The 57,054-nt window shown below is 72.9% G+C and carries 51 protein-coding genes and 3 pseudogenes (2 of these 54 only partly in view); 36 read left to right on the top strand and 18 right to left on the bottom strand.

Annotated features, from left to right (window positions below; all coding sequences use genetic code 11):
- On the top strand, positions 1-222 hold the 3' portion of the coding sequence (locus GA0070215_RS02410; protein ID WP_051090511.1) for a lysophospholipid acyltransferase family protein. Its footprint begins 600 nt before the window's first position; the window shows 222 of its 822 coding nt (coding positions 601-822); its start codon lies off the left edge, out of view; it ends in the stop codon at positions 220-222.
- 16 nt (positions 223-238) lie between these two features.
- Here GA0070215_RS02410 and GA0070215_RS02405 read toward each other — a convergent pair whose 3' ends face one another.
- The 3 genes from GA0070215_RS02405 to GA0070215_RS02395 all read right to left on the bottom strand — a co-directional run bounded on the left by GA0070215_RS02405 (position 239) and on the right by GA0070215_RS02395 (position 3,339).
- Positions 239-1,117, bottom strand: a complete 879-nt coding sequence (locus GA0070215_RS02405; RefSeq protein ID WP_091041286.1) for an HAD family hydrolase — start codon at positions 1,115-1,117, stop codon at positions 239-241.
- A gap of 109 nt (positions 1,118-1,226) precedes the next feature.
- Positions 1,227-2,084: a DUF5667 domain-containing protein gene (locus GA0070215_RS02400; RefSeq protein WP_091041283.1), complete on the bottom strand. Its 858-nt coding sequence runs from the start codon at positions 2,082-2,084 to the stop codon at positions 1,227-1,229.
- A 283-nt stretch (positions 2,085-2,367) separates the two neighbouring features.
- Positions 2,368-3,339, bottom strand: coding sequence for an ECF subfamily RNA polymerase sigma factor, BldN family (locus GA0070215_RS02395; protein ID WP_091041280.1), 972 nt, complete (start codon positions 3,337-3,339; stop codon positions 2,368-2,370).
- A 220-nt stretch (positions 3,340-3,559) separates the two neighbouring features.
- Here GA0070215_RS02395 and GA0070215_RS29625 point away from each other — a divergent pair.
- The 3 genes and pseudogenes from GA0070215_RS29625 to GA0070215_RS02380 form a co-directional block, all read left to right on the top strand.
- Positions 3,560-3,898, top strand: a pseudogene (locus tag GA0070215_RS29625) (hypothetical protein); the annotation flags it as partial.
- Positions 3,899-4,075: 177 nt separating this feature from the next.
- Positions 4,076-4,330, top strand: a complete 255-nt coding sequence (locus GA0070215_RS02385) for a glutaredoxin family protein (protein ID WP_013288752.1) — start codon at positions 4,076-4,078, stop codon at positions 4,328-4,330.
- Between the two features lie 24 nt (positions 4,331-4,354).
- Positions 4,355-4,996: an HAD family hydrolase gene (locus tag GA0070215_RS02380; protein ID WP_091041277.1), complete on the top strand. Its 642-nt coding sequence runs from the start codon at positions 4,355-4,357 to the stop codon at positions 4,994-4,996.
- A gap of 9 nt (positions 4,997-5,005) precedes the next feature.
- On the opposite strand, the gene GA0070215_RS02375 is transcribed toward GA0070215_RS02380, so the two are convergent.
- A complete protein-coding gene (locus tag GA0070215_RS02375) occupies positions 5,006-5,662 on the bottom strand; it encodes a LuxR C-terminal-related transcriptional regulator (protein ID WP_018787705.1) in 657 nt (218 codons plus the stop codon).
- A 41-nt stretch (positions 5,663-5,703) separates the two neighbouring features.
- On the bottom strand, positions 5,704-7,008 hold the full coding sequence (locus GA0070215_RS02370) for a sensor histidine kinase (RefSeq protein ID WP_091041274.1): 1,305 nt from the start codon (positions 7,006-7,008) through the stop codon (positions 5,704-5,706).
- Positions 7,009-7,398: 390 nt separating this feature from the next.
- Here GA0070215_RS02370 and GA0070215_RS02365 point away from each other — a divergent pair, with 390 nt between their 5' ends.
- From GA0070215_RS02365 to GA0070215_RS02340, 6 genes are all read left to right on the top strand, one after another.
- Complete coding sequence (locus GA0070215_RS02365) at positions 7,399-8,169, top strand: redox-sensing transcriptional repressor Rex (RefSeq protein WP_018787703.1); 771 nt, start codon at positions 7,399-7,401, stop codon at positions 8,167-8,169.
- The gene (locus GA0070215_RS02360; RefSeq protein ID WP_091041271.1) at positions 8,166-9,539 is read left to right on the top strand and encodes a glutamyl-tRNA reductase; all 1,374 of its coding nucleotides are present in this window, start codon (positions 8,166-8,168) and stop codon (positions 9,537-9,539) included. Before GA0070215_RS02365 ends, GA0070215_RS02360 begins: the two co-directional genes overlap by 4 nt.
- The gene (gene hemC / locus GA0070215_RS02355; RefSeq protein ID WP_091041269.1) at positions 9,536-10,522 is read left to right on the top strand and encodes a hydroxymethylbilane synthase; all 987 of its coding nucleotides are present in this window, start codon (positions 9,536-9,538) and stop codon (positions 10,520-10,522) included. The genes GA0070215_RS02360 and hemC overlap by 4 nt, the downstream gene beginning before the upstream one ends.
- Positions 10,519-12,099, top strand: coding sequence for a bifunctional uroporphyrinogen-III C-methyltransferase/uroporphyrinogen-III synthase (locus GA0070215_RS02350; protein WP_091041267.1), 1,581 nt, complete (start codon positions 10,519-10,521; stop codon positions 12,097-12,099). The genes hemC and GA0070215_RS02350 overlap by 4 nt, the downstream gene beginning before the upstream one ends.
- Positions 12,100-12,112: 13 nt before the next feature.
- Complete coding sequence (hemB, locus tag GA0070215_RS02345; protein WP_091041264.1) at positions 12,113-13,096, top strand: porphobilinogen synthase; 984 nt, start codon at positions 12,113-12,115, stop codon at positions 13,094-13,096.
- 454 nt (positions 13,097-13,550) lie between these two features.
- Positions 13,551-14,153 (top strand): helix-turn-helix domain-containing protein, encoded by a 603-nt coding sequence (locus GA0070215_RS02340; RefSeq protein ID WP_244166832.1) that lies wholly within the window; start codon positions 13,551-13,553, stop codon positions 14,151-14,153.
- A gap of 32 nt (positions 14,154-14,185) precedes the next feature.
- Here the strand turns inward: GA0070215_RS02340 and GA0070215_RS02335 are convergent, their stop codons facing one another.
- The 3 genes from GA0070215_RS02335 to GA0070215_RS02325 all read right to left on the bottom strand — a co-directional run bounded on the left by GA0070215_RS02335 (position 14,186) and on the right by GA0070215_RS02325 (position 19,813).
- Positions 14,186-17,452, bottom strand: a complete 3,267-nt coding sequence (locus GA0070215_RS02335; RefSeq protein ID WP_091041258.1) for a lamin tail domain-containing protein — start codon at positions 17,450-17,452, stop codon at positions 14,186-14,188.
- 92 nt (positions 17,453-17,544) lie between these two features.
- Positions 17,545-18,558 carry a GNAT family N-acetyltransferase gene (locus GA0070215_RS02330; protein WP_018787696.1) on the bottom strand — a complete coding sequence of 338 codons (1,014 nt, stop codon included), beginning with the start codon at positions 18,556-18,558 and terminating at the stop codon, positions 17,545-17,547.
- 67 nt (positions 18,559-18,625) lie between these two features.
- Positions 18,626-19,813, bottom strand: coding sequence for a lytic transglycosylase domain-containing protein (locus GA0070215_RS02325; protein ID WP_091041256.1), 1,188 nt, complete (start codon positions 19,811-19,813; stop codon positions 18,626-18,628).
- Positions 19,814-19,869: 56 nt separating this feature from the next.
- On the opposite strand from GA0070215_RS02325, the gene GA0070215_RS02320 reads away from it, so the two are divergent.
- Both GA0070215_RS02320 and GA0070215_RS02315 read left to right on the top strand, forming a co-directional pair.
- Entirely contained in the window at positions 19,870-20,085 is a 216-nt protein-coding gene (locus GA0070215_RS02320) for an FmdB family zinc ribbon protein (protein WP_018787694.1), read from the top strand.
- A 155-nt stretch (positions 20,086-20,240) separates the two neighbouring features.
- Positions 20,241-23,057: an ATP-binding protein gene (locus tag GA0070215_RS02315; RefSeq protein WP_091041253.1), complete on the top strand. Its 2,817-nt coding sequence runs from the start codon at positions 20,241-20,243 to the stop codon at positions 23,055-23,057.
- 43 nt (positions 23,058-23,100) lie between these two features.
- On the opposite strand, the gene GA0070215_RS02310 is transcribed toward GA0070215_RS02315, so the two are convergent.
- Together GA0070215_RS02310 and GA0070215_RS02305 are read right to left on the bottom strand one after the other, a co-directional pair.
- Positions 23,101-23,643 (bottom strand): phospholipase, encoded by a 543-nt coding sequence (locus tag GA0070215_RS02310; RefSeq protein WP_018787692.1) that lies wholly within the window; start codon positions 23,641-23,643, stop codon positions 23,101-23,103.
- A 159-nt stretch (positions 23,644-23,802) separates the two neighbouring features.
- On the bottom strand, positions 23,803-25,467 hold the full coding sequence (locus GA0070215_RS02305; protein ID WP_091041251.1) for a glycoside hydrolase family 10-like protein: 1,665 nt from the start codon (positions 25,465-25,467) through the stop codon (positions 23,803-23,805).
- A 413-nt stretch (positions 25,468-25,880) separates the two neighbouring features.
- On the opposite strand from GA0070215_RS02305, the pseudogene GA0070215_RS02300 reads away from it, so the two are divergent.
- Positions 25,881-26,893: pseudogene (locus GA0070215_RS02300) on the top strand (LacI family DNA-binding transcriptional regulator).
- Positions 26,894-26,992: 99 nt separating this feature from the next.
- Here GA0070215_RS02300 and GA0070215_RS02295 read toward each other — a convergent pair.
- The 3 genes from GA0070215_RS02295 to GA0070215_RS02285 all read right to left on the bottom strand — a co-directional run bounded on the left by GA0070215_RS02295 (position 26,993) and on the right by GA0070215_RS02285 (position 29,828).
- Positions 26,993-27,718 carry a BON domain-containing class I SAM-dependent methyltransferase gene (locus tag GA0070215_RS02295; RefSeq protein ID WP_018787688.1) on the bottom strand — a complete coding sequence of 242 codons (726 nt, stop codon included), beginning with the start codon at positions 27,716-27,718 and terminating at the stop codon, positions 26,993-26,995.
- Positions 27,719-27,834: 116 nt separating this feature from the next.
- The gene (locus GA0070215_RS02290; protein WP_018787687.1) at positions 27,835-28,152 is read right to left on the bottom strand and encodes a hypothetical protein; all 318 of its coding nucleotides are present in this window, start codon (positions 28,150-28,152) and stop codon (positions 27,835-27,837) included.
- Between the two features lie 38 nt (positions 28,153-28,190).
- The gene (locus GA0070215_RS02285; protein ID WP_091041248.1) at positions 28,191-29,828 is read right to left on the bottom strand and encodes an ABC-F family ATP-binding cassette domain-containing protein; all 1,638 of its coding nucleotides are present in this window, start codon (positions 29,826-29,828) and stop codon (positions 28,191-28,193) included.
- Between the two features lie 85 nt (positions 29,829-29,913).
- Between GA0070215_RS02285 and GA0070215_RS02280 the strand changes: the two genes are divergently transcribed.
- The 3 genes from GA0070215_RS02280 to GA0070215_RS02270 all read left to right on the top strand — a co-directional run bounded on the left by GA0070215_RS02280 (position 29,914) and on the right by GA0070215_RS02270 (position 31,448).
- Positions 29,914-30,684, top strand: a complete 771-nt coding sequence (locus GA0070215_RS02280) for an ROK family protein (protein ID WP_091041245.1) — start codon at positions 29,914-29,916, stop codon at positions 30,682-30,684.
- 87 nt (positions 30,685-30,771) lie between these two features.
- Positions 30,772-31,134, top strand: a complete 363-nt coding sequence (locus tag GA0070215_RS02275) for a tetratricopeptide repeat protein (RefSeq protein WP_018787684.1) — start codon at positions 30,772-30,774, stop codon at positions 31,132-31,134.
- 59 nt (positions 31,135-31,193) lie between these two features.
- Positions 31,194-31,448: a Smr/MutS family protein gene (locus GA0070215_RS02270; protein WP_013288724.1), complete on the top strand. Its 255-nt coding sequence runs from the start codon at positions 31,194-31,196 to the stop codon at positions 31,446-31,448.
- Positions 31,449-31,505: 57 nt separating this feature from the next.
- Here GA0070215_RS02270 and GA0070215_RS28615 read toward each other — a convergent pair whose 3' ends face one another.
- Together GA0070215_RS28615 and GA0070215_RS02260 are read right to left on the bottom strand one after the other, a co-directional pair.
- Positions 31,506-31,805 (bottom strand): tyrosine-type recombinase/integrase, encoded by a 300-nt coding sequence (locus tag GA0070215_RS28615; RefSeq protein ID WP_208600262.1) that lies wholly within the window; start codon positions 31,803-31,805, stop codon positions 31,506-31,508.
- Between the two features lie 1,201 nt (positions 31,806-33,006).
- A complete protein-coding gene (locus GA0070215_RS02260; protein WP_091041243.1) occupies positions 33,007-35,385 on the bottom strand; it encodes a M28 family peptidase in 2,379 nt (792 codons plus the stop codon).
- Between the two features lie 220 nt (positions 35,386-35,605).
- Between GA0070215_RS02260 and GA0070215_RS02255 the strand changes: the two genes are divergently transcribed.
- The 7 genes from GA0070215_RS02255 to GA0070215_RS02225 all read left to right on the top strand — a co-directional run bounded on the left by GA0070215_RS02255 (position 35,606) and on the right by GA0070215_RS02225 (position 44,432).
- Positions 35,606-36,844: a PP2C family protein-serine/threonine phosphatase gene (locus GA0070215_RS02255; protein ID WP_018787680.1), complete on the top strand. Its 1,239-nt coding sequence runs from the start codon at positions 35,606-35,608 to the stop codon at positions 36,842-36,844.
- Between the two features lie 28 nt (positions 36,845-36,872).
- Positions 36,873-38,609, top strand: coding sequence for an ATP-binding protein (locus tag GA0070215_RS02250; protein WP_091041240.1), 1,737 nt, complete (start codon positions 36,873-36,875; stop codon positions 38,607-38,609).
- Positions 38,606-39,058: a response regulator gene (locus tag GA0070215_RS02245; protein ID WP_018787678.1), complete on the top strand. Its 453-nt coding sequence runs from the start codon at positions 38,606-38,608 to the stop codon at positions 39,056-39,058. The genes GA0070215_RS02250 and GA0070215_RS02245 overlap by 4 nt, the downstream gene beginning before the upstream one ends.
- On the top strand, positions 39,051-39,860 hold the full coding sequence (locus tag GA0070215_RS02240; RefSeq protein WP_018787677.1) for an inositol monophosphatase family protein: 810 nt from the start codon (positions 39,051-39,053) through the stop codon (positions 39,858-39,860). Before GA0070215_RS02245 ends, GA0070215_RS02240 begins: the two co-directional genes overlap by 8 nt.
- A 184-nt stretch (positions 39,861-40,044) precedes the next feature.
- Positions 40,045-41,082, top strand: a complete 1,038-nt coding sequence (locus GA0070215_RS02235) for a coiled-coil domain-containing protein (protein WP_091041237.1) — start codon at positions 40,045-40,047, stop codon at positions 41,080-41,082.
- A gap of 36 nt (positions 41,083-41,118) precedes the next feature.
- Positions 41,119-42,675 (top strand): fused MFS/spermidine synthase, encoded by a 1,557-nt coding sequence (locus GA0070215_RS02230; protein ID WP_091041235.1) that lies wholly within the window; start codon positions 41,119-41,121, stop codon positions 42,673-42,675.
- 71 nt (positions 42,676-42,746) lie between these two features.
- Positions 42,747-44,432: a serine/threonine-protein kinase gene (locus tag GA0070215_RS02225; protein ID WP_091041232.1), complete on the top strand. Its 1,686-nt coding sequence runs from the start codon at positions 42,747-42,749 to the stop codon at positions 44,430-44,432.
- A gap of 17 nt (positions 44,433-44,449) precedes the next feature.
- On the opposite strand, the gene GA0070215_RS02220 is transcribed toward GA0070215_RS02225, so the two are convergent.
- Both GA0070215_RS02220 and GA0070215_RS02215 read right to left on the bottom strand, forming a co-directional pair.
- Positions 44,450-45,118 carry a potassium channel family protein gene (locus GA0070215_RS02220; protein ID WP_091041230.1) on the bottom strand — a complete coding sequence of 223 codons (669 nt, stop codon included), beginning with the start codon at positions 45,116-45,118 and terminating at the stop codon, positions 44,450-44,452.
- Positions 45,108-46,442, bottom strand: a complete 1,335-nt coding sequence (locus GA0070215_RS02215; RefSeq protein WP_091041227.1) for a TrkH family potassium uptake protein — start codon at positions 46,440-46,442, stop codon at positions 45,108-45,110. Before GA0070215_RS02215 ends, GA0070215_RS02220 begins: the two co-directional genes overlap by 11 nt.
- Before the next feature lie 106 nt (positions 46,443-46,548).
- Between GA0070215_RS02215 and GA0070215_RS02210 the strand changes: the two genes are divergently transcribed.
- Genes GA0070215_RS02210 through GA0070215_RS29785 form a run of 3 tightly spaced genes read left to right on the top strand, consistent with a single transcriptional unit; the run spans position 46,549 to position 48,624 of the window.
- The gene (locus tag GA0070215_RS02210; protein WP_091041225.1) at positions 46,549-47,667 is read left to right on the top strand and encodes a glycerophosphodiester phosphodiesterase; all 1,119 of its coding nucleotides are present in this window, start codon (positions 46,549-46,551) and stop codon (positions 47,665-47,667) included.
- The gene (locus tag GA0070215_RS02205; RefSeq protein WP_091041222.1) at positions 47,564-48,580 is read left to right on the top strand and encodes a DUF7507 domain-containing protein; all 1,017 of its coding nucleotides are present in this window, start codon (positions 47,564-47,566) and stop codon (positions 48,578-48,580) included. Before GA0070215_RS02210 ends, GA0070215_RS02205 begins: the two co-directional genes overlap by 104 nt.
- Positions 48,544-48,624, top strand: a complete 81-nt coding sequence (locus tag GA0070215_RS29785; RefSeq protein ID WP_369753841.1) for a hypothetical protein — start codon at positions 48,544-48,546, stop codon at positions 48,622-48,624. Before GA0070215_RS02205 ends, GA0070215_RS29785 begins: the two co-directional genes overlap by 37 nt.
- Positions 48,625-48,750: 126 nt before the next feature.
- On the opposite strand, the gene GA0070215_RS02195 is transcribed toward GA0070215_RS29785, so the two are convergent.
- Entirely contained in the window at positions 48,751-48,978 is a 228-nt protein-coding gene (locus GA0070215_RS02195; protein ID WP_091041219.1) for a GntR family transcriptional regulator, read from the bottom strand.
- A gap of 278 nt (positions 48,979-49,256) precedes the next feature.
- Here GA0070215_RS02195 and GA0070215_RS02190 point away from each other — a divergent pair, with 278 nt between their 5' ends.
- From GA0070215_RS02190 to GA0070215_RS02145, 10 genes and pseudogenes are all read left to right on the top strand, one after another.
- Complete coding sequence (locus tag GA0070215_RS02190) at positions 49,257-49,559, top strand: DivIVA domain-containing protein (protein WP_018787668.1); 303 nt, start codon at positions 49,257-49,259, stop codon at positions 49,557-49,559.
- Complete coding sequence (locus tag GA0070215_RS02185) at positions 49,556-49,801, top strand: hypothetical protein (RefSeq protein ID WP_018787667.1); 246 nt, start codon at positions 49,556-49,558, stop codon at positions 49,799-49,801. Before GA0070215_RS02190 ends, GA0070215_RS02185 begins: the two co-directional genes overlap by 4 nt.
- A gap of 217 nt (positions 49,802-50,018) precedes the next feature.
- Positions 50,019-51,221 (top strand): substrate-binding domain-containing protein, encoded by a 1,203-nt coding sequence (locus GA0070215_RS02180; RefSeq protein ID WP_091041216.1) that lies wholly within the window; start codon positions 50,019-50,021, stop codon positions 51,219-51,221.
- 3 nt (positions 51,222-51,224) lie between these two features.
- Positions 51,225-51,968, top strand: a complete 744-nt coding sequence (locus GA0070215_RS02175) for an ABC transporter ATP-binding protein (protein ID WP_013288706.1) — start codon at positions 51,225-51,227, stop codon at positions 51,966-51,968.
- Positions 51,965-52,708 carry an ABC transporter ATP-binding protein gene (locus GA0070215_RS02170; RefSeq protein WP_018787665.1) on the top strand — a complete coding sequence of 248 codons (744 nt, stop codon included), beginning with the start codon at positions 51,965-51,967 and terminating at the stop codon, positions 52,706-52,708. The genes GA0070215_RS02175 and GA0070215_RS02170 overlap by 4 nt, the downstream gene beginning before the upstream one ends.
- Positions 52,705-53,595, top strand: coding sequence for a branched-chain amino acid ABC transporter permease (locus tag GA0070215_RS02165; protein WP_091041213.1), 891 nt, complete (start codon positions 52,705-52,707; stop codon positions 53,593-53,595). The genes GA0070215_RS02170 and GA0070215_RS02165 overlap by 4 nt, the downstream gene beginning before the upstream one ends.
- Positions 53,592-54,701 carry a branched-chain amino acid ABC transporter permease gene (locus GA0070215_RS02160; protein WP_091041210.1) on the top strand — a complete coding sequence of 370 codons (1,110 nt, stop codon included), beginning with the start codon at positions 53,592-53,594 and terminating at the stop codon, positions 54,699-54,701. The genes GA0070215_RS02165 and GA0070215_RS02160 overlap by 4 nt, the downstream gene beginning before the upstream one ends.
- A gap of 114 nt (positions 54,702-54,815) precedes the next feature.
- A pseudogene (locus GA0070215_RS02155) lies at positions 54,816-55,567 on the top strand (SDR family NAD(P)-dependent oxidoreductase).
- A gap of 99 nt (positions 55,568-55,666) precedes the next feature.
- Positions 55,667-56,374, top strand: coding sequence for a ComEA family DNA-binding protein (locus tag GA0070215_RS02150; RefSeq protein ID WP_231394850.1), 708 nt, complete (start codon positions 55,667-55,669; stop codon positions 56,372-56,374).
- On the top strand, positions 56,371-57,054 hold the start of the coding sequence (locus GA0070215_RS02145) for a RecQ family ATP-dependent DNA helicase (RefSeq protein WP_208600261.1). The gene runs 1,428 nt beyond the window's last position; the window shows 684 of its 2,112 coding nt (coding positions 1-684); it begins with the start codon at positions 56,371-56,373; the stop codon falls past the right edge of the window. The genes GA0070215_RS02150 and GA0070215_RS02145 overlap by 4 nt, the downstream gene beginning before the upstream one ends.

The raw sequence follows: 57,054 nt of genomic DNA, 5'->3' as shown, positions 1-57,054 counted from the left end.
TTCCCGGTCACCCCGACGTTCCCCTGGCTGGGGCCGCTGGGCATGGTGCCGCTGCCGAGCAAGTGGCTGATCGAGTTCTGCCCGCCGATCCCGACCGCGCACCTGCGCGACGCGGCGGACGACCCGCTCGTGGTGTTCAACCTCGCCGACCAGGTGCGGGAGACGATCCAGCAGACGCTGCACAAGCTGCTCGAACGCCGGCCGGACCCGTTCGGCCCGTGAGCCGGGCCACGCGGGGTCAGACCTCGCGGTGGCGGCGCCGGTGCAGCGCCAGACCGGCCGTCACCGCGCCGGCGAGCAGCCCGGCGGCCGCGGTGGAGGGCACGGCGATGCGTACGGCCCGTCGCCCGGTGCGGAAGTCCCGCACGTCCCAGCCCCGCTCGCGGGCCTGCCGCAGCAGCGCCGGGTCGGGGTTGACCGCCACCGCGCGGCCGACCGCACCGAGCATCGGCAGGTCGTTCGCCGAATCGCTGTAGGCGGCGCACCGGGCCAGGTCCAACCCTTCCGCGTCGGCGAGCTGGGTGACCGCCTCGGCCTTGGCCGGGCCGTGCATCAGGTCACCGACCAGCCGCCCGGTGTACGCGCCGTCGACCACCTCGGCCACCGTCCCGATCGCGCCGGTCAGGCCGAGCCGGGCCGCGATCACCCGGCCGATCTCCACCGGGGCGGCACTGACCAGCCAGACCCGCTCGCCCGCGTCGAGGTGACGCTGGGCCAGGCGACGGGTGCCGGCCCAGATGCGCGGCGCCATCAGCTCGTCGAAGATCTCGTCGGCGAGGCGTTCCATGTCGTCGACCCGCCAGCCCTGGACGAAGGCGAGCGCGGCCTCCTTGGCCTGCGACATGTCGCCCGCGTGCTCGGTGGCGAGCAGCCGGAACCGTGCCTGCTGCCAGGCGAACCGGGCCAGGTCACCGGCGGTGAAGTACTTCCGGGCGGCCAGTCCGCGGGCGAACCAGTAGATCGAGGCGCCCTGCATCATCGTGTTGTCCACGTCGAAGAACGCGGCGGCGGTGGGATCGGGCGTGCCGGTCGTCGCCGGTGCCGCCGGGGTCTCCGACCAGCCCGCGGTGTGCCCGTGCGCGTCGGTGCTGACGGTCACCTTCCGGCTCCCGGCCACGGTGACCTCCCTGCCTGGACGACGCGTGCCTGCCCCGGGTCGAGCGTATCCGGCACGGCGTGACGGCCGGGTGTCCGGCGGGAGAAGTGTGGCGCGGTACGCCCGCCCCTCAGCGGCCGGCCGGGCAGGTGGCCGGAGCGGGCCCGAGCATGTCGCTGGCCTGCGGCGCGGGCAGCCCGCAGGCGATCGCCTCGCGCAGCGCGTCGGCGCGCTTGCCCGCCGCGTCGAGCAGGGACAGCGAGCGGCGGGTACGGTCCCGGTCGGCGCTGTCGGGCCGGTCGAGCAGGCCACTGACCACCCGGCGCTGGCCGGCGAGGAACGTGTCCACCGCGTCCAGCGCCGCCGGGTCCGAGCGCTGCGCGGCGACGGTGGTCAGCAGGCGTACGCCCTGGCGGGTGTCCGCGTCCATGTCGTCCAGGACGGCGCTGAAACCGAGCCGGTCGTCGCGGACCGAGGCGGCCTCGTCGAGCCGGGTACGGGCGAAGTCGAGGAAGAGCTGCCCGCGGCTGATGTCCGAGCTGGCGAGTGCGAGCTGGGCGCGCTCGGTGGAGCGCTTCATGCCGTACAGGGCGTCACCGGGCAGCGCGTTCTCGCTCGCGGCGGAGATGCCGGACAGGGCGACCGCCCCGGCGGCCACGCCGACCAGGATCGCGCCCCGGGCCCGCGCCCGGCGGCCGGTGATGGCTGGCAGCAGCGCCCCGCGTACGCCGGAGGTGCCGGTCCTGGCCGGAGCGCCGACGCCCTCGCGTTCGGCGGTGGCCACGAGCATCGCCCGCAGGCCGGTACGGAACTGGGCGTCCACCTCGACGTCGGGCCGTTCGGCGGTGAGCCGCCGGCCCACCTCGACGAGTGCGGTGAGTTCACCGTCCGCCTTGGACCGGACGTGGTGCCGGCGTCCGCCATTGGCCTCGTCGAGGAGTTGCGCGAAGCGCTCGGCTCGCCGACGGGAGAAGAGGTCGCTGTCCACCGCGGCACCCCCTCTCGCTGGTCACGGCCGGGCGGCCGTCGTCGTCACCAGCGACCGGTGGCAGCGTGTGGCCCAGGGCCGACCGGGACGGCCGACCTGACCCGCCGGACCGGGTGGCCCGGGGGACGCCGGGACAACCACTGGTCGCACCCGGAGAAACGGACCGCGCCGGTCGCCGGTTACGGCTGGGACGGCGGCGAAATCACCGGGAGTGAGGGGCGGGCGGGGGCACGTCGGGCATGCGACACCGCCCGGCGTCCGTGCGCCGGCCGGGTCGGGACGGTCAGGAGTGGAAGCCGTCGGGCAGCAGCCGGGCCAGCGCCCGGACCGCCCGGTACTGCAGGGCCTTGATGGCACCCTCGTTCTTGCCCATGGCGCGGGCCGTCTCGGCCACCGAGAAGCCCTGGAGGAACCGCAGCACGATGCACTCCTGCTGCTCCGGGTTGAGCTGCTTGACGGCGGTGAGCAGGGCGACGTTCGTGATGTGCTCCACCACGGCCGCCTCCGGGCTGCCCTCGGGCCCGCGGTCCTCCCGGTCGGCGTCCAGGACGTCGCCGGTGGTGACCTCCAGCCGGTAGCGCCCGGACTTGAAGTGGTCGGCGACCAGGTTGCGGGCGATGGTGACCAGCCAGGCGCCGAGGTCGCGGCCCTGCCAGGTGAAGCTGCCGATCCGCTTGAGCGCCCGCAGGAACGTGTCGGAGGTGAGGTCCTCGGCGAGCTGCCGGTTGCCGACGCGGAAGTAGACGAACCGGAACACGGTGTCGACGTACCGGTCGTAGATCAGCCCGAACGCCTCGGACTCGCCCGCCTGCGCGCGCTCGACCAGCGTCCACACCTCGGTGGCCGGGTCGGACGGGTCGGGACGGCTCGGGAAGCCGGTGGCGGGCGCCGCGGCCGGCACGGCGGGCAGGACGGCGGTGTCGCCGGTGGTCACCGCCGGCAGGACCGCGGTCTCGGCGGCGGACGGCTCGGCCTCGGTCGCCGCGTCGCCGCGCCGCACCTGGACGGGCATGGCCGGGCGGGCCGGGCTGCCCAGGCGGCCGGTCGCGGGCTTCGCGTTGCCGCCCGGGGTCGCGGGGCGGGGTGGTGCCTCGTTGGTGTGGTGCGCGCGGCTGCGGACGCGCCGCCCGTCGCCGCGTACGGCGAGCTGGCCGTCGGCGCCCCGCGGGCCGGGGTCCGCGCGCTCGTTGAGCGGGTTGCGCTGGGCCGGGCCGGTGACACCGGCCGGTCGTTCGGCGTAACCGAAGGTGGTCACCGCGCCTCCCCAGGCTCAGTGGACAGTGGCCGCGCCGGAGGACCGGGTATCACCCGGTCGGGCACGGCCGGGTCGGGACATGCCGGCGGGCGGCAGATCCCCTTGAGGTGCTGGTCCAATGCGCTCACGGGCACGGGGGCCTCCTCGGGCTGAGGGGTGTCGACTCACGGCAAATGGGGTGAGCCGACCCGAGTGATGATAGGGCCAACGTCACCCACGCGTGGCAAGTCCGTTACACAGAGCGGAAGTATTTCCCGCCGGATCGCACACATGGCGGACCCGTTGTCCGTCGTGTGTGGTTGACTTTCGCGCCGGAGCCTGGTTCGTCGTGGAAAGTCCTGGTCGGAGCCGATTTTCTTTTCGCTCGGCGTGTCGCGGGAGCGGTGCGTACGGTGCCCGGCCGGCGGTCCTTCCGGACGCCGGCAGAGATCCTCATCCCGCATACAGGAAACCCACCGGACGACAATTGCGGTCCCGCGCGGCGGTCCTGGGCGCGCCGCACCCGCGGACCGGCGAGACTGTGCGGGCGTACGTGGTCCGGGCGGCCGGCCCGCCGGTGACGGCGGAGGACCTGCTCGCCCACTGCGCGCGTAACCTGGCCCGGTTGAAGTGCCCGTCGAGTTCGTCGACAGCCTGCCGTACTCGGCGATCGGGAAGGTACGCAAAATCGAGCTGCGCCCGGCGCCCGCGGTGCCGTCGCCAGCGCCGCCGACCGAGATTCGCACGGAGGTATCCGATGTCCAGTGACCCGAGGCTCATCCTGATCACCCGGCCCGGCTGCCACCTGTGCGACGACGCGAAGGCCGCGCTCGACCGGGTGGTGGCCGTCACCGGCGACCGCTGGGTGGAGCGCGACGTCACCGGAGACCTGGAGATGGAGCGCGACTACGGCGACCGGCTGCCGGTGGTGCTGCTCGACGGCAAGGAGCACGGCTACTGGCGGGTCGAGGAGGACCGGCTGCTGCGCGACCTGACCACGCCGCAGCTCTAGCACTATGGTGCTCGGGTGACGGGTATGCGACGCCACCTCGTGTGGGACTGGAACGGAACGCTCCTCGACGACCTCGACCTGGTGGTCCGGGCCACGAACGTCGCCTTCGCCAGCGCCGGCGGGCCGGCGGTCACCGCGGCCGAGCACCGGGTACGGTTCCGGCGGCCGATCGCCGACTACTACGCCGAGATGCTCGGCCGGGCCGTGGACGCCGAGGCGTTCGGGACGCTGGACCGGGTCTTCCACGACGCCTACCGGGCCGGGCTGACCACCTGCGCCCTGGCCGCCGACGCCACGACCGCGATCGAATCCTGGGAGGGCAGCCAGTCGCTGCTGTCCATGTGGTTCCACGACGAACTCGTGCCGACCGTGCACACGTACGGGCTGACGCCGCACTTCCGCCGGGTGGACGGGCTGCGCGCCACAGTCGGCGGCGGGCACAAGGCCGAGTGGCTGGAGAAGCACCTGGCCGAGCTGGGGCTGGGCGGGCACGAGGTGGTGCTGATCGGCGACTCGCTCGACGACGCGGACGCGGCCGCCTCGGTCGGCGCCCGCTGCGTCCTCTACACCGGTGGCCTCTCCGACCCGGAGCGGCTGCGCGGCAGCGGCCACCCGGCCGCCGACACGCTCACCGAGGCGGTGACACTGGCCCGGACGCTCGCCTGACCCGCCCGGTCAGGCGCGCAGGTGGGCCAGGACGGCCAGGACGCGGCGGTGGTGAGTGGTCGCGTCCGGGGGCAGGTCGAGTTTGGTGAAGATGTTGCGGACGTGCTTCTCGACCGCGCCGTCGCTGACCACGAGCGTCCTGGCGATGGCGGTGTTCGAGCGGCCCTCGGCCATCAGCGCCAGCACCTCGCGCTCGCGCGGCGTCAGTGACGCCAGCGGGTCGTCGCGCCGCCGCCGGACCAGCAACTGGCTGATCACCTCCGGATCGAGGACGGTGCCGCCGGCGGCTACCCGGGCCAGGCCGTCGAGGAACTCGTCGATCGCGGCGACCCGGTCCTTGAGCAGGTAGCCGATCCCGCCGCCGGCCCCGCCCGCGGTGTCCAGCAGGTCGTCGGCGTACGACACCTCGACGTACTGGGACAGCACCAGGATCGGCGTGCCGGGCACCCGGCGGCGGGCCTCCACCGCGGCGCGCAGTCCCTCGTCGGTGTGTGACGGCGGCATCCGCACGTCCACCACCGAGACGTCGGGCCGGTGCGCCACCACCGCCTCGACCAGCGCGTCACCGTCACCGACGGCGGCCACCACCTCGTGCCCGTACTCCGTCAGCAGCCGGACCAGCCCTTCCCGGAGCAGTACGGCGTCGTCCGCGATCACCACCCGCATAGGTCCGGTGTCTATCACGCCCGGAGCCCGGGCGGGCCGGGTCACCTCGGCAGTTCGGCGTGGATCCGGGTGGGCCCGCCGGCCGGGCTGGTCACCTCCAGCGTGCCGCCCGCCGCCCGGACCCGGTCGGCGATGCCGCTGAGTCCGTGCCCCTTCGCCAGGTGGGCGCCGCCGGCCCCGTCGTCGGTGACGGTGATCTCCAGCCGGCCCACCTTCCGGGTGACCTCCACCCGGCAGGCCGTCGCCCGGCTGTGCTTCGACACGTTCGTCAGTGCCTCGGCCACCACGAAGTACGCGGTGCTCTCCAGCCCCGGGTCGAGCCGCCCGGCGGCGGTGCCCAGGTCGTCGTCCAGGGTCAGCTCGGTGGGTATCAGGGCGCGGGCGGCGAGCGCGGCGAGCGCGCTGGGCAGGCCCCGGTCGACCAGGATCGGCGGCGCGATGCCCCGGGACAGGGCGCGCAGCTCGTCCAGCGTCTCCCGGGTCTGCGCGACCGCCTCGTCGAGCGTCTGCCGGGCCGCCTCCGGGTCGGCGGTGAGCTGGTGCCGGGCCCGGCCGAGGTCCATGGCGAGCCGGACCAGCCGCTGCTGGGGGCCGTCGTGGATGTCGCGCTCCAGCCGGCGCAGCGCGACCGCCTCGGCGGAGGCGGCGGCCCGCTTCTGCTCCTCCAGCGTGACGATCCGCTGCCGCATCTCGGCCACGCCGGTGAGCAGCGAGTACGCCAGCCCGGCCTGGAGCCGGGCGCAGCCGCGCGCCACCAGCGGGAGGGTGAACAGGGCGAACAGCCCGATCGCGGTGTTCAGGACGATCCGTGGGCCGGGGCCGTCGCCCATCCCGAGGAGCTGGCTCAGGTCCTGGTGACCCGCGCCGCGCGGGATGGCCCAGTCGTAGGTGATGTAGAGGGTGCCGCCCAGGGCCAGCACCCACCAGACCACCAGCACCACGAACGTGGGCACCGCCACGAGCAGCTGGACGAAGGCGTGCAGCAGGTCGAGCCACGACTGGGCGTCCCGGATCGGGGTGAACACCCGGCGCCAGAACCCGGCGCCCGGCTCCGGCCGTCGGTAGACCGGGCGTACCCGCGGCCGGTCCTGCACCCCGGCGAGCCGGAGCCGCTCGACGTCGGCCAGCCCGCGGGCCGCGTAGAGGAAGCCGGCGATGATCGGCAGGCCGAGCGTGGTCACCAGCAGCCCGGCGGAAAGTGAGATCCCCACCACTGCCAGCACGAAGCCGACGAGCGCCAGCGGGAGGCCCACGAGCACGTAGGTGGTGTCGCGGGCGAGGCGTCGCAGGAGCCCTCGTACGGGGGAGAGCGGGGCGGGCGCGGTGGCCAGTGGTACGGCGGTCATGGTTCGAGGCTATGGGCGCGTGACCCGCCTACCCATCCCGCGCGCTGGCCTGTCCGGGGTGGGGTTCTCCCTACCGGAAAACGTGAGCCTCGCCTCGCCACGCCCGTCACGGAGCGCTACGGGCTCCGCGCGATTGGTCAGGGAAGTCTGGATTGAGCAATAATCGCCATGCGCCGCCGGGGGACGCGGTTGATCGATCTTGCGGGAATGGAGGGGCAGGTGAAGGCGCGTCGCGAGCTATCAAGATCGCGATTTGTGCACCCCTTCACAAACACCTACTCTGTAGTTCCGACGCGCCCTGCTAGCACAGCCGGCAATCTCGGTCGCCAGCGGGAGTCCCGAAACGACCGGCCCCCGTCGCTGGTCGAGGATCGCACCGCACGGAGTCTCATGAGCCAGCACCGTCAACCAGGCGCGTCCGGTCGCACCGGTGCCATACCGGCGCTCCCGGACCTGCCCGAGGCGACCGTGTCCCGGCTCCCGGAATACCTGCGCGCGCTGCATGCGCTCGCCGACGCCGGGCACGAGACGGTGTCCAGCGAGGGCCTCGCCAACGCGGCCGGCGTCAACTCCGCGAAGCTCCGCAAGGACCTGTCCCACCTCGGCTCGTACGGCACCCGCGGCGTCGGCTACGACGTGGCGCTGCTGGTCGACCAGATCTCCTCGGTGCTCGGCCTCACCCAGTGCCGGACCGTCGCGCTCGTCGGCGTGGGTAATCTCGGTCACGCGCTGGCCGGCTACGACGGCTTCGCCAACCGCGGCTTCCGCATCGCGGCGCTCGTCGACGCCGACCGGTCCCGCGTCGGCGAAGTGATCAACGGCCTGGTCGTACGGCACGTCGACGAGCTGCCCCAGATCGTCGCCGAGGAGTCCATCTCGATCGGTGTCATCGCCACCCCCGCGCCGGCTGCCCAGGCGGTGGCCGACCAGTTGGTCGCCGTCGGCGTGACGAGCATCCTCAACTTCGCGCCCTGCGTACTCTCGGTCCCGGACGGGGTCGACGTGCGCAAGGTCGACCTCGCCATCGAGCTGCAGATCCTGTCCTTCCACGAGCACCGCAAGGCATCGCTGACCGCGCTCCCCGCCACCGGCGGGTCCGCCCTCACCGCCCTGCCCGGCGGATTCGCGGCAACCGACACCCAGGAGGCGATCGGCACGTGAAACTGCTCGTCGTCGGCGCGTCCTACCGCACCGCCCCGGTCGCCACCCTGGAACAGCTGGCCGTCCCGCCCGCCGACCTCACCCGCACGCTGGACCGCCTGATCACCCAGCCGTACGTCGCCGAGGCCGTCCTGGTCTCCACCTGCAACCGGGTGGAGGTCTACGCCGCCGTCTCCGGGTTCCACGGCGGACTCGGCGACATCTGCGCGGTCCTGGCCGACCAGGCCGGTTGCCAGCCGGCGGCGCTGGCACCGCACCTCTACGTGCACTACGACGCCGCCGCCGTGGACCACGTCTTCCGGGTGGCCGCCGGGCTCGACTCGATGGTGGTGGGCGAGGCGCAGATCCTCGGCCAGCTCCGCGACGCCTACCACTGCGCCGGTGGCGCCGACTCGGCCGGGCGGCTGCTGCACGAGCTGATGCAGCAGGCGCTGCGGGTCGGCAAGCGCGCGCACGCCGAGACCAACATCGACCGGGCCGGGCAGAGCGTCGTCACCGCCGCCCTCGACCTCGCCGCCGACCTGCTCGACGGCGACCTGGCCGGCCGGCCCGCCATGGTGGTCGGTGCCGGCGCGATGGGCTCGCTGGGCGTGGCCACGCTGTCCCGGCTGGGCGCCGGCCCGCTCACCGTGACCAACCGGGGCACCGCCCGTGCCGTCCGGCTCGCCGAGTCGTACGGCGCGTCCGCCGTGCCGATGGCCGAGCTGATCGCCGCGCTCGCCGCTGTCGACGTCGTGGTCGCCGCCACCGCCGCCACCGAGCCGGTGCTCACCCGCGACGTGGTGACCCGGGCGCTGGCCCGCCGGGACGCCGGCCGGGGCCCGCTGATCCTGCTCGACCTGGCCGTTCCGCGCGACGTCGAGCCCGGTGTCGCCGAGCTGCCCGGCGTCGAGGTGATCGACATCGACCGGATGGCCGCCGTCCTCGCCGACGGACCGGCCGCGGCCGACGCCGCCGAGGTCGCCCGGATCGTGACCGGCGAGGTCGAGGCGTTCCTGAGCTGGCTGCGCGGCGCCGACGTCGCACCGACGGTGGCCGCCCTGCGCGGCCGGGCCGAGGACGTCGTCACCGCCGAGCTGCGCCGGCTCGGCCAGCGCCGCCCCGACCTCAGCGACGACCAGCGCGCCGAGGTCGCCCGGACCGTGCACCGGGTCGTGCAGCGACTGCTGCACCAGCCGACCGTACGGGTCCGCCAGCTCGCCGCCGAGCCCGGCGGCGACCAGTACGCGGCGCTGCTTCGCGAACTGTTCGACCTGGACGTTCCGCAGACGTCCCCGGTCGACACCGTCCCCGACGTGGTCGCCACCGATTTCGACGGCCGGTCGTCGTTCGACGCCGCCGACGTCCCGCCCACCGGAGGTGCGCGATGACTGCCCCCCTTCGCCTCGGTACCCGGGGCAGCACCCTGGCGCTGGCCCAGTCCGGCCACGTCGCCGAGGCCCTCACCGCGGCCACCGGCCGGCCGGTCGAGCTGGTCGAGGTGGTGACCGCCGGCGACCGGTCCACCGCACCGGTGCAGCGGCTCGGTGTCGGTGTGTTCGTCTCCGCGCTGCGCGACGCGCTGACCGCCGGCGAGATCGACTTCGCCGTCCACTCGTACAAGGACCTGCCCACCGCGGCGGCGCCCGGCCTGCACGTCGCGGCCGTACCGCCCCGGCAGGACCCGCGCGACGCGCTGGTGGCCACGAACGGCCGTACGCTCGCCGAGCTGCCGCCCGGCGCCCGCGTCGGCACCGGCGCGCTGCGCCGGATCGCCCAGTTGCACGCGCTGGGCATGCAGTTGGAGGTCAGCCCGATCCGGGGCAACGTCGACACCCGGCTCGGCCGGGTGCTCGGCCCGGACGCCGACCTCGACGCCGTCGTGCTGGCCCGTGCCGGGCTCAACCGGATCGGCCGCGCCGACGTCATCACCGAGACGCTCGACCCGATGCTCATGCTGCCCGCGCCCGCCCAAGGTGCGCTGGCCGTCGAGTGCCGGGCCGACGACCAGGACGTGGTCGAGCTGCTCGCGCTGCTCGACCACGCACCGTCCCGTGCCGCGATCACCGCGGAACGGGCGCTGCTGGCCACCCTGGAGGCAGGGTGCAGCGCACCCGTGGCCGCGTACGCCGTTCTCGCCGAGGGCGAGCCCACCGACGAGGGCGACGTCAACCAGGAGATCTACCTGCGCGGTGCGGTGATCAGCCCGGACGGTACCCGTGACCTCCGGCTGTCCCGCACCGGAACGCCCGCCGACGCGGCGGAGATCGGCAAGGCACTCGCCGCCGAACTCCTCGAACTCGGCGCCGACTCGATCCTCGGCCAGGACGCACAGGCCGGCCCGGGGACCCAGCAACTTGGGAGCACAGAATGACCCGCACCCGTAAGCCCGTAGGCCAGATCGCATTCGTCGGGGCCGGCCCCGGCGACCCCGGCCTGCTGACCCGCCGGGCGCTGGACGCCCTGGTCGAGGCCGACCAGGTGGTCTACGACCGGGGCGTACCCGAGTCGCTTCTGGCGCACGTCCGCGCCCAGGCCCGGCCGGACGCCGAGTTCAGCCCCGCCGAGGGCGTGCCGGGAGACGTGGCGAAGGTGCTGATCTCCGCGGCCCGGTCCGGGCAGAACGCCGTGCACCTGGTCGCCGGTGACCCGTTCGGCCACGACTCGGTGGTCAAGGAGGTGCAGGCGGTCGCGCGTACCGCCGCGCACTTCGAGGTGGTGCCGGGCGTCGGCCAGGCCGAGGGCGTGGCCACCTACGCGGGCGTCCCGCTGCCGGGCGTACGCACCGCCGCCGACATCGAGGACGTCACCGCGCTGGACTTCGAGGCGCTCGCCACCGCGGTCGCCCGGGGTTCGCTGGCGCTCGCCGTGGACGCCGGCGACCTGGCCGCCGTCCGGGACGGCCTGCTGGCCGCCGGGGTCGACGGCACCACAGCGGTCGGGGTGACCGGCGACGGCACCGGCGAGACGCAGTACACCACCACGTCGAGCGTCGACTCCTTCGTCGCGGCGGCGCTCGGCTTCACCGGCCGGGTGGTGCTCACCGTCGGCGCTGCCGTCACCGACCGCGACAAGCTGAGCTGGTGGGAGAACCGCCCGCTGTACGGCTGGAAGGTGCTGGTGCCCCGCACCAAGGAGCAGGCCGGCGTGATGAGCGCGCGGCTGCGCGCGTACGGGGCCATCCCGTGCGAGGTGCCGACCATCGCGGTCGAGCCGCCGCGTACCCCGGCGCAGATGGAGCGGGCGGTCAAGGGTCTGGTCGACGGCCGGTACGCCTGGGTGATCTTCACTTCGGTGAACGCGGTCCGGGCGGTGTGGGAGAAGTTCGCCGAGCACGGCCTCGACGCCCGCCACTTCGGCGGCGTGAAGATCGCCTGCATCGGCGACGCCACCGCCGAGGCGGTCCGCGCCTTCGGTATCCAGCCCGAGCTGATCCCCTCCGGCGAGCAGTCCTCCGAGGGCCTGCTGGCCGAGTTCTCGCCGCACGACGAGATCCTCGACCCGGTCGGCCGGGTGCTGTTGCCGCGCGCCGACATCGCCACCGAGACCCTGGCCGCCGGCCTCACCGAGCGGGGCTGGGAGGTCGACGACGTGACCGCGTACCGGACCGTGCGCGCGGCCCCGCCGCCCGCCGAGATCCGGGACGCGATCAAGTCGGGCGGGTTCGACGCGGTGCTGTTCACCTCGTCGTCCACGGTGCGGAACCTCGTCGGTATCGCGGGGAAGCCGCACGCCCGGACCGTTGTTGCAGTGATCGGGCCCAAGACGGCGGAGACCGCCACCGAGTTCGGCCTGCGCATCGACGTGCAGCCGCCGCACGCCTCGGTGCCCGACCTGGTGGAGGCGCTCGCCGCCTACGCCGTCGAGCTGCGGGAGAAGCTCGCCGCCATGCCGGCGAAGCAGCGCCGCGGCTCGAAGGTGCAGGGCCCGACCGCCCTGCGGTTCCGCTGACAGGAGGCCCGTCATGCCGTACCCCGAGATCCGGCCCCGCCGGCTGCGCCGCAACGCGGCCGTGCGGCGGCTGGTCTCCGAGACCCGCCTCGACCCGGCCGAGCTGGTCGTGCCGATGTTCGTCAAGGAGGGGCTGACCGAGCCGCGGGCCATCGCGTCGCTCCCGGGGGTGCTCCAGCACTCCCGGGACTCGCTGCGCAAGGCCGCCGTGGAGGCGGTCCAGGCCGGGGTCGGTGGGATCATGCTGTTCGGCGTGCCGGCGACACGGGACGAGACCGGCTCCGGTGGCGTCGACCCGGCCGGTGTGCTCAACACGGCGATCCGGGACGTGGTCGCCGAGGTCGGCGACTCGACCGTGGTGATGAGCGACCTGTGCCTGGACGAGTTCACCTCGCACGGGCACTGCGGCCTGCTCACCCCGGACGGTGGGGTCGACAACGACGCCACGCTCGCCGCGTACGCCGACATGGCGGTGGCCCAGGCCGCGGCCGGGGTCCACGTGGTCGGGCCGTCCGGGATGATGGACGGTCAGGTCGGCGTGGTCCGCAAGGCGCTGGACGCCGCCGGGCACCGGGACGTCTCGGTGCTCGCGTACGCGGTGAAGTACGCCTCCGCCTTCTACGGCCCGTTCCGGGACGCCGTGGAGTCGGCGCTGGAGGGGGACCGGCGCACCTACCAGCAGGACCCGGCGAACCTGCGCGAGTCGCTGCGCGAGGTCGAGTTGGACGTGGCCGAGGGCGCCGACATGGTGATGGTCAAGCCGGCGCTGCCCTACCTCGACGTGGTGTCGGCGGTCCGGGCCGCGGTGAACGTCCCGGTCGCCGCCTACCAGGTCTCCGGCGAGTACGCGATGGTCGAGGCCGCCGCTGCGAACGGCTGGATCGACCGGGAGCGGGTGATGCTGGAGACGCTCACCTCGATCGGCCGGGCCGGCGCCCAGATCATCCTCACCTACTGGGCGGTCGAGGCCGCCCAGTTGCTGCGCGAGCGCTACTGACCGCTGCCGGCTGTCGGCTGCCTTGCCGGAGGTACGGCAGCCGAGGGCTCGCCCCCGCTCGGGCTCGCATGGTCGGCCAACGCTTGCCCACAGCCGATGTGGTCACTCAGAGCAACATTCCGGCTTGCGGACCATGTCACCTCGCCCCGCCTTTGCTCTGCAGCCACCGGCGCACCCATCACCAAGCGTGAGCGCCGCCTCGGTGGCTGCAGAGCAAAGTCTGCCGAGGTGGACTTGCCTGCCGGACAGGCCCGGGTTTTGTGTCCGTATTCGTGTATTTTGATTGGTCGCGCTGGGCCGCCGGTCTCGGTGTGGTGTTAACGCTGAGTGAGTGTCACCCTCTGTGCGCGCCTCCGATCGGTACCGCGCAGGGGCGAGCGCCCTGTCCCGGGTTTTCCACAGGGGCAGGGCGCAGGGTTGCCGAGCCGGTGTGGCAGGCGGGACCGTGGGCGGCGTGACAGACATCTCCGACACCGGGCCGGAGGCCGCTCCCGCCCCCGGCGCCGCTACCAACCCCGGCGCCGCGACGGCGGCAGACGGCGCGCCGGCGCTGCTCACGGAGCCGTTCGACGTCCCGTTCCCGGCGCCGGGGATCGTCCGGGCGGTGCGCCGCCGCGCCGACGCCAGCCAGCGTGAGCTGGCCCGGTTCGCCCGGGTGCACCCGAGCACGATCGGGCGGATCGAGGCGGGCAGCCTGACGCCGAGCCTGGCCATGCTGTCGCGCATCGTCGGCACGGCCGGCTTCCGGCTCGTGGTCGTCGACGAGGCCGGCCGGGTGCTCAAGCCGATGCGTGACCGGGCCGACCTGCGCGACGGCGCGGAGCGGCGGTACCCGTCCCACCTCGACATCGTCACCGACCCGGAGCCGGGGGAGTGGTGGGCCGACCGGTACGGGCTGGCCCGCCCGCCGGAGACCTTCTACCGCAACCGGGAGGTCCGGGACTGGCTGCGCCGCCGCAGCCAGTGGGAGGTGCGGGTGGCCAAGTACCGCAGCGTGCCGCCACCGCCCGATCCACAACGGTGCGGATACCGCGGCGGCCCGCCGATCCGCCCATGAGCGGATCGACGGGCCGCCGAGCGGAACGCCGCTCAGTCGTCGTTCAGGATCGTCCCGACGCCGGCCGGGTCGGCGAGCCGCAGGCCCGGCACGCCTGCGACGTACAGCGTGAGCTTCTCGTCCGCCTCGCGCTTACGGTCGCCGCGCACGGTGACCGGGAACGTCAGCGAGGTCCGGCCCGCGGCCAGCATCCGGCAGCCCACGTACGGGTCGTAGTCCGACCCGGCCTGCGCGGTGGTGCCGTAGGTGGCCGCGCACACCAGGGCCGGCTCGGAGAGCGGGCGGGACACGGTGACCGTGAACGTCATCGTGCTGGTGCCCTTGTCGCCCTCCGTGACCGAGGTGTCCGCGACGCGCAGCGAGGCGCGCGACCGGAACCGGGCCACCTGCGGGTCGTGGTCGCTGGCGCCCCGGTCACCCAGGTCCGGCGCGTCGGTGGGGTAGTCGGCGTTGATGTGCGCCGTCCGCACCTGCACCAGGTCGTCGTGCATCGGATCGTTGACGAAGAGGCTGTCCAGCGTCTGCGCCTGACCGCTGAAGGTGTACGAATACGCCGACGCCGGAGCATCCTGCACCAGATCGTCCCAGAGGTTGTGCAACCCGGCCTCGTAGAGCGGGGCGAGCTGGTCCGACGGGGTCGGGTTCTGGGCGGTGGCGATCGGGTCGTCCGGCCGGGGGAAGACGTTCAGGTCACCGCCGTAGACCACCCGGGCGTCCGGGTCGTTCGCCTCGGCCGCCCGGACGATCGCCGCCCCGTACGCGGCCTGCTCGCGGCGCTGCCCGACCCGGCTGTCCGGCCCGGACGAGAAGTGGTTGGCGACCGCCCAGAGCGTGAACCGCTCGGTCGATCCGGGCCCGGCCTTGACGGTGAACCGGGCCACCTGCGCCGCGCGGGTGTAGACGTTGCTGCCGTCCACCCCGGTCGACCGGTCCACGTCGTCCGGCAGCACCGCGTTGAGCGCCTTCGGGTTCTGCACGTCGGCGTTGGACGGCAGTGCCGCCGAGCGGTACTGCACCGTCGGCGCGGAGCCCAGAAGCGGGTCCGCGGTGGTCGCCTCGGCCAGGGACAGCCGGTCGGTCCGGTAGAGGAACGCCGAGGTGATGCCGCGGGCGTCCGCGCCGGTCCGGTCGTACGCGGCGGCGTACGCCGGGCCGCCGTTGGCCGCCACCGCGAGCGCCAGCTCCTGCACGGTGTCCGGCGCGCCGTCGGCGTCGTTGGTGTCGCCGCAGGCCAGCGCGCCGTTGACCACCGAGCAGATGTCCTGGTCCTCGGCCTCCTGCACCAGGATCAGGTCGGGGCTGTGCAGCGACCGGACGATCTGCCGGGCCTGCACGGCCAGCCTGGCGGCGTACGCCTCCGGGCTCGCCGGCACGTAGTCGAACGGCGGGCTGACACCGGGGCAACCGGTGTTGCCGGCGAAGTCGCAGCCGTCGAACGGGTCGTCCCGGTAGTCGTACAGGTTCTCCACGTTGTACGTGGCGATGGCGACCTCACTGCCGCGGTCGGCCGGCTGCGGCGGGTGGTTCGCCGCCGGGTCGGCGCCGCCGGTCAGCGTGAGCTGCTCCGGCTGCACGCTGTACTTGCTGAACGCGTACGAGACGGAGCCGTAGGCGTCCTCGGTGAGCGTGTCGAACGTGCGCGCCTCGGGCAGCAGCGCCCGGGAGTCACCGGCAGTCGCCTTCACGCCGCCGGCGCCCAGCAGGATCCGCTGGTTGTTGCCGTTGTCGAACAGAGTGCCGGGGATGTCGTCGAGCGGGTGCGCGTCCCGGAACACGCGCCGGGCGTACGGGTCGGACCGCTTCATCACCGGGTCCTCCCGGTCCAGCACGTAGATCTCGGAGTCCGTGGTGGAGGAGAAGATGTGCCGGGGCGCGGAGACGCCGCTGCCCGCGCGTACCCGCATCCGCTCGCCCTCGTGCCGCTCCCAGAACAGGTCGGCGGCGGCCGCCTCGGCCGGCGGGACCGCGTCGTCGACCCGGACCACGGTGTCCACGTCGAGGCCGGAGTCCAGCTTGCGGACCAGCGAGGCGCCGGAGAGCTGGGTCTGGTTGAAGTACTCGGAGACCCGGCCGCGCAGCACCACCTCGTCACCGACGGTCGGCGCGTATCCGCCGATCAGCGTGGTGAACGAACCCATGAAGACGAACAGGCCGTCGGAGGTCAGCGGGTCGTCGTCGGAGGTGCCGAGCCGGCTCTGGAGGTAGAAGCCCCACTGGTCGGCCCCGGCCGAGCTGCGGGTCAGCGACTTGCCGGTGATGACGCCGCGCACGTCGTACAGCGTGGAGCTGGTGCCGTTGCCGCTGGCCGGCGCGAGCGGCGACCGGTCGGTGCGGCCGTCCTCGTCGGCGGTGCGGCCCTGCACCTCGCCGATCGACAGCACGCTCGTGGCCCGCACGGTGAGCGTGCAGGTGGCGGTGTCGCCCGCGGCGTCGGTGGAGGTCACGGTGACCGCGTAGCTGCCGGCCGGCAGGCCGGTGGCGGTGAGCGTCGCGGTGGCCGTGCCACCGTCGCCGGTCGCCGGGGTGAAGGCGGTACGGCTGATCGAGCCGCTCGCGGGCACCGGCACGACCGCGGTGACCGCCAGGTCGGTGACCGTGTCGTCGGCGTCGGTCGCGGTGACCTCACGGGTGGCAGTGGCGCCCGCCGACAGCGTCAGCGTGTCACCGCAGGCCAGGGCGGGCGGCTGGTCGGCCGGGCCGCCGCCGGTGGTGTGGCTGCCCAGCCCGTCGAACGTGTCGGTGGCGAAGCCGGCCCACTGCGCGGCGGGGTCGAACGCGTCCGCCGGGTCGGTGTCGCCCGCGGTCACCGACGGCAGCCGGCGCAGGGTGTTGTCCGCCGTGCCGGTGAGGCCGCTGCCCCACTCGCTGCCCGGGTCCACGCCGACCTGGCCCAGGGAGTCGGCCACCGTGCCGCCCTTGCGCAGCACGATCGCGTCGTCGCCGTTGAACAGCGAGCCGGAGTACGTCTGGTCGGCCTGGGCGAGGATGGCCGGCGCGGCCGCCGCGGCGGCGAAGACGAACACGTCACCGGCGGCGACGGTGCCGGTCAGGGACACGTTCGTCGAGGTGGAGGCGCCGTTGAAGAAGAGCTGGAGCTGGTAGTCGCCGGCCGCCAGGTCGATCGGGGCGCCGGTGCCGTTGTACAGCTCGACGGCCTTGTTGTTGGACGACCCCTCGACGTACTCGGAGATGAACAGGTCGGCGGGCGCGGCGCTGGCCGCGGTGGGTGCGACAACGATCGCCGTGAGGGTGACGGCGGCGGTGGTCGCGAGCGCGGCGAGGGTGCGGCGCGGGCGCATGGGGCCTCCACGATGGGTGGACAGGAACTAACGAACGTTAAGGCTCTCGTGGGTACACCGTCCAGCCCCTTCGATGACCGGCCGGTGAACGCTCAGCGGTGACTGTCCAGCCGGTGCACCAACTCGGCCACGTCCACACCGTATTCGCACCAGTCGCGGTCGGGGCGGTAGCCCAGCTCGGCGTTGACCTTCAGCATCGACTCGTTGTCCTGCGCGTTCCAGGTCTGCACCTCGGCCACCTCGGGCTCGGCCGAGCGCAGCTCCAGCAGCATCCGCGCCTTGATGGCCCGGTCGATGCCGTAGCCGCGGTGGTCGTGGACGACGATCGTGTCGTACTGGTCGGCCCGGGTCGGGTGCTGCGCCGGCACCACCACCTCGGTCAACCCGGCCACCTCGCCGGTCTGCTCGTGCAGTGCCAGCACGATGTACGGCTTCATGCCGCGCCGGTGCAGCGTGGCGAGGCTGTCGCGCAGCCGGTCCGGGTCGTAGGAGCTGGGCCGCAGCTCCACGTCGTCGGAGTCGCGCACCTCGGCCTTGGCCCGCGCGTACGCCTCGATGAGCTCGTCCGGCGGGCCGCCCGGCCAGAACTCCACGCGGTAGCCCGCGCCGACCTCGGCGGCCATCTCGGTGAGCGCCGGCCAGTCCACCGAGCGCAGGTCGAGCACGCTGCGGGTCTCCACGTAGTCGCGGGTGAAGCCCAGCGACTCGTAGAACCCCACGGCCGGGGTGTCGCCGACCACCTCCACGCCGATCGACTGGAAGCCCTCGTCCCAGACCCGGCGGGCGGCCACCCGCACCAGCTCGCGGCCGATGCCGCCGCGCCGGATCGCCGGGTGCACCAGCACTTCGAGCACGCCGATCCCGCCGAGCAGCAGCACGTGCACATGCCCGAGGATCGCCCCGGGCGTGCCCTCCGGGGCGTCCTCCTGGGCGACCCACGAGATCCGCCGCTCGCCGGGCATCACCTCGGAGAGATACTCCCGCATGGAGCTCTCCCGCCAGGGCGGATCCTGCGGCAGATCGGCCGCCAGGACCGCGTTCAGCGTGTCCAGCAGGGACGCGATCTCGGCGGACGACGCGGTCCTGGGATCCCACTCGCGCACCATCACCCGTCTAGCTTGCCGTCAACGGCAGCCGGGGGGAAGGGTTCAGTCCGCGAATGTACGCGAGCCGTCACCTCACGTTGCGGCTGAGTCTGCCGTACTCGTCGGCCTTGTCGAAGACGGCCTGGGCGTACCGGCGCACATCGTTGTAGGAGAGGATGGCGCCCCACCAGTCACCCGGGATGGTCATGTTCCGGCCGCCCTTGCACAGGTAGAGCCCGGCGGCGAGCGCCGCGTCGTCGATGTCGTGCGGGTTCTTCACGCCGTCGCCGTCAGCGTCCGCGCCGATCTCCTGCCAGGTGGTCGGGATGAACTGCATCGGGCCGAGCGCCCGGTCGTGGACGCGGTCGCCGTCGAGCAGCCCCTGGTCGGTGTCGAGGATGCGGGACCGGCCGCCCTGCCCGTCGAGCGGCTCTCCCCTGATCTCCGGCAGGGCCCGCCCGTCGGCGTGCAGCGTGGCGCCGTTGGCCGAGCCGTGGCGCGACTCGACGTGACCGATCGCGGCCAGCGTGGTCCAGCTCAACTGGCAGGCGCGGTTGGTCTGCGCGAGCACCAGCTCGGCGTAGGCGTACGCCTGGAGCGCCACCGCGGGGACGTCGGTCACCGCGCTGACCCGTTGCGCCCAGCCGGCGAGCGCGTCGGCCGGGCGCCCGGTGGGCAGCACCGGGGCGGTGGTCGCGCCGGGCAGCGGAGTGCCGGTCGGCGTGGCGGTGCCGGGCAGGCCGGTCAGGGTCGGGAGCGGGGGCGTGGCGGGTGCCGCGGCGGTCTGCGGCACGCTCGGTTCCGAAAGGGCCTCGGTGACCGGCTCCGACCGGCCGAGCGCCGCCGGCACGATCACCGCGCCGGCGGTGGTGGCGGCGGCGACCAGCGCGAGCAGGAACAGCGCGGGCAGTGTGGTGCGCCCGCCGGGCCGCCGCGACCAGGCGCGGGTGGCCCGGGCCGCGCCGACGGTGAGCTGCCTCGGGCGCGTCCGGATGGCGCGTGCGAACGGTATCCGCCGACGACGCCCGCCGCTGTCGGCCGGCGCCTCGCCCTTCGGCGCCGACCCGGAATCCGGCTGCTCGCCCTCGCCCGGACCGGGCTGCGGCTTCCCGCCCGGCCCGGCGTCCGCGTCGCGCTCGGCGCCCGGCATGGGCTGCGGCTTCTCGACAGGCTCGGCGCCGGCTCTACGGGGCCGCGGGACGGGTGGGACACCGTCGTCGGGTGGCGCGGCGCGTCGCAGGGGCCGGGCCGTCGCTCGCCGTTCGCCGTCCACCACCCGTCGAGTATCACCCATCCGGGTGACGACGTCAGGCCCGGCCGTACGCTTGGGGCATGCCCCGGTACGAGTTCCGTTGCCGCGCCTGCGGCGACACCTTCGAGGTCAGCCGCCCGATGGCCGAGGCCGCGCAGCCGGCCGCCTGCCCGCAGGGCCACGCCGACACGGTGAAACTGCTGTCCACGGTGGCCGTCACCGGCCGGGGCGGCTCCGCCCCGAGCGGTGGGATGCCCAGCGGCGGCGGTTGCTGCGGCGGCTCCTGCGGCTGCTGACTTTCCGCCGTCCGTCCCGCGGGTCGATCGGGGTCTTGCCGCCGGTGTGATCTTTTGGCACCTTGGGGCGGAATCTGCCCAGCCGTTCTCACGATGCGTGACGGCACGACCATAGGGCAGCATGAACCCGACGTCACCGGGCGGAGGTTCGACGTATGTCGCAAGGACACCACCTCCCCAGCGGGTGGGTGACCTTCGTGTTCACCGACATCGAGGGCTCGACGCGGCTGGCCCGGATGCTCGGCCCGGTCTACCGCCCGGTCCTGCACGAGCACCGACGGCTGCTGCGCGACACCCTGGCCGGCACCGACGGCGCGGAGCTGCTGACCGAGGGGGACTCGTTCTTCCTCGCGTTCCCCGACGCGGCCGCCGCGGTCCGCGCCTGTCTGACCGCCCAGCGCGCGCTCGCCGGCCACGAGTGGCCGAACCCGGATGCCACCCCTCGGGTCCGGATGGGGCTGCACACCGGCTATGCCGAGCCCCGCGACGGCGACTACGCCAGCCCCGAGGTGCACCGGGCGGCGCGGGTGGCCGCCGCCGCGCACGGCGGGCAGGTGCTCTGCTCGGCCGCCACCGCCCGGCACGCCGACCCGCTGCCCGACGGGGTGTCCCTGCTGGACCTCGGGCTGCACCGGCTGCGCGGCTTCGACGACCGGGAGCGGCTGTTCCAGCTCGTCGCGCCCGGGCTGGAGCGGCGGTTCCCGCGTCCGCGTACCGCCGACGCGACAGCGCACAACCTGCCCACCCAGGTCACCTCGTTCGTCGGCCGGCAGGCCGAGCGCGCCGAGCTGGGGCGGCTGGTCGAGGCGTACCGCCTGGTGACGGTGCTCGGCGCGGGCGGTGCCGGCAAGACCCGGCTGGCGGTGGAGCTGGCCGCCGGGATCGTCGAGGACTACCCGGACGGCGTCTGGTTCGTCGACATCGCCGCGGTGACCGACCCGGGGCTGGTGGCGTTCGAGATCGCCGCCGTGCTCGGTCTCCGCCCGGAGCCGGGCCGGCCGATGGTCGACACCCTCGTCGAGTACGCGGCGCCGCGCCGGATGCTCGTGCTGCTGGACACCTGCGACGCCCAGACCGCGGCGTCGGCCGACGTGATCGGCCGGCTGCTCGCCGGGGGCAGGGGTGTGCGGGTGCTGGCGACCAGCCGGGAGTCGTTCGGCGTACCCGGCGAGGTGGTGTGGCGGATCCCGCCGCTGTCGGTCGACGAGGGGCCCGACGGCGGGGGCAGCGACGCGGTGGCGCTGCTGCTGGACCGCACCGCCGTGGCCCGGGGCGGCCGGGCACCGGAGCCGGCCGAGCAGGCCGACCTGCACCGGGTGGTACGCCGCCTGGACGGGTTGCCGCTGGCCATCGAGCTGGCCGCGGCCCGGTTGCGGGTGCTCTCGGCCGGGCAACTCGCCGAGCGGCTGGACGACATGCTCGGCACGCTCGACGCCGGCCGCGAGACGGCGGAACCGCCGCCGGTGGAGGCCGGCTGGAGCGGCAACCAGCAGGACACGGTGGACCTGGTGGCCGCCGCGACCGGCGCCGCCCCGCCCACCCCGGCGACCCGGGCGGTGCAGCGTTCGGCGAGTGAACGGCACCTGACCATCCAGGCCACTGTGACCTGGTCGTACCGGACGCTCGGCGCGCGCTCGGCCCGGCTGCTGCGCTGGATGGCGGTGTTCGCCGGCCCGGTGGACCTGCCCACCGTGCAGTGGCTGCTCGACGAGGATCCGCTCGATCCGCTCTCGGTGCTCGTGGACAAGTCGATGGTGCTGGCCAAGCCGCACGCCTCCGGCAGCACGTACCGGATGCTCGACCCGATCCGGGCGTACGCGGCCCGGCGGCTGGTGGAGGCGGGCGAGGAGCAGAGCGCCCGCGCTCGCCACGTCGCCTGGTGCCGGCACGCGCTGGACCGGGCGCACCTGGGGCCGGACGGCCGCCCGGTGACGCTGTCGCTGTACGCGCTCGACCCGCTGGCGAACGAGTTGCGGGCCGCGTTGCGCTGGTGCGCCACCGGCGGCAGCGCCCGGTCGGGTCTGGTGCTGGCCGGTGACCTGGACCAGTGGTGGCGGGAGCGCGGGCTGGCCCGGGAGGGGCGGCTCTGGCTGTTCCGGCTCTACGGACGCCTCGCCGAGACGGGCGAGGTCATGCCGGACGCCGAGCTGGCCGCCGCGTACCACATGCACTCGCTGCACGCGGGCGCGGACGGCGAGTTCGGCGAGGAGCTTCGGTACTCGCAGCGCGCCGAGGCGGCCGCGCGGCAGTCCGGCGACCGGGGGCTGCTGGCCCGGGTGCTCGCCGGGCGCGCGGCGCCGCTGGTCGACATGGGGCAGTTCGCCGAGGCGGAGCGGATCTGCCGCGAGGTGATCGACTGGGCGTACGCGCAGGACGTGGTGGGCGACGCGCTGCTGGCCGTCTACAACCTCGCCGAGCTGCTCTGGCGCCGGGGCGCGCTGGACGAGGCAGCCGATCTGCTCGCGGCGGCCCGCCCGGTCGAGGCGGCCCGGCCGGCCGAGCGGGGCGGCCGGTCGGTGGACATGCTGCTCGGGATGGTGGCCCTGGCCCGGGGCGATCTGGTCGCCGCGCACGAGCACCTGCTGGTGGCGTTGCGGTCCCGGATGAGCCACGGTTACCTGGGCCGGGCCTGCGACACGATCAACGCGATAGCGGTGCGCTGCGCGCTCGCCGGGGACGCGCTCGCCGCGGCCCGGCTGTTCGGGGCGGCGCAGGCCACCCGGGCGAACCTGCGGGCCACGCCGGGGATCTACGGCCCGTACTGGTCAACTCGGCAGGCGGAGCTGCGGCGGGTGCTGGGCGACGAGGCGTTCGACGCCGCCTACGGCGCCGGGACGGGGCTGCGGCTGGACGAGGTGGCGGCGCTGGCGCTGCACGTCGAGCACCCGGACCTGGCCGCCGACTCGCCCCGGTTCGGCGCGCAGACGCCGGGTTCGTGGCCGGCGTTCGAGCCGCGCAGCACGGCCGGCTGAGCCGGGCGGGGAGCCCGCCGGGTGGCGGACTCCCCGCGGTGCGTCAGGTGCGGGCGGCAGCGCGGCGCTGGGCGTCGGCCTTCATCCGGGCGGCGCGGTCGAGGTCGGCCTGCGACACGGCGGCGACCGAACCGAAGACGCTCACCGCCTGGTAGTACGTCCAGGCGAGGCTGTAGCAGGCGGGCCGGACCACCGCGTTGTACGTGGCGCAGACCCGCTTCAGATCGGCGTAGAAGGCGCTGTCCAGGCGGGACTTGCTGGACGAGAAGACACCCATCGCCTTGTGGTTGCGGTAGCCGAAGTCGTGCCGGTAGCAGGAGAGCTTGAAGCTGAAGCCGATCGGGTTGTCCGGGCTGGACGAGCAGTAGTCGGTGGACCAGTCGAAGCCGTACTCGGTCCAGGGGGCCCGGTTCTGCCGGGCGCTGTTCCAGGCGTTGTAGCTGGACGCGCTGGTCTGCGTCCAACTGGTCAGGACGGACAGCTTCTGCTGGGTGCTCACCGCGGCGGCGGCCGGTGTGGCCGGTCCGAGCATGGTGAGCAGGGCGAGTGCTGCGGCGGCGAGGGTGGTGGCGAGGCGACGGGACACGGGTACCTCCGCGGGGGGTGGCCGGGATCTCCGGGTGTCGACAAGTGTCGATCAAATGGGTGAGCTGGGGCGATGCTCCGGGGAACGGCTCGCTGACATCCGCCTGAACAGACGAATGCCTCCGGGCCGGCGAGGCGGCCCGGAGGCATCCGGTGAGGGTCAGCGCACGAAGCGCGGCGGGCTCGCCAGGCTCTCGTTCGCCAGCCGGTCCAGTGCGGTCACGTAGTAGGTGTACCGGGCGCCGTCGGCCGCCGTGGTGTCCACCCAGGACTGGACAGCGCCGTCGGTGGCGCGGACGGTGCCGACCAGGTGTGAGGCGTCGGCGAAGTCGCAGCGCCCGGCCAGGCCGAGCCCGTCGAACCGGTAGATCGCGTACGACGCGGCGGTGCCGAGCGGACCCTTGCCGTCGGCCGGCTGCCGCCAGCTGAGGCGTACCCCGTCCGCCTCCCGCTGGGCCTTGGTGACCACCGGGAACAGCAGCGGCTTGCGCGGCAGGTGCGTCATGGCGGGCACCAGCGCCGGGCGGGAGTAGTGCTCGGCCGCGTAGATGTCGGTGGCGCCGAGCCGGTTCGCCCGGACCTGCACCGCGGAGAAGTGCACGTTGCCGAGCACCTCCGGGTACGACCGGTTGAGCGTCAGGTGGTTCGACAGCTCCTGCGGGTTCATCCAGAACGACCCGTACGCCGGTTCACCGCTCTTGTAGTCGGCCTGGCCGATGTAGAGCTGCACCCGCGTGCCGCGCACCTGCTCGGCCCACCACGGCACCAGCCGGGCGTAGTCGGCGGCCGGGTACTGGCCGATGTACCAGTAGAGCTGCGGCACGATGTAGTCGATCCACTCCTCCTTGACCCACTTGCGGGAGTCGGCGGAGATGATGTCGTACGACTGCGAGCCGGTGGTGTCCGAGCCGTTCGGGTCGGCCGACGCGTTGCGCCAGATGCCGAACGGGCTGACGCCGAACTTCACCCAGGGCTTGGCCGCCTTGATCTTGGCGTTCATCTCCTGGATCAGCAGGTTGACGTTGTCCCGCCGCCAGTCGGCCTTGTCGGTGAAGCCCCTGTTGTACGCGGCGAACGTCGCGTCGTCGGGCACCTGGTGGGTGCCGCTCGGGTACGGGTAGAAGTAGTCGTCGAAGTGCACGCCGTCGATGTCGTACCGGTTGACCGCGTCCATCATCGCGGTCTGGACGAACTCGCGGACTTCGGGGATGCCGGGGTTGTAGTAGAGCCGGCTGCCGGCGACTCCGGCGGGCGGGTAGGCGAAGACCCAGTCGGGGTGCTGGCGGGCCGGGCTGTCCGGGGCCAGTTGCGACAGGTCGGCGCCGGCGCCGCCGGGCGCGGGCATGGAGACGCGGTACGGGTTGAACCAGGCGTGGAACTCCAGGTTGCGCTTGTGCGACTCGGTGACCAGGAAGTCCAGCGGATCCCAGCCGGGGTTCTGGCCGCGTACGCCGGTCAGGTACTCCGACCACGGCTCGTACGGCGAGGGCCAGAACGCGTCGGCGGTCGGGCGGACCTGGACCACGACGGCGTTGTGGTTGAGCTTCCGGGCGAGGTCGAGCCAGGCCAGGTATTCGGCCTTCTGCTTGGCCACCTGGTCCGGCGTGGTCCAGGAGTCCTTGCTGGGCCAGTCGATGTTCGTCACCGAGGCGATCCACATGGCCCGGAACTGGCGCTTGGGGGTGGCCGGGTCGGTGACGCATTCGGTGGAGGGGGAAGTGGCGGTGCCGGTGTCGCCGGGGGCGGCCTGGGCCGGCGTGCCGGCGACCAGCGTGCCGAGCAGCGCCGCGGCCAGCGCGGCGGCTCCGAGCCGAGTTGCCTTCATGCGGTGCGGTCCCTTCGTCGGGTCCGGGGGGACGGGCGGCGGCCGGGCACAACGGCAAGATTCGCCGCTCTGCCCGAGCCACAGGTAGAAAACTTTCACCTATCCGTGCCCGGCGCAAGACCCTGGGGGCCGATCGATGTCCGGCGTCGCCGATCGCGTCCGCGTTCCGGGCGGTCGGCGCCGGCTGGGCCGCGGTGCTCGTCTCCATCGCCGCCGTCGCCGGTCTCACCAGCGCGATCCTGGTCGACCTGGCCAGCATCCCCCCACCCCTGAGGCGGGCACGCTGCTGGTGCGGGCAACCGCGGTCACCCTCTGGCAGTGGATTATGCAACGTTGTAAGCGCCTGTGTGAGGAGGCCGTCACGTCGTCGTGAAGCGGTACAGTGCGGCCAGCATTCGCCGGAAGGAAGTGCAGTGCGGCACAGGCTCAAGGACGTCGCGGAGCGCGCCGGAGTGTCGGTGAAGACCGTCTCCAACGTCGTCAACGGCTACCAGCACGTGCGCGCCGACACCCGGGCCGGGTCGAGGAGGCCATCGCCGCGCTCAACTACCGGCCCAACCTGTCGGCCCGCAACCTGCGCAAGGGCCGGACCGGGGTGATCGCGCTCGCCGTACCCGAACTGGACATCCCCTACTTCGCCGAGTTGGCCCGGCACGTCCTCACCGCCGCCGCCGACCACGGCTGGACCGTGCTCATCGACCAGACCGGCGGCGGCTCCGAGCAGGAACGCAAGGCCGCCAGCGGGATCGGCGACCACATGATCGACGGCCTGATCCTGAGCCCGCTCGCGCTCACCGCCGACCACCTCGCCGCCCTGGCCGGCCTGCCGATTGTGTTGCTCGGCGAACGCATCGACCACGGCCTCGCCGACCACGGCCCCGCCGACCACGTCATGGTCGACAACGTGGCCGCCGCCCGCGAGATCACCGCCCATTTGATCGGGCTCGGCCGCCGCCGGATCGCCGCGATCGGCTCCCAGCGGACCCCCGAGGGTGCCAGCGCCCGGCTCCGCCTGGCCGGCTACACCGCCGCGCTGGCCGAGGCCGGCATCGCCTACGACGACCGGCTGGTGGCGCCCGCCCCGGCCTGGCACCGCGCGGGCGGCGCCGCCGCCGTGCGCAACCTGCTCACCGAGGGGGTACGCCCCGACGCCGTCTTCTGCTTCAACGACACGCTCGCCCTCGGTGCGTTGCGTGCCCTGCACGAGGTGGGCCTGCGCGTGCCCGAGGACGTCGCGGTGGCCGGCTTCGACGACATCGAGGACGGTCGCTTCTCGATCCCGACACTGACCACCGTCGCGCCGGACAAGGAGCGCATCGCCCGGCTCGCGGTCGAGCTGCTCGCCGGCCGCCTGGGCCCCGACCGCGACTCCCCACCGCGCGAGCTGGTAACCCCTCACCACCTGGCCCTGCGTGAATCCGCCTAGCCGGCCCCCGCCGGCCGCGTCGATCATGAAGTTGACGGCGAAGTCGATCTCCTTGAGTGCCGCCAACTTCATGATCGACGGGGTGGTTCGTGGGCGTCCTCAGTCGAAGAAGCGGGCCAGGTGGGAAGGAGCGGGGGCGGGGGCGTCCGGCGGCAGTGGGGTCAGGTCGGCGAAGATCGACGCTCCGTCGCAGCCGACGTGCAGCGGATACCAGCGCGGCGCACCCGGTGGGCGCTGACCGCAGATGCCCTTGAACGTCTGCACGTCGAGCAGGCGTACGTGCGTCGGGTCGGCCACCGCGTTGACGTGCCGCCACCACGGGCTCATGACGTGCAGCACCCCGCCCGGACGCAGCGCCCGGTGGCACTCGTCGAACAGCGGCAGGAAGTCGATCAGGTGCTCGACGATGTGCACCGCGAAGAACACGTCCACCGAGTCGTCCCGCAGCGGCAGCGAACCGGCCAGGTCGGCGACCGCGTTCACCCCCGCCGCCGGGTAGATGTCCAGCCCCAGGTTGCCCGGCCACTGCTTGGTCGCGCCGCAGCCCAGGTCGACCACCACCGGCGCCCGCCCGGCCACGCTGACCCGGCACCAGATCCCGAGTACGCCGGACAGCCGACCGATCAGCTCCCGCACCAGCCGTAGCCGCTCCGGGTCGGCGACCTCGCCGGTCAGGTGCGCCACGCCCCGGTCGAAGCGCACCTCGACCGCCGTACCGCGCAGCCGCTCGTCGTGCCGGACCATGTCGGCCCACGCCTCGGCGAGGAAGCCGTCGGTCTGCCGGAGTCGCTCACCCGAGAGCGCGGTCTGCCCCATCGCCACCATGCGCGCCCGTTACCCCCTTTTCGCCCCGATATGCGCCCGCCCCTCGCCCCGCCCCTGTCGCCCTCGCCCCGCGGGGCGGGTGGTGCGCGGAGAGGCGAGGGAGCGGGGGAAGGGGATCAGGGGGAGAGGGCTCGGCGGACCGTGCGGGAGCCGCGCATGCGCTGACGGGGCTGGGCAGGGGCCGTCTTCGGGCGCTTGAGGTGGTAGCGGTGCAGCTCGTTGTTGCCCGGCAGCGACGGGTCCTCGCTCATCGAGACGAGTTCCCAGCCCTGGTCACCGGCCCGGTTCAGGTGGGCCAGCGCGGTGTCGCCGTACGACGATACGTCGATCATGGAGCCGTCCGGGCCGTACCAGATGAAGACGACCTCCCACCCGGTGTCGGTGGTGGCGGCCTGGCGGCGACGGACCAGCAGCGCGTACTCCCACTTGAGCATGCGCTCATTGTGGACCCGCGCGCGCCGGTCGGCACGGATCAGTGTTCGGCGATCCGTCCGTCGGCCACGCGCAGGCGCCGGTTCACGCTCACCGCGTCGAGCATCCGCCGGTCGTGGGTCACCAGCAGCAGCGTTCCCGGGTAGCTCGCCAGCGCCGATTCGAGCTGCTCGATCGCCGCCAGGTCGAGGTGGTTGGTCGGCTCGTCGAGCACCAGCAGGTTGACGCCCCGGCCCTGGAGCAGGGCCAGCGCGGCCCGGGTCCGCTCACCGGGGGACAGCGTCGCCGCCGGCCGCAGCACATGGTCGGCGCGCAGCCCGAACTTCGCCAGCAGCGTCCGCACGTCCGCCGGGGCGAGATCCGGTACGGCGGCGCCGAAGGCGTCGAGCAGCGGCTGGTCGCCGAGGAACAGTCCCCGGGCCTGGTCGACCTCGCCGACCACCACACCCGGACCGAGCGCGGCGTGCCCCTCGTCCAGCGGCAGCCGGCCGAGCAGCGCGGCGAGCAGGGTGCTCTTGCCGGAGCCGTTCGCGCCGGTGATCGCCACCCGGTCGGCCCAGTCGATCTGCAGGTCCACCGGGCCGAGCGTGAAGCCGCCACGGCGTACCACAGCTTGTCGGAGCGAGGCCACGACGGCGCCGGCGCGGGGCGCGGCGGCGATCTCCATCCGCAGCTCCCACTCCTTGCGCGGCTCCTCGACCACGTCCAGCCGCTCGATCAGCCGGGCGGTCTGCTTCGCCTTCGCGGCCTGCTTCTCGGTCGACTCGGCCCGGTACTTGCGGCCGATCTTGTCATTGTCGGTGGCCTTGCGGCGGGCGTTCTTGACGCCCTTCTCCATCCACGCCCGCTGGGTGCGGGCGCGCGCCTCCAGGTCGGCCTTCGTGTCGGCGTACTCCTCGTACTCCTCGCGGGCGTGCCGGCGGGCCACCGCACGCTCCTCCAGGTAGGCCGCGTAGCCACCGCCGTAGTGGTTGACCTGCCGTTGGTGCAGGTCCAGCTCGACGATCCGGTTGACGGTGCGGGTGAGGAACTCCCGGTCGTGGCTGACCAGCACGGTCCCGGCGCGCAGGCCGGTGACGAAGCGTTCCAGCCGGTCCAGCCCGGCCAGGTCCAGGTCGTTCGTGGGCTCGTCGAGCAGGAAGACGTCGTACCGGCTGAGCAGCAGCGACGCGAGCCCGGCGCGGGCGGCCTGCCCGCCGGACAGGCCGGTCATCGGGTGGTCCAGGCCGACGTCGAGACCCAGCTCCGCGGCGACCTGCTCGGCCCGCTCGTCCAGATCCGCGCCGCCGAGGTCGAGCCAGCGTTCCAGAGCGTTCGCGTACGCGTCGTCGGCGCCCGCCGCCCCCGCGGAGAGCGCCTCGGTGGCGGCGTCCAGCGCGGCCTGCGCGGCGCTCACCCCGGTCCGCCGGGCCAGGAACCCGCTGACCGTCTCGCCGGGCCGACGCTCCGGCTCCTGCGGCAGGTAGCCCACTGTCGCCGTGGGCGGGCTCAGCGCCACCGAGCCCCGTTCGCGGGGGGCAAGACCGGCGAGGGTACGCAGCAGCGTGGACTTGCCCGCGCCGTTGACCCCGACCAGCCCCACCACGTCGCCGGGCGCGACGACCAGGTCGAGGTCTTCGAAGAGGAGGCGGTCGCCGTGGCCGGCGGTGAGATCCTTGGCGATCAACGTGGCGCTCATCAGGTGACCGAGCCTACCTGCGGGCGCATCCGGATTGCCGTGACCCGTGCTCGCGGCGGCGCCGGTCTGAGGGAGACTCACAGCCGTGGTGACCACACTGGCGATCGACTGTGGTGGCGGCGGGATCAAGGCCTCGGTGCTGGACGCCGCCGGGACCATGCGCGCGCGGCCGTTGCGCGTGCCCACGCCGTACCCGTTGCCGCCCGGCCTGTTCGTCAAGACGCTGCTGGATCTCGGCGCCCGCCTGCCCACGGCGGACCGGCTCACCGTCGGCATGCCCGGCATGATCCGGCACGGCGTGGTGGTGGCGACGCCGCACTACGTGACCCGCTCCGGGCCGCGCAGCCGCGTCGACCCGGACCTGGTGGCCGAGTGGTCCGGGTACGACGCGCGCACCGCGCTGGCCGGGGCGTTCGGCGTGCCCGCGCTGGTGCTCAACGACGCCGAGGTGCACGGCGCGGGTGTGGTCGCCGGGACCGGCTGCGAGCTGGTGCTGACGCTCGGCACCGGGCTGGGCAGCGCGTTGTTCGACGGCGGGATGCTGGCCCCGCACCTGGAGCTGTCCCACGCGCCGGTGCGGTGGAACACCACCTATGACACGTACGTGGGGGAGCCGGAACGGCGGCGCCTGGGTGACGCGTTCTGGTCGCGGCGGATCCGGCAGGTGGTGGACGGCCTGCGGCCGGTGTTCCGCTGGGACCGGCTGTATCTCGGCGGTGGCAACTCCCGGCTGATCCGGCCCGAGCAGGTGGCCCGGATGGGCGACGACGTGGTGATCGTCCCGAACACGGCCGGAATCGTCGGTGGTGTCCGGGCCTGGGATCTGGTCGGCGGCCGGTACGACCCCACCGCCTGATCTTCACCCGCAGGAACACTCGCGCTCGCGCCGGTGTTGTGCCAGCGTCGGACCAAGGGTCTGGCGCGACACGAGGAGGTGGGTCGAGTGGATCTTCTGGCGGAGTACCGGCGGGCGACCATGTTCTTCGAAGCGGGTGACCCGACCGGAGCGGCCCGGCTGCTCGAACCGATCATCGAGGCGGAGCCGGACAACTCCTCGGTCCGGCAGCTGCTGGCCCGCGCGTACTTCCAGTCGGCCCAGCTCAACCGGGCCGAGGAGCAGCTGCGCGAGCTGGTCGACCGCGACCCGAGCGACCACTACGCGCACCACGTGCTCGGCCGCACGCTGGAGCGGATGAACCGGCCGGTGGACGCGCTGCGGCACCTGCGCATCGCGGCCGCGATGTACTCGACGAACACCGACTACGCCACCGCCCTGCGCCGGGTGGAGGGCAAGGTCGGTCGCTGACCGATGACGCGGAAGGGCAGCCCGGGCGGGCTGCCCTTCCGCGTACCTAGGATGGGACCGTGAAGCTCAAGCTCGACCTCCACGACATCTACAACAAGGGCCACGACATCGACCGCGCGCTGCGCGGGATCATGGACGAGGCGGTGGCGAAGAAGGCCACGCTCGTGGAGATCATCCCGGGCAAGGGGTCGGGCGCGTTGAAGAAGAAGGTGCTGCGCTTCCTCGACCAGAAGGACGTGAAGCAGCTCTACCACCGGGTCGAGAAGGACTCGAAGAACTTCGGCCGCCTGTTCGTCCACTTCCGCTGGAAGTAGCGGCTGCATGCCCTTTGACCTGCATCTTGGGTCGTTCAGAGGGGGCCGGAAGCAAGATCATGCCGTTTCCAGGCCGTCTACGGGCTCCGCAGGGTCGTCGTCCTCCTGGTCCTCACCCAGCGCCTTGTCGATGGATCGCCGGGTGCGGTCCTCACTCGTCGGCAGCAGGTGCGTGTAGGTCCGGAGGGTGAAGCCCGGGTCCGCGTGCCCGAGGTACGCCGAGAGGGCCTTGATGCTTTCCCCGGCGTCGAGGAGCACCGAGGCGTAGGTGTGCCGGAGCACGTGCATCCCGTTGTGCCTGTCGTCCGGTGCGCCCGTCGCCCTGATCGCGGGCTTCCAGACGCCGGAGTTGAACATCGAGCGGGTGAGTGCCGTTCCGGCGGGCGTCGACAGGTACAAGCTCGACGGTCCGCAGCTCGCCCGTCAGGCTGGCCCACGGGAGGCTGACCGTGGCCGGTGGGAAGTCGGCCACATGCCGCTCCAGTCGCCCGGCTACCGACCTGGGTAGGGGCACCTCGCGGGACTTGCCGCCCTTGGGCGGCGCGAAGATGAGTCGACCGCGAACGAGCTTGATCTGACGAGTGACATGCAGGACGGGCCGTGTGCCGTCCAGGTCCGCTGGACTGGCCCCGAATATCTCGCCCTGCCGGAGACCGCAACCGGCGCCCAGGTCGACAGCGACTCGATATCGCTCCGGCATGTTGTCCCGGAACGTCGCCTAGCCCACCGACAACCCGGATTCCTGGAGGCGGCGTGCCCACTCCCGGACGGTGGCCGGCTGAATGGACGCCAGCGGCCGCTGCCCGAGCACCGGGTACACGTGCGGCGCAGCCGGGGGAGATGCGGCGCGGTGATTACTGGTGAGGACCGGGAGGGTCACCGCTTCTCTGCCGACCAGCGGGCGTCGACTTCCTGGGCGGCAGCCACGCAGGCGGTACATGCATTGGGCCGCGATGGATCGAAGTGATGCCGATACACCGTCACCTGGTCTCGCGGAAGACCGCACAGGGTTCCATCGCCCACAGCGTGGAGCGTGGCGCTCGGGTCCGACGAGTCTGCGGTGGCTGGGTACCCGGCCGCCCATTGCTGGTCTATCGGGGCGTGCGGCCCATAGAAGGACTCGCCGGTCTTCTCGACTTGGTAGAACTGCGCTGGGCAGTGAGAGCACGAGTACCACCGGGTTGGCCCATGTTGATGGAGGTTAGTTACGCCGTTGAGAACGAGCTCACGTCCGCATCTCTCACACGTCACCCGCGCAGGATTCCACAAGGCTTGACCGGCCGGCATCTCTGATGGCGCGCCATCAGGGTGGCTCTGTTGCTGTCCAAGATCATGCCGTGTCCAGGCCAGAGGTGCAGTCGTCCAGTTTGATCGACTACGCTCCTGCCCTAGATCGATACCGCTGGAAGTAGCGGTCTCAGCTCACCGGGACGGTGCCCGATGCCGACCAGGACCCGGTTGCCGAGCGGCGCGGCCAGGCGCACCACCACCTCGCATTCCGCGCATGCTCCAGATCGGTCGGCACGCCGCCAGCCCAGCCCGCCTCGCTGCTCACCGCTCAAAGCGGGTACGTGCGCGCCACCGCCAGCATTTCCGAGCTGTGTGACCCGACCACTCCCACACCCTCCGGCCGGGGCCGGAACCCGGGCACCCCGGACAGTCCGTCACTGGCGTCCATGGCCCGCACCGAAACGGCACCGCCCCGGGGCACGAGCGTCAGCGTGACCTCGACACCCTCCGGCGGCGGGGCGTGGAACACGACCCCGAATCCCCACCTGCCGTCGCCGGGCTCGACCGGCACGTCCCGCCCGGCCACGGTGGCGGACCGCACTGTCGCCGTGCTGGTGTCGACGTGCAGCGTGAGCAGGCGTACCTGCCGCTGCGGCACCACCCGTACCCGCAGCACGCGCTGGTCACCGGAAGTGCTGTCGGAGAGCAGGTCCAGCTTCGGCGCGGGCAGGGAAGCGGCAGCGGCCGGTCCGGCGCGCATCTCGCCGTCGCCCAGCCCGGGGAAGTCGTCGGCCAGCGAGATGCTCCGGTCGACGTAGCCGTCGGTCCAGGGCTGCGGCCTCTCCTCGTGACTGAGCCACGCCGCCTTCCCGGTGCCCGCGTCCAGCGCGTACATCAGGTGGGTCGGCACGGGGTGTTCGGCGTCGAAGCGGTCCACCGCGAGGCCGACCCCGGCGAGCACCGCCGCCGCCAGCGCGGCGGCCGCGGCGGGCAGCGCGCCGAGCCGGCGTGCGCGCAGCGCGAGCAGGCCGCGCTGGCCGCCGGCCCGGGGGTGCAGCAGGTCCACCACCGGGAGTACGGCGAGGCCGAGCAGCACCGCGACGAGCGCGGCTACCGCGCCCATGCCCATGCCGAGCGCCGGGAACAGCAGCACCACCGGAGGCAGCAGGATCACCACCGCCACCGCGGCGGCCAGCGTCACCGCGCCCACCGGCCACGGGCCGTCGGGCCGGGTGGCGAGCGCCGCGAACCCGGCGAGCGCGCCGGCCAGCGCCGGCAGTGTCGTCAGGTACGCCCCGCCGGGCGCCGCCACCGCGAGCAGCACCCCGAACACGGCGAGCCAGGCCAGCCCGCCGAACGCCAGCGCGGCCGGGCCGACCCGGCGGCGCAGCAGCGCGTACCAGCAGAACAGCACAGCGGCGGCGAGCGCCACGACGGCGAGGCGGTACGCCACCGGGCGGTACGGGTCGAGCAGTTCGGCGTACCCGGGTCGGATCGTGGTGATCGCGGCCCAGAGCAGCCACGCGCCGAGCGGGGCCACGACGACCGGCACCAGGGTCAGGCCGAAGCCGGCGGCGAGCGTGCCGGCGGTGGCCCGGCCCCGGCGGCGCAGCAGCCAGCCGAGCGCGCCGACGGCGAGCAGCGCGGCCACTGCCAGCGGCAGCGTCAGCCAGCCGGGGTAGCTGATCAGGCCGCCGAGCACCGGGAAGTAGGTGTCGTCGTGGCCGGCGCGCAGGTCGCCCAGGTCGGTGCGGCCGAACTCGCGGGTCAGGCCGAGCGCGTTGTCACCGTGCATCTGGAGGCTGCCCCGGTCCATCCGGGCCGGCACGTCCAGCGGGGTGTGGTAGATCGCGCCGCCGTCGATGTAGGCCGAGTTCAGGCCCACGAAATCCCGGTCGAGGAACGCGGTGAAGTCGGTGTCGTTCGGCAGCGCCCGGTAGATCTCCACCGCGAACGAGGTGCCCACCGGGTGCGGGGCGGCCTTGCCGAAGATCTCGACCAGCTTCGCGTTGTCCCGGGACGTCTCGAACATGATCACCGGGCCGGTGAAGCCGCGCGCCTCCAGGTTGAGCACCACGCCGCCGTCGCGGGCGAGCGGATGATCGGCGGCGAACCCGGCGGCGCCGCACAGGCACGCCTCCTCCGCGTCGGTGAGCACGAAGACGACGTCGTTGCGGGGGCGTGGGCCGGTGGTCAGCGCGCGTGCCACCTCCAGGATCGTGGCGGTGCCGGCGGCGTCGTCGTTGCCGCCCGGCCCGGTCTGCACCGAGTCGTAGTGCGAGACCAGGAAGACCTTCCCGGTCGGGTCGGTGCCGGGGAGCCGGGCCACCACGTTGCGGACCCGGGCCAGCGCCGCCCCGCCCGCCGCGCCGGACAGTTGCCCGGCCTCGGGTGCGACCGCGTCCTGCACCTCGGTCTGCAGGCCCAGCCCGCGCAGCGTGCCCACCAGGTGCTCGCGTACCCGGTCGTTGGCGGCGCTGCCGGCCACGTGCGGCTCGGCCGCGATCACCTCGACGTTCCGGAACGCCCGGGCGGCGCTGAAGTCGCTCTCGGGCGCGTCTGCCGGGCGCGGCGCCGGGGTGGAGAGGCCGACCAGGACGCCCGCCCCGACGGCGAGCAGCGCGGCGAGCGCGGCCAGGGCGGCGATCGGCCGGCGGCGGGGCCTGGCGAAGGCACGGTCGGCGGGGCGGGTGGGGGGTGCGCCCACTGGGACTCCTCGGGGTGGATCTGCGGGGTGAGATCATCCTGCACCCCCGAGGGCCGCGGCGGCAGTCCCCGGTCGGTGCGCTGCGGGCGTGACAGCGCTCCCGGCGTAACATCGTGGGTCAACCGTGCCGCTGTCGGGATGGGACCGTTGTGTCGGCCATGATCAGCAGGGCATTCGGAAGGAGTCCGACATCACCAGCGAACTCCCGCGACTAGCGGCGGTGACCCGACCGTACCGGGGTGCCGGCGCGTCGGGTGGTGCCTTCGTGCCGTCGGCCGGGGCGGGGCTGCACGGCACCGTACCCCCGGGGGAGCGGCTGCGGGTGCTGCTGGTCGAGGACGACGAGGGCGACGCGTTCCTGGTCGGTGAACTGCTCGCCGAGACCAACTCGATGATCGACCTGCTGGTCGCCACGAGCCTCAGCGAGGCCCGGCAGCGGGTGATGGGCGTGGACTGCGTCCTGCTCGACCTGGGTCTGCCCGACGCGCAGGGGCTGGACGGGCTGCGCCGGGTGCTGGAGATGGCCAGCGGCGCCGCGGTCTGCGTACTGACCGGCCGGTCGGACGAGCACCTGGGTATCGTCGCGGTCGCCGAGGGTGCGCAGGACTACCTGGTCAAGGGCCAGGTGGACGGTGTCCTGCTGACCCGGGCGCTGCGGTACGCGGTCGAGCGCAAGCGGGCCGACGAGAACGCCCGCCGGCTGCGTGAGGTGGAGCTGCGCCAGGCCGAGTCCGCCCGCCTGGAGCGCGGCCTGCTGCCGCAGCCGCTGATGACCACCGACGAGGTGTCGGTGCACACGTTCTACCGGCCCGGCCGGCACGCCGCACTGATCGGCGGCGACTTCTACGACGTGGTGCAGACCCGGCCGGACCGCATCGACCTGATCGTCGGCGACGTCTGCGGGCACGGCGTGGACGAGGCGGCGCTCGGCGTCGAACTGCGCGTCGCCTGGCGGGCACTCGTGCTGGCCGGGGTGCCGGACGACGAGGTGCTGCCCGCGCTGGAACAGGTGCTGATGAGCGAGCGCCGGCTCCAGGAGATCTTCGCGACGGTGGCCACCACCCGGCTCGACCTGGCGTCGGCACGGGCCACCGTACGCCTCGCCGGTCACCCGCCGCCGCTGCTGCTCAGCGGCGGGACTGTCGCGCCGGTACCGGCCAAGGGCGGGTTGTTGCTGGGCGTACGCCCGCGCCGCCCGGTCGCCTTCGACCTGGAGTTCGACACCGCCGACTGGTCCCTGCTGTTGTACACCGACGGCCTGATCGAGGGCCGGGTGGACGGCGGTGACGAACGGCTCGACGTGCCGGGTCTGACCGGGCTGCTCGCCGAACCGGCGAACCGGGCGGTGCCGCTGGCCGAGTTGCCCGCCTGGCTGGTCGGGCGGGCCGAGCAGATAAACGGTGGCCCGCTCGCCGACGACGTGGCGATGTTGCTGGTCAGCCGGGGCACCGGCCGGTGAGTGCGAGGAACGAGCGGGAGTGGGGACTGTGAAGGCGTACCAGCAGGGGTGGACCCTGCGGCGGCGGGTGGCCGCGCTGCTCGGTGTGGTGGTCGTGCTGCTGCTCGGGCTGGCCGGCGCGGAGGCGGCGGTCGCCGCGCAGAACCGGCAGAACATCGACGTCGTGCTGCTCAGGACCGGCCCGCTGCGCGTCCAGGCGCAGGAGCTGATGAGTGCGCTGCTCGACCAGGAGACCGCGGTACGCGGGTACGCGGTGAACGGCGACCTCGGTGACCTGGGGCCCTACCGCGAGGGCGTGAAGCGGGAGCAGACCCTCCTCGCCTCGATCCGGGGCCTGTCCGCGGGCTACCCGGATGTCGGCCGCGCGCTGGAAGTGGTGGAGCAGGAGTCCGCGCAGTGGCGGACCCAGGTCGCCGAGCCGGTGATCGCCACGGTCGAACGCGACGGTCCGGCGGCCGGGCGGGCGCTGATCACGGACGAGACCCGGCAGCAGTTCGACGGGATCCGCACGTCGGTGGACACGCTCCAGGACGAGATCCTCTCCGTCCGGCAGGAGGCCGCCGACCGCGTCAACTCGACGAGCAACACCCTGGTCGTGCTGCTGATCATCGCCGCGCTTGTGGTGACGACGGCCGGCGTGGTCATGCTGCTCTCGCTGGACCGGATCCTGATCCGCCCGCTGGCCGACCTGGTCAGCCAGGTGCGCGAGGTGGCCGACGGCGACTACCGGCACCACATCGAGGGGTCCGGTCCGCCGGAGTTCCGGCGGCTCGCCGAGGACATCGACCAGATGCGGATGAAGATCGCCCGGGATCTGGACGAGGTACGCGAGGCGCGCGAGCGCATCGAGTGGGTCAACAGCCAGTTGCAGAAGCAGGCCGAGGAGCTGACCCGCTCCAACCGCGACCTGGAACAGTTCGCGTACGTCGCCTCGCATGACCTCCAGGAGCCGCTGCGCAAGGTGGCGAGCTTCTGCCAGCTCCTCCAGCGGCGGTACGCCGGGCAGCTCGACGAGCGCGCCGACCAGTACATCGCGTTCGCGGTGGACGGTGCACAGCGTATGCAGCGCCTGATCAACGACCTGCTGGCGTTCTCCCGGATCGGCCGGTTGACCACCGGCTTCACCGAGGTCGACCTGAACAAGGTGATGGGCGACGTGGCCGGGCAGACCGAGGCGGCGTTGCAGTACGCCGACGCGGAGCTGACCTGGGGCGAGATGCCGACCATCCGCGGTGAGGAGCCGCTGCTGACCAACCTGCTGGTCAACCTGGTCAGCAACTCGGTGAAGTTCCGCCGGCCCGACGTGCCGCCGAAGGTGCACGTGTCGGCGCGGCTGGTGGACGGGGAGTGGGAGATCAGCTGCCGGGACAACGGCATCGGGATCGAGCCGGAGTTCGCCGACAAGATCTTCGTGATCTTCCAGCGGTTGCACTCGAAGGACGCGTACCCGGGCACCGGCATCGGGCTGGCCATCGTCAAGAAGATCGTGGAGTATCACGGCGGCCGGGTCTGGGTGGACACCGACACCGACGAGGGCACCGTCATCCGGTTCACGCTGCCCGCGCTGGAGGCCGACATCTCCGCCGCCCAGGCGGCCCAGGCGGCGGCGACGGCACCGGAGGCCGAAGCCGGGGAGCAGACCGAGGCAACCGAGGGCGACCCGGCGGACGCCGGGCGGCAGCCGGACGGCGAGGCACCCGAAGAGTCGCCCGCAGGGGCGGACCGACACGGTACAAACGGTGGCATGAAGGAGACGGTGGGATGACCGCGCCTGCGGACGGCAAGAGCCCGATCGAGGTCCTGCTCGTCGAGGACGACCCCGGCGACGTGCTGATGACCCAGGAGGCGTTCGAGGAGCACAAGCTCCGCAACCGCCTCACCGTCGTCTCCGACGGCGCCGAGGCGCTCGCCTACCTGCGCCGCGAGGGCCAGTACGCGGACGCGGTGACGCCCGACCTGATCCTGCTCGACCTGAACCTGCCCCGCCGGGACGGCCGGGAGGTGCTGAAGGAGATCAAGAAGGACGACGAGCTGCGTCGCATCCCGGTCGTGGTGCTCACCACCTCGCAGGCCGACGAGGACATCCTGCGCAGCTACCAGCTGCACGCCAACGCCTACGTGACCAAGCCGGTGGACTTCGAGCGCTTCATCTCGGTGGTCCGCCAGATCGACGAGTTCTTCGTCAGCGTGGTCAAGCTGCCGCCGCGTGGCTGACCCGCTGCTGGACGACGTCGGCGCGCTGCTGCGGGAGGCGGCGGCCAAGGTCGTCGTGCCGTTGTTCCGCCGGCTCGACGCGTCCGACATCTCCGAGAAGGCACCGGGCGAGGTGGTCACCGTCGCCGACCGCGAGGCGGAGGCGCTGATCTCCGAGGGCCTGCGGCGGCTGCGTCCCGGCTCGGTGGTGGTCGGCGAGGAGGCGGTGGCCGAGGATCCCGGCCTGCTGCGGCACCTGCGCGGCAGCGGCGACGTGTGGCTCGTCGACCCGGTCGACGGCACCTCCAACTTCGCCGCCGGTCGCCGGCCGTTCGCGCTGATGGCGGCGCTGCTCACCGACGGCGTACCGGTGGCTTCCTGGGTGTACGACCCGCTGGACGGCACGATGGCGGCGGCCCGGCTCGGCGCCGGCACCGAGCTGGACGGGGCGTCGCTGAGCGCGCCGCAGGCCGAACCGCGGGTGGGCGCGTTGCGCGGCACCGCGGCGACGAAGTTCCTGCCCCCGGACTTCCGCCGCCAGGTGGAGGAGGGCGGGCGTCGCGTCGGTGAGCTGCTGCCCGGCCAGCACTGCGCCGGCCGGGAGTACCTGGACATGCTCACCGGCGCGCAGCAGTTCGTGCTGTTCTGGCGCACCCTGCCGTGGGACCACACGCCCGGCGCGTTGCTGGTGCGCGAGGCCGGTGGCGTGGCCCGCCGGTTCGACGGCGCCGACTACCAGCCGGCCGACGAGGGCCGGGGACTGCTCGTGGCGGCGAGCCCGGAGATCTGGGACGAGGTGAGCGCGGCCCTGCTGAGCGGTTGAGCGGCGCTGCGCGACGGGCGCGGCACGCTGCGTCGACACCGGAGGCCGTACGCCGTCGCCGGCCTGGCGTGGCGCGCGTGGTCCGGTATCGTGACCGGCGGTCTCCGCCAGCAGGCCGCCGTCCGGCGCCGGCGGAGACGCCGCTCGGTGTACGGGGGCCGGCGGTCGACGGAAGGACCATCACGTGCCCAGGACCAGCCCTACCGGCCGGCGCGTCCGGCGGTCGCTGCTCGCCGCGCTCGCCGCGGTGGCCGTGCTGCTCGGCTCCGGCGTGGCCGCCGGACCGGCTGCCGCCGTACCCAGCCCGAACGCCCCGGACGAGGGCGGCAGCAAGCAGTTGCGGGCGGCGTTGGAGGCGGCGGCGAAGGGCCACATCGAGGCCCAGAACAAGCTGGAGAACTCCAAGCGCCGGCAGAAGGCGCTCGCCGCCCAGCTCACCGACATCGAGGGACGCCTCGTCGGGCTCAGCGCGCAGGCCGGTGAGGTCGCCGCGCAGTCGTACCGGCTGGGCCGGCTCACCGCGACGTCGATGCTGCTGGCGAGCGCCGACCCGGACGACTTCCTCAAGCGCGCGGCCGAGCTGGACGTGATGGCCCAGCGCGACAGCAAGCGGCTGCGGGAGCTGGCCGACGCGAAGGCGCAGGCGGCCGAGGCGAAGCTCGCCATCGACGCCGAGGTACGCGAGCAGGCCAAGCAGGTGGCGGTGCAGGCCCGCAAGAAGAAGGACGCCGAGGTGGCGCTGGCGAAGGTCAGCTCCGGCGCCGGGTCCGGGTTCAACGGCAGTTCCTCGTCGGCGAAGCCCGCGCCGCGCAACTCGGACGGCTCGTGGCCGTCGGAGTCCTGCTCGGTGGACGACCCGACGCCCGCGTCCGGCTGCATCACGCCGCGCACGCTGCACATGCTCCAGCAGGCCCAGTCGGCCGGTTACAAGCGCTACGCCTCGTGTCACCGCAGCGGTGGCGGCGGCGAGCACCCCAAGGGCCGGGCCTGCGACTTCTCCGCCGCCAGCGGCGGGTTCGAGGACAAGACCGCCACCGGCGGCGACAAGTCGTACGGCGACAGCCTCGCCGCCTGGGCGAAGAACAACGCCAACAAGCTCGGCATCATGTACGTCATCTGGTATCGGCAGATCTGGATGCCGAACACCGGCTGGCGGGCGTACAGCGGCGGCGGCAGCCCGGCGGCGGACCACACAAACCATGTTCACATCTCGATGTATTGACCCGGCGTCTCAGCGGCGCTGCGTACCATCGCCACGATGAGCAGCACTTCGTCCGACGTCACGGCGGAACCGGCCGCCGACGCACCGGTTCCGCCCCGGGCCCTGCCCAACGGGCTCGCCGCGTTCCTCGTCTTCCTCTCCAGCGGGGCGGTGCTGGTGCTGGAGACCGTCTCGCTGCGCCTGGTCGGCCCGTACGTCGGGGTGACCCTCCAGGTGACCAGCTCGGTCATCGGCATGGCACTGGCCGCCATCGCGTACGGGGCGTGGTTCGGCGGGTGGCTCGCCGACCGGCGTGACCCGCGCACCCTGCTCGCCCCGGCGCTGGTGCTGGCCGGCATCGCCACCGCCGTCACGCTGCCGATCGTCAGGTACGCCGGTGAGGTGCTGCGCGGCGGCGCGGCGAGCGCGGTGCTCCTGCTGACCGCGCTGACCGTGGTGCTGCCCGCGGCGCTGCTGTCCGCCATCACCCCGCTCGTGGTGAAGCTCCAGCTCGCCGACCTGCGCCGCACCGGCCAGGTGGTGGGCAAGCTGTCCAGCATCGGCACGCTCGGCGGCATCACCGCCACGCTCGGCACCGGCTTCATCCTGGTGGCCGCGCTGCGCAGCTCCGTCATCGTGCTGGCACTGGCCGCGGTGATCGGGGTGACCGGGCTGGCACTCGGCGTCTGGCTGCGCCGGCAGGCCGGTCCCACCGGGCTGTCCGCGCCGGGCCGGGTCAAGGCCGCGCTGGCACTGCTCGGTCTCGCCGCCGCCGGGCTCACCGCCGCGGCGCCGAACCCGTGCGACGTGGAGACGGCGTACCACTGCGCCCGCGTCGAGGTGGACCCGTCGTGGCCGCAGGGGCGCACGCTCTACCTCAACTCGGCCGAGCACTCGTACGTCGACCTGAACGAGCCGAACCACCTGAAGTACGCGTACACGCAGTGGATCGGCCTGGTCGCTGACGTGGCGCGGCCGGCGCGGCAACCGATGGACGCGCTGCACCTGGGCGGTGGCGGCTTCACCGTGCCGAACTACCTGGCCGCGACCCGGCCCGGCACCGACAACCTGGTCTTCGAACTCGACGGCGGCCTGGTCGAGCTGGACCGGCGGGAGCTGGGCCTGCGCACCGGCCCGCAGATGCGCGCCGAGGTGGGCGACGCGCGGGTGCTGCTGCGCGGCGAGCCGGGCGACAGCCGCGACTTCATAGTCGGTGACGCGTTCGGCCACCTGGTGGTGCCGTGGCACCTGGCCACCCGGGAGATGGCCGCCGACATCCGGCGGGTGCTGCGCCCGGACGGGATCTACGTGCAGAACGTCATCGACTATCCGCCGGGCCGGTTCATCCGCGCCGAACTGGCCACCGTGAAGGCCGAGTTCGCGCACGTCGCGCTGATCGCCCCGCCCGGCGCGATCGACGGGGAGCAGGGCGCCAACTTTGTGATCGTCGCCTCGGACGCGCCGCTGCCGCTCGCCGCGATCCCGGCCGGGCTCAAGTTGCTGCCGGAGCGGGCCGAACTGATGGACGAGGCGGCGGTGACCGGATGGGTCGGGGACGCGATGGTGCTCACCGACGACTACGCGCCGGTGGACCAACTGCTCGCGACAGCCTGAACGGGTGACTTTCCTGACCGATTCCGACCGCTGAGGTGTACCGGGGTCGACTTCGGGCAACAGGACCGACCATGGGTGGACCGGTCAGGAACGGCGTGCAACTGCTCGGCGAGCGGTACCGGCTCGTCGAGCAGTTGGGTGCGGGCGGCATGTCGGTCGTCTGGCGCGGCTACGACGAGGTGCTGGGCCGGCAGGTCGCGGTCAAGGTGCTGGCCTCGCGGCTGGCCAGCGACAAGGCGTTCCGGCACCGGATCCGGGTGGAGGCGCAGGCCGCGGCGCGACTGTGCCACCCCAACATCACGAACGTGTACGACTACGGCGAGTCCGTGCAGGTCGGCCTGACCGTGCCGTACGTGGTCATGGAACTGGTCGACGGCGGTCCGCTCAGCGGGCGGCTCGGCCGCGACGGGCAGCTTCCCTGGCGGGAGGCCATGACCATCGGCGCGGAGGTCGCCTCGGCGCTGGCCGCCGCGCACGCCCGGGGCGTGGTGCACCGGGACGTGACCCCGGGCAACGTCATGCTGACGCCGACCGGCGTGAAGGTCGTCGACTTCGGCATCTCGGCGCTGGTGGGGGAGAGCGACAAGGGACCGGACGGCGCGCTGCTCGGCACGCCCGCGTACCTGGCGCCGGAGCGGCTGGACAACGGCCACGTCTCGCCTGCCACCGACGTGTACGCGGTGGGGCTGTTGCTCTACCGGATGCTCACCGGCCGCCTGCCGTGGCAGGCCAGCACCACCACCGAGATGCTGCGCGCCCACATGTACCGCGACCCGGACCCGATGCCCGCGGTGCCGGGCCTGCCCGAGCCGGTCGCCGCGCTGGTGCAGCGGTGCCTGGCCAAGCGCCCCGAGGACCGCCCGGCCACCGCCGAGGTGGCCCGTACGCTCGCCGAGGCGGCCGGTATCGCGGCGGTCGTGCCGGTGTCACCGGCGTTCGGCCGGATGGACCCGGCGCTCGCGGAGAACGCGGGCACGACGATCCTGCCGTGGTCGGCGGAGACCGGTGCGCTGCCGTTCTCGGCGGTGCGCACCCGGACCCGACGGGCGGTGGCGCGGCGGCGCAAGCTGGAGGCCGGTGTGGCCGCCGTCGGACTGATCGCGGTGACCGCCACGCTGTGGGGCGTGACGTCGCGGAGCCCGGCCAGCGGCGGGGTGGAGCCGACCGAGGCGAAGATGGGGCTGCCCGAGCCGACTCCCTGCGCTGTCGACTACTCGCTGCGCCGCGACACCGGCAAGGACTTCTCCGCCGAGCTGACGCTCACCAACACCAGCGACCGCGAGCTGCGCGGCTGGACGATGAACTTCACGTTCCCCGGTAAGCAGACGGTCACCACGGCCCAGCCGCCGGCACGCCAGGTGGGACAGACCGTGTCGGTCACCGCTGCGGCGGCGACCCCGGCGCTGGCGCCGGGCGCGTCGACGAAGCTCACGCTGGCCGGACGCTACACCGGGAGCAACACGCTGCCGGTGGAGTTCACGGTCGGTGGTCGCACGTGCGGCGTGCTGGTGTCGGGGATCGCCGGCTCGGTGCCGGTCACCGTCGCGCCGACCACCGAGGCACCCGCCAAGCCGCCCGCCAAGCCGACCACCAAGGCACCCGCAAAGCCGACCACCAAGCCGGCCACCAAGGCCACCAAGGGTGGCCCGGCGAAGGCGAAGCCGGCGCCCAAGCCCAAGCCGCCGAAGCCCGCCAAGGGCGAGGCCGGGAAGAGCGACGACGACGATGACGACGACGAGGACGAGGACGACGACTGAGGGGCAGTGGTGCCTGCTCAGCCCAGCGCGGAGAACCGTTGCACCTGGGTGATGCCGCCCTCCACGATGAGGACGCTGTCCGGCGTCAGCACCGTGTCCGGTCCGGCGTACCGGAACGGCTGTCCGGACCGCTTCGCGCCCACCACCATCACGCCGAACCGGTCCTGCGGGGCGACGTCGCGCAGCGACCGCCCGACCAGCGGCGCGGGCACCCGGATCTTGGCGATGGCGAAGTCGTCGTCGAACTCGATGAAGTCGAGCATCCGGCTGACGATCAGGTGCGCCACCCGCTCGCCGGTCTCCGCCTCGGGGAAGACCACGTGGTGCGCGCCGACCGAGTGCAGGATCTTCGCGTGCTTCTCCGAGGTGGCCCGCGCCCAGATCTGCTCGATCCCCAGTTCGGCGAGCGCCAGCACGGTGAGCACGCTCGCCTCCAGCGACGCGCCGATCGCGACCACCACCCGGCGGAAGTCCGCCAGCCCGAGCTGGCGCAGCACCTCCTCCTCGGTGCTGTCCGCCTGCACCACCCGGTCCAGCTCGCCGGACCAGTGCTGAACCCGGACCGGGTCTCGGTCGACCGCGAGCACCTCGTGGCCGAGCCGGGACAGCGACTCGGCCAGGCGCGAGCCGAACCGGCCCAGGCCGATCACCACGATGCCCGTCTCGTTCGGATGTCTAACCGACAATGGGTTGCTCCTCCGGGTAGCGGTACAGCCGCCGACGGGTGTTCAACGCGATCGCCGAGCCGAGCGTGAGCGGCCCGACCCGGCCGACGTACATGAGCGCGGTCAGCGCGTACTGGCCCGCCGGGGAGAGCTGCTGGGACAGGCCGACGCTCAGGCCGGTGGTGCTGAACGCGGAGGTGACCTCGAACAGTGCCGCGTAGAAGGGCACCTGCGCGGTCAGCGCGATCAGGACGACGGTGCCGGCGGCCACCAGCGCCACGCTGAGCAGCGCCACCGTCAGCGCCTGCCGCTGACTGGACGGGGACACGCGGCGTCGTCCCACGGTGATGTCCGGCTCGCCACGCAGCTCGGCCCAGATGGCGAAGCCGAGCAGGAAGAACGTGGAGACCTTGATGCCACCGGCCGTGCTGGCGCTGCCGCCACCGACGAACATCAGGCCGACGAACATCGGATAGCTCTCCTCGGTGAGCCGGTCCACGTTGACGAGGTCGAAACCACCGGTGCGGCTCAGCGCGATCTGTCCGAAGGCCGCGAGCACCTTGCCCGGCACGTCGTAGGTGCCGATCGTGTACGGGTTGAACCACTCGGCCAGCAGCAGGTAGACCACGCCGACGACGGTCAGCACCACGCTGCCCCAGACGGTCAGCTTGGTGGCCACCGTCCAGCGCGTCGGCCGTCGCCACTCCCGGGTGGCCTCGAAGATCGCCGGGAAGCCGAGCCCGCCGACGATCGCCCCGGCACTGAGCGACAGCGTCACCCAGGGGTCGCGACCGAAGGCCACGAGGCTGTCGGAGTAGAGCGTGAAGCCGCCGTTGTTGAACGCCTGGACCGAGTGGAACACGGCGGACCAGAGCGCCCGCCCCGGCGTGTAGTCGTAGACCAGCCACACCCGTCCGCCGACCACGGCGGCCACCAGCGCCTCGGTGACGAAGACGGTGGCCGCGATCCGCACCAGCAGCCGGCGCAGGTCACCGAGCCCGAACTCGGCGGTCTCGGCCTGGACGAGCAGCCGGTTGCGCAGGCCGAGCTGGCGGGAGACGGCGAGGATCACCAGTGACGCGCCGGTCAGGATGCCGAGCCCGCCGAGTTGCGTGAGCACGGTGATCGTCACGAGCCCGAAGTGGTTCCAGTAGTTCGGCGTGTCGGTGACGGTCAGGCCGGTCACCGACACCGCCGACGTGGACGTGAACAGCGCGGTGACGAACGGGGTGTGCCGCTGCTCGCTGGTGGCCCAGGGCAGCATGAGCAGACCGGTGCCGACCAGGATCACCGCCAGGAACCCCAACGGCACCAGCCGTACGGGCTTCCGGAGCAGGCGGCGCACCCCGTCATCTTCCGTCCGGAGATTCACCGGCAGGTCAGGAACCGACCAACTGGCGGTCAACCACACCCGGTCTGCTGTGCGTACCCATCGACGACAGGAGACGGCGTTGCGACGTACCCTTTCCGCCCTCGGCGTGGCCGGCGCGCTGCTCGCGGCGGCCGCTGTGGTGGTGCCGGCCGTGGCCGCCCAGGCCGGCCCGGACCACCGCGCCGAGCAGGCCCGCGCGCCCCAGCGGCCGATCGTGATCGGCCACCGCGGCGCGAGCGGCTACCGCCCGGAGCACACCCTGGAGGCCTACCGGCTCGCCATCCGCCAGGGCGCCGACTTCATCGAGCCGGACCTGGTCTCGACCAGGGACGGCGTCCTGGTCGCGCGGCACGAGAACGAGATCTCCGGTACGACGGACGTGGCCGCCCGCCCCGAGTTCGCCGGCCGCAAGGCGACGAAGACCATCGACGGGGTGACGGTCACCGGCTGGTTCACCGAGGACTTCACGCTGGCCGAGCTGAAGACGCTGCGCGCCAAGGAGCGCCTGCCCCAGGTGCGGGTCGCCAACACCGCGTTCGACGGCAAATTCGAGATCCCGACGTTCCAGGAGGTCATCGACCTGGCGCGGGCCGAGTCGAAGGCCCGGGGCCGGACCATCGGCGTCTACCCGGAGACCAAGCACCCCACCTACTTCGCGTCGATCGGGCGTCCGCTGGAGGAGCCGCTGGTCGCGGTGCTGCGCCACAACCGGCTCACCCACCGCAACGACCCGGTGTTCGTGCAGAGCTTCGAGACCGCCAACCTGCGCAAGCTCGACAAGATGATCGACGTGCGGCTGGTGCAGCTCATGGACGCGAGCGGCGCGCCCTACGACTTCGTCGCCGGCGGCGACAAGCGGACCTACGCCGACCTGGCCACGCCCGCGGGACTGGCCTGGATCTCCCGGTACGCCGACGGCGTCGGCCTGAACAAGAACCTGATCGTGCCCCGGGACTCCGCCGGTCGGCTGCTCGCGCCGACCTCGGTGATCCGGGACGCGCACCGGCAGAAGCTGGTGGTGCACGCATGGACGTTCCGGGCCGAGAACCAGTTCCTGCCGGTGGACTTCCGCATCGGCACCGACCCGAACGCGCGTGGGGACATCACGTCCGAGTACGAACTGTTCTTCGACCTGGGCCTGGACGGGGTGTTCAGCGACCACCCCGACACGGCGGTGGCCGCCCGAGCGGGCCGCTGACCCTCGAAAGGCGTGGCGGGCCGGCCGGGTCGTTCCGGCCGGTCCGCCCTTCGCCGACGAGGACGTCTGGGTCTTCAACCTGCCCGGCAACCAGGCGACGACGGGTACCTTCCAGACGATCACGGCAACATTCAGCACGCCCGGCGGACCGGTCACCCGGACCATTCCCACCGACCCGAACAGCGCCATCGTCAACGACCTCGGCACCAGCAAGGCCTGGATCCGGACCCCGGCCGGCTGGACGCTGACGGGAGCCACCGCGGTCATCTCGGGCACCGCCCGCTTCTTCGTCCTCACGCACACGTGCGCCGCCGGCGACATCGGCCTTTCGCTGACGCTGACGAAGACCGGCACGCCCGCGAGTGGGCTCAAGGCCGGCCAGGTCGTCACCTACACGTACACCGTCGGGAACGCGAGCACGGGCACGACGGACCCGATCACGGCCATCGCGATCACCGACGACAAGGTCACCGGCATCACCTGCGCGACGACCTCGCTGGCGCCCGGCGCGAGCACCACCTGTACGGGGACGTACACCGTGACGGAGGCCGACGTGGCGGCGGGCGAGATCGTCAACATCGCCAGGGCGAACGGCTCGTTCGGTGAGCAGCAGGTCACCTCCAACGAGGCCACCTTCACAGTCACCACGGTCACGCCCCCGCCGGTGCGGGCCAGCCTGTCGATCGACAAGAAGGCCCGGGTCGAGTCGGCCTGCAAGAACGAGTGCGAGCCCGACGGGTACGCGGCCAAGGGAGACAAGATCCTCTACACCTACCGGGTGACCAACACCGGCACGGTGACGATCACCGACGTCGCCGTGGTCGACCCGGCAAGCACCTGCCCGTCACCGGCAGCAGCACGACGCCGATGGTCGGCATCGGTGGTGGGCTGCTGGCCGCGGGCGGCCTGCTGATCGGCCTCAGCCGGATGCGCCGCAAGGTGGGCGTCCAGCTCTGACCTGTCACTCCGGAGGCACTCCGGGCGCTGTACGCGGTGCATCCCGCCCGGTCTCGCGGAAGATCGATGTGAATCTTGGAAAGTTCTCGTTCGGTATGAACGAGAACTTTCCAAGATCGGGGCCGGTCAGCTCGGGGGTTCGGCTACGTATGTGCCTCGGCCGGGCTGGCCGGTGATCAGCTCGCGATCATGCAGCAACGAGAGAGCACGGGACGCCGTGTTCATGTGGACGCCGTAAGCCTCGGCGAGTTCACGGGTCGAGGGCAGCTTGTCGCCGGGCTTCAACTCGCCGCTTCTGATCTTTGCGGCAAGTTCGTTGGCGATCTGACGATACGGTGCTTCGGCTGTAGGCATGGTGAGGACTCCGGTTGGTTCGGCACCTCCGATCATGCCGGGCCTACACCAGTAACTGCAACAAGCTAGAAGCCCGATGTGGACGCTCGACCTACACAGGTATTTTGGGTAGGCTGACTCGTGTCCGGCTCCGGTTGGTTCGGCAAACCTCGGGAGCCGGGCCCCGAATGGGCTCCGGGGTCGTACCGCCGAACGGGCTGCGGTCTCGGGGCCGGCGGCCCGCCCGCGTCCCCTGTCTGCGGGCGGGCCGCCTCCACGGCTCGGCGAGGAGGATCGGCGTGCGTAACGTGCTCAACCTGTTCCAGCCGTCCCGGCGGCGCGGCAAGGGCGGCCCGCCGAACCAGGGCTGGTACCGCTCGGACTCGTGCCGCCCGCTGAGTGTCGGGCAGATCCGCGAGCGGCGGTTCCGGACCGTGCGGCACGGGCTCGACCCGGCGGAGGTGCACGCCTTCCTCTACCGGGTGGCGGGTGACCTGGCGCTGGCCCGGCGCGACGCGTCCCGGCACGCCGAGGAGAACACCCGGATCAAGCAGGCGCTCAAGAGCTGGCAGTCCCGGTTCACTCCGGGCGCGCAGCGGTGAGCCGGGAGCGGTTCGTCGTACACCTGCCGGTGCTCGCGGCCGACCTCGACGGCGCACGGGGGTTCGCGCGGGCCATCTGCCGGGCCCTCGGGTTCCTGGCCGACGTGGAACGCGCCGGGACGACCGTGTCGCGGGAGGACGAGCAGTCCGTACGCCACTGGGTCTGGTGCGACCGGGTACGTGACGGTGGCCGGCGGTGCGCGCGGGCGGCCGACCACGACGGGGACTGCGGCGGGCGCTGACCCGGCCCGCGATGGCGTGGGCCGACATTCCCGGCGGGGCGTGCGTGGCGGGCGTGGCCATCCCGGGTCGGTACGGTTACGTGCCGATGTCCGGCGTTGTAACGTGCGGCCACCCCGTCGCGGGCACTTGTGTGCGCCGACCACATAGCCCGTGGGTGACGTCACTTCTAGCGTGAGCCGACAACTGACATTCCCCCTGTCCTCACCTGGAGTCGCAATGACGATCCGGCACACGCGACGGGTGTTCCTTACCGCCGCCACCTCGGTGGCGGTCGCTCTGGCCGCCACGGCCTGTGGCAGCCCGCAGGACACCGCATCCGGCGGCGGCGACGCCGCCCCGGTCAAGGTCGGTCTGGTCTACTCGCAGTCCGGCCCGCTCGCCAGCTACGGCAAGCAGTACATCGAGGGTTTCAAGGCGGGCCTCGACTTCGCCACCGAGGGCACCGGCAAGGTCGGTGACCGTACGATCGAGCTGACCGAGGCCGACGACGCGGGCGACCCGGCCAAGGCCGTGTCCGTCGCGAAGGACATGATCGGCAAGGGCACGAAGATCATCGCCGGGTCCACCTCCTCCGGTGTGGCACTCCAGGTGGCGCCGATCGCCGCGCAGAACAAGGTGCTGTTCATCTCCGGCCCGGCCGCCACGGACGCGGTGACCGGCGCGAACAAGTACACGTTCCGCTCCGGCCGGCAGTCGTGGCAGGACGTGGTGACCGCCCGGTCGTTCATCGGCGACGCGGCGGACAAGAAGGTCGTGGTGTTCGCGCAGGACGGCGCGTTCGGCGACGCGAACGAGGCCGCCGTCAAGGCCGTGATCGGCGGCGCCGGCGCGAACGTGAGCAGCGTCCGGGCCCCGGCCAGCGCCACCGAGTTCACGCCGTTCGCCAGCCAGATCAAGGCCGCCAAGCCGGACCTGCTCTTCGTCGCCTGGGCCGGCACCACCGCCGGCGCGATGTGGCAGACGCTCGACCAGCAGGGCGTCCTCGCCTCCACGACCGTCGTCACCGGCCTGGACATCCGCGCCTCGTGGCCGACGTTCGGCGCGGCCGGCACCAAGATCTCGTTCCTCTCGCACTACTTCGACGGGGCCAGCGACACCGAGGCCGCCAAGGCCGCGAAGGCGAAGGTGCCGGGCGGCACGCTCGACCTGTTCCACCCGGACGGGTTCGCCGCCGCGCAGATGGTCGTCCGTGCCGTGCAGGAGGGCGGCGACGACGTGGAGAAGATGGTGCAGGCGCTGGAGGGCTGGGAGTTCGAGGGCGTCAAGGGTGCCATGAAGATCCGCGCCGAGGACCACGCGCTGCTCCAGCCGATGTACCAGGCCAAGCTCTCCGGCAGTGGCACCGCCTTCACGGCCACCGTCCAGAAGTCGCTCACCGGTGACGAGAGCGCGCCGCCGGTCGCGCAGATGAAGGGCTGACCGATGCTCGCCACCCGCGGTCTGACCTGGCGGATCGGTGAGGTCGCCATCGTCGACTCCGTCTACCTCGATCTGGCGCCAGGGGAGTTCCTCGGCGTGATCGGGCCCAACGGCGCCGGCAAGACCTCCCTGTTCAACCTGATCACCGGCCTGCGCCGCCCCACCGAGGGCACGGTCCTGCTGGACGGCGCGGACATCACCGCGCTTCCGCCGCACCGGCGTGCCCGGCTCGGCCTGGGGCGCACCTTCCAGGCGTCCTCGGTCTTCGGCTCGCTGAGCGTGCGGGAGAACGTCCGGCTCGCCGTACAGGCACACCGGGGTGGCTCGATGAAACTGTGGCGGCGGGCGGCGGCCGACCGGGAGGTGGCCGCCGCCGCCGACGCGGCGCTCGACCGGGTCGGCCTGCACCACAGGGGTACGGCGCTCGCCGGCACCCTGGCCCACGGCGAGAAGCGCAAGCTGGAGATCGCGCTGCTGCTCGCCGGGGAGCCCCGGGTGATGCTGCTGGACGAGCCGATGGCCGGCGTGAGCGCCGAGGACGTGCCCGAGCTGGTCAGCGTGATCAAGTCGTTGACCGGCGACAGCGGCCGGGCGGTGCTCATGGTGGAACACCACATGGACGTGATCCTGGAGCTGGCCGACCGGATCGCCGTGATGCACCACGGCGCGCTGCTGGCCTGCGACACCCCGGACACGGTGATGGCGAACGCCACCGTGCAGGAGGCGTACCTGGGGGAGGCCCTGTGAACGCGAGCAGTGAGCCGGTCCTGTCCGTCGAGGACCTGTCCGTGCGGATCGCCGGACTGCACATCCTCCAGGGCGTGTCGTTCGAGGTCGCGCCGACCGGCGTCACGGTGCTGCTCGGGCGCAACGGCGTCGGCAAGACCACCACGTTGCGTGCGATCGTCGGGCTGACGCCGCGCGGCGGCGAGGTGCGCGGCAGCGTACGCATGGGGGCCCGGAGCCTGCTCGCGCGCCCCACCCACCGGCTGGTCCGCGACGGGCTCGGCTACGTGCCGGAGGACCGCTGCGTGTTCGCCGCGCTCACCGTCGCGGAGAACCTGCGACTGGCCGAACGGCGGGGCGTCACGCCCGCGTACGACAAGGTCTTCGCTCTCTTCCCGGAGCTGGAGCGGCGCGGACGGCAACGGGCCGGCTCGCTGTCCGGCGGGCAGCAGCAGATGCTCGCGATCGGCCGGGTGCTGCTGAACGACAACCGGCTGCTGCTGGTCGACGAGCCGACGAAAGGGCTGGCGCCGAAGGTGGTGACCGAGGTGGCCGAGGTGCTGGAACGGGTGGCGGAATCCGTGCCGGTGCTGCTGGTCGAGCAGAACCTGGCGGTGGTACGGCGACTGGCGACCGACGCGGTGGTGCTCTCCGCCGGGCAGGTCGCCTGGACCGGCGACGCCCGCGAACTGCTGCTGGAGACCGCGCTTACCAAGTCGCTGCTCGGTGTGGGTTCGGGTTCCGGGGAGGTGCACGCGTGAACACGGTGGTCCTGCTGACGCTGACCGGGCTGGGCCTGGCGGCGCTCTACTTTCTCGTGGCCTCCGGCCTCTCCCTGGTCTTCGGCCTCGCCGACGTGCTCAACTTCGCGCACGGTCTGTTCCTCGGCGTGGGCGCGTACGCGACGTGGTGGGCCTCGGGCAACCTGCCCGGAGCCGGGCCGGACGGGTTCGGCTTCGTCCTGGCTGTCGTCTTCGGCGTGCTGGCCGGTTCGTTCGTCGCGGTGCTGGTGGAGCTGGTGCTGATCCGGCCGCTCTACTCCCGCACCATCGAGCAGGTGCTCGTCACCGTCGGCCTGTCGCTGGCCGGGGTGGCGCTGCTCCAGGCCACCTGGGGCGCTGATCCGCGGCCATTCCCGCGCCCGGACTGGAGCCGGGACGTGACGTCGGTGCTCGGCGCCCAGGTGCCGAACGCCGGTCTGCTGCTGATCGTCGCCGCCGTGGTGGTGCTCGGCGCGCTGCTGGCGTTCCTGCGCTGGACGCGGTACGGCCTGATCATCCGGGCCGGGGTGGAGAACCGGGAGATGGTCACCGCGCTCGGCATCGACGTGCGCAAGGCGTTCACGCTGGTCTTCGCGATCGGCGGGGCCGCCGCCGCGCTGGCCGGCGCGCTCGGCGGCGTCTACTTCGGCACCGTCTCGCCGGGGCAGGGCGGCTCGCTGCTGATCTTCGCCTTCATCGTGGTGGTGATCGGCGGGATGGGCTCGGTGGTCGGGTCCGCGTACGCGGCGGTCGCGGTGGGGCTGCTGCAACAGTTCGTCAACTACTACGGCACGTCCGGGCTGGGTGACCTGTGCGTGGTCGGCCTGCTCGCCGTGGTGCTGCTGCTGCGTCCGCAGGGCCTGGCCGGAAAGGTGGCTCACGCATGACCAACTCGGTGGTCGACGCGCCTCCGGCGCAGGTGCCCGACGAACTGACCCCCGGGCGTTCCCGCTGGCACGGACTGCGCCCGTACCTGCCGCTGGTCGCGCTGGTGGTGGCGGCGGTCCTGCCGTACTCCACGCTGAACCTGCCGGGCATCTTCGAGGGACCGCTGAACTCGCCCGGCACGCTGCAACTGCTCGCCATCTGCCTGGTCTTCGGCGGGCTCGCGGCCGGATACGACCTGCTGTTCGGGCGTACCGGAATGCTCTCCTTCGGCCACGCCCTCTACTTCGCCGCCGGGGTGTACGGCACCGACATCCTGGTCACCGAGGCCGGGTTGCCGCTGTGGCAGGCCGCCGTGCTGACGGTGGTCGGCGGGACCACGCTCGCCGCGCTGCTCGGCGCGGTGGCACTGCGCACGGTGGGCATCGCGTTCGCCATGGTGACGCTGGCGTTCGCGCAGGTCGGGGCGATTCTGGTGGCCCGCGACTTCGGTGGCCTCACCGGCGGTGAGGAGGGCTTGCCGCTGGACGTGTCAGGGCTGCCGCCGGCGCTGGTGGGCGTCACCAACACGGTGAACCTGTACTGGCTGGCGCTGGCGTACCTGGCGATCGTGGTCCTGGTCGTGCACCGGGTCAGCGCCTCGCCGACCGGGCGGGTGCTGGCCGGGCTGCGTGACGACGAGCGGCGCATCGGGGTGCTCGGGCTCGACCCGTACCGGTTCAAGCTCGTCGCGTTCACGCTGGCCGGTGGTCTCGCGTCGGCCGGCGGGGTGGTCTACGTGCTGATCGTCGGCGGCGCCAGCCCGCACATCACCTCGTCGGAGCTGACGCTGTCGCTGCTGGTCATGGTGGTGCTCGGCGGCCCCGGTACGCGGTGGGGGCCGGTGCTCGGCGGCGTCCTCTACATGTACCTGGACCACCGGCTCACCGCGTTCGGCAGCAGCGAGGCGGTGAACAGCCTGCCCGCGTTCCTCAGCCGTCCGCTGAGCCAGCCGTTGTTCGTCCTGGGCACGGTGTTCATCCTGGCCGTCTACTTCTTCCCCGGCGGCCTGGCCAGCCTGCGCTCCCGCCTGACCCCCGTCCTGACCGCCCTCCGCCGCCCCCGCTGACGGCTCCCATCCCCCTCCCCTCTCCCCGTTGATCAAGGAGTTTGTGTCCTGATTCCGCGGTTAGGATGACCCAAACTCCTTGATCAACGGGGAGAGCGGGGAAGGGGAGACGTCATGGGGGAGCTGCGGCGGCTGGCTGTGGTCAGTGGGGGTGGGACCGGGATCGGGGCCTCCGTCGCCCACGGGCTCGTGATCGACGGGTTCGACGTGATCGTGGTGGGACGGCGGGGCGACGTGCTCGAATCGACGGCACGGCGGATCTGTGACGAGAGCGGGCGGGACGGGGCGGTCGTGGCTGTCGCCGCCGACCTGACCGATCCGGCGCAGGTCGGAGCGGTGGTGGACGCGGTCGGGGATCGTGCCGTGGATGCCGTGGTCAACAACGCCGGCGGTTACCTCAGCGGGTCGACCGACTCGCTCGCCGGTGTGGCGGACTGGTGGCGGGCCAACCTGGACGCCACGTGCTGACCGCCGTGCTGCTCACCGAGGCGCTGCTGCCGGCCCTGAGCCGCCCCGGCGGCCGGGTGGTCCTGCTCAGCTCGATCGCCGCGCAGCGCGGTGGCGGCGGGCCGTACTCGGCCGCGAAGGCCGCACTGCACGGCTGGGCGTACGACCTGGCCGCCCAGCTCGGTCCGGAACAGATCACTGTGAACGTGGTCAGCCCCGGCTACGTGGCCGAGACCGAGTTCTTCGGCGACCGGATGACGCCGGAGGGGCACGCCAAGCGGGTCGCCGCCACGCTCGTCGGCCGGGCCGGTGAGCCGGACGACATCGCGGCGGCCGTGCGCTACCTGGTCGGCCCGTCCGCCGGGTACGTCACCGGGCAGGTGCTCGGCGTCAACGGCGGTTCCGTGCTCGGCCGCTGACACGCGGAAGGGGCGGCCCCCCGTGTGGCCGCCGCCCCTGCGCCGCTGTTCGGCGGCCCCGTGCCGCCGGCCAGGCGGCCGGCCGGAGTGCCCAGGTGGTTGAGCGTCTTCGCGACAGTCAGCGGTGCGTTCGTCGCCCTGTTCTCGTTCGGCCTGCTCACCTGGCTGGTGGTGCTGCTCTACGGGTTCTGGCGGCGGGGCTGGGGCAACGTCCTCGCCGCGGTCTACTACCTGACCGTCGGCGTGACGTTCGTGGTGGTCATCGGCGGCAGCGAGACGGAGGAGGTCAGCGGACCCCGAGGCGCCCTGATCCTGGTCTGGCTGGTTACCTGGATCTCGGGCGTCCCGCACGTGGTGCTGCTCAACGGCCGGCTGCTCGCCTGGCTGCGTGGCCTGTGGCGGGGCCGGCCGTACGCCGACCGCAGCCGGCTGCGCCGGGAGTACGCCCGGTACCTGCTCTACCAGTACCCGTCGGCGCGGGACGACCTGCGCATCGGCCGCCCCGACCTGCCCCGCGCGTACGACGACGGCGGACTGGTGGACGTGAACTCGGTGCCGGACCACGTGATCGCCGGGCTGCCGGGGCTGACCCGGTCACAGGCGCAGCACGTGGTGGCCGACCGGCGGATACGCGGCCCGTACACGTCGATGGAGGAGCTGGCGTCGCGGTGCCTGCTGCCGGCGGCGGCGACGGACTCGCTGCGCGAGCTGCTGATCTTCCTGCCGCCCGTATCGCCGCCCGCGCCGCCTTCGTCGACCCCTGGTCCGCCGGTGACGTCGGTGGACCCTGGTAGAAATGCCGGATGAGCCAGGATCGGATGGCCGTCCGGGAGCGCGCCGAGGCGGTGCTGCGGCGGCTGGCGGGCGACCACGCCCGGCTGCGCGAGGACCAGTGGCGGGCCATCGAGGCGCTCGTGGTCGACCGGCGCCGGGTGCTCTGCGTGCAGCGCACCGGCTGGGGCAAGTCGGCCGTCTACTTCGTGGCCACCGCGCTGCTGCGCGACGGCGGTCGGCACGGGCCGACCGTGATCGTCTCGCCGCTGCTGGCGCTGATGCGCAACCAGGTCGAGTCCGCCGCCCGCGCCGGCATCCGGGCGCGCACCATCAACTCGGCGAACCTGGACGAGTGGGACGAGATCACCGCCGAGATCCACGCCGGTGCGGTCGACGTGCTGCTGATCAGCCCGGAGCGCCTGAACAACCCCGACTTCCGCGACGGGGTACTGCCGAAGCTCGCCGCCACCACCGGGCTGCTCGTGGTCGACGAGGCGCACTGCGTCTCCGACTGGGGGCACGACTTCCGCCCCGACTACCGGCGGCTGCGCACGTTCCTGGCCAACCTGCCCGAGCGCACGCCGGTGCTGGCCACCACCGCCACCGCCAACGCCCGGGTCACGCAGGACGTGGCCGAGCAGCTCGGCGACGCGCTGGTGCTGCGGGGCACCCTGGACCGGGAGTCGCTGCGCCTCGGCGTACTCGACCTGCCG

This window comes from Micromonospora marina (assembly GCF_900091565.1).
Lineage (GTDB): Bacteria > Actinomycetota > Actinomycetes > Mycobacteriales > Micromonosporaceae > Micromonospora > Micromonospora marina.
This window is presented reverse-complemented; position numbering and strand designations above follow the sequence as displayed.

Coding starts and splice junctions, on each gene's coding strand:
- GA0070215_RS02230 (WP_091041235.1), top strand. CDS start 41,119: ATGAGCAGCACTTCGTCCGACGTCACGGCGGAACCGGCCGCCGACGCA.
- GA0070215_RS02320 (WP_018787694.1), top strand. CDS start 19,870: ATGCCCCGGTACGAGTTCCGTTGCCGCGCCTGCGGCGACACCTTCGAG.
- hemB (WP_091041264.1), top strand. CDS start 12,113: ATGCCGTACCCCGAGATCCGGCCCCGCCGGCTGCGCCGCAACGCGGCC.
- GA0070215_RS02285 (WP_091041248.1), bottom strand. CDS start 29,828: ATGAGCGCCACGTTGATCGCCAAGGATCTCACCGCCGGCCACGGCGAC.
- GA0070215_RS02160 (WP_091041210.1), top strand. CDS start 53,592: ATGACCAACTCGGTGGTCGACGCGCCTCCGGCGCAGGTGCCCGACGAA.
- GA0070215_RS02370 (WP_091041274.1), bottom strand. CDS start 7,008: ATGACCGCCGTACCACTGGCCACCGCGCCCGCCCCGCTCTCCCCCGTA.
- GA0070215_RS02335 (WP_091041258.1), bottom strand. CDS start 17,452: ATGCGCCCGCGCCGCACCCTCGCCGCGCTCGCGACCACCGCCGCCGTC.
- GA0070215_RS02330 (WP_018787696.1), bottom strand. CDS start 18,558: ATGGTGCGCGAGTGGGATCCCAGGACCGCGTCGTCCGCCGAGATCGCG.
- GA0070215_RS02365 (WP_018787703.1), top strand. CDS start 7,399: ATGAGCCAGCACCGTCAACCAGGCGCGTCCGGTCGCACCGGTGCCATA.
- GA0070215_RS02380 (WP_091041277.1), top strand. CDS start 4,355: ATGCGACGCCACCTCGTGTGGGACTGGAACGGAACGCTCCTCGACGAC.
- GA0070215_RS02315 (WP_091041253.1), top strand. CDS start 20,241: ATGTCGCAAGGACACCACCTCCCCAGCGGGTGGGTGACCTTCGTGTTC.
- GA0070215_RS02290 (WP_018787687.1), bottom strand. CDS start 28,152: ATGCTCAAGTGGGAGTACGCGCTGCTGGTCCGTCGCCGCCAGGCCGCC.
- GA0070215_RS02375 (WP_018787705.1), bottom strand. CDS start 5,662: ATGCGGGTGGTGATCGCGGACGACGCCGTACTGCTCCGGGAAGGGCTG.
- hemC (WP_091041269.1), top strand. CDS start 9,536: ATGACTGCCCCCCTTCGCCTCGGTACCCGGGGCAGCACCCTGGCGCTG.
- GA0070215_RS28615 (WP_208600262.1), bottom strand. CDS start 31,805: ATGTTCAACTCCGGCGTCTGGAAGCCCGCGATCAGGGCGACGGGCGCA.
- GA0070215_RS02245 (WP_018787678.1), top strand. CDS start 38,606: ATGACCGCGCCTGCGGACGGCAAGAGCCCGATCGAGGTCCTGCTCGTC.
- GA0070215_RS02175 (WP_013288706.1), top strand. CDS start 51,225: ATGCTCGCCACCCGCGGTCTGACCTGGCGGATCGGTGAGGTCGCCATC.
- GA0070215_RS02195 (WP_091041219.1), bottom strand. CDS start 48,978: ATGCCTACAGCCGAAGCACCGTATCGTCAGATCGCCAACGAACTTGCC.
- GA0070215_RS02305 (WP_091041251.1), bottom strand. CDS start 25,467: ATGAAGGCAACTCGGCTCGGAGCCGCCGCGCTGGCCGCGGCGCTGCTC.
- GA0070215_RS02350 (WP_091041267.1), top strand. CDS start 10,519: ATGACCCGCACCCGTAAGCCCGTAGGCCAGATCGCATTCGTCGGGGCC.
- GA0070215_RS02225 (WP_091041232.1), top strand. CDS start 42,747: ATGGGTGGACCGGTCAGGAACGGCGTGCAACTGCTCGGCGAGCGGTAC.
- GA0070215_RS02385 (WP_013288752.1), top strand. CDS start 4,076: ATGTCCAGTGACCCGAGGCTCATCCTGATCACCCGGCCCGGCTGCCAC.
- GA0070215_RS02295 (WP_018787688.1), bottom strand. CDS start 27,718: ATGGTGGCGATGGGGCAGACCGCGCTCTCGGGTGAGCGACTCCGGCAG.
- GA0070215_RS02180 (WP_091041216.1), top strand. CDS start 50,019: ATGACGATCCGGCACACGCGACGGGTGTTCCTTACCGCCGCCACCTCG.